The following is a 57,671-nucleotide window of genomic DNA, read 5'->3' on the forward strand; positions in this document are numbered from 1 at the left end:
CGGCGATCTGGTGCAGGCCGGCCCGGACGCGCTGCAGCGACATCTCACGAGCCGTCATCAGATAGTCGACGACGTCGGCGCGCAGCGCGGTGAACAGGACGTGGGCCAGGTAGTCCGCGTCCTCCTCGGGGCGGGCGGCGGCGATCCGCCTGGTCAGCTCGGCGATCCAGTACCGGCTGGAGGCGTTGGCGTAGTAGGCGTTGGGGCCACGGTGCTCGAGAGCCCGGATGAGGGCACGATTGGCCACCACGAAATCCAGCAGCGCGTCGAGGTAGGAGCGCATCGCGTCGGCGGGTGAAGCGCCAGGCCCGAGTGGGGGCGGGCCGTGTTCGACGCACTGGCTCAGGGCGTTGACGCGCGGCTGCAGAACTGCTTCGATCAACGCCGTACGGTCGCCGAAGCGCCGGAACACGGTGCCCTTGCCGACACCAGCCGCCTCGGCGATGTCGCTCATGGACACTGTCTCGGTGCCCTCGCGGTCGAACAGGTCCGCCGCCGCGGCCAGGATCGCGGCGCGGTTCCGCGCGGCATCGACGCGCTCCTGCGCGACCAAACCCACGCACCTCCCTCGGCCGGCCCGGCTTCCCGAGGCAGTCACCCGACTCGTACGGTAGCGGTTGCCACCCGCCCCGGGCTCGCTCCGGCGTGGTTGTGATGCGCAGCGCTGCCCCGCGTCAGGATTCCGGCTCGGAAATCCTCGGGGCCTCCTCGCTCGCCACGTCGACGAGGTTGCGGTCCTGCGGCAAATCGGTGCCCTCCGGGTGGGCGAAGAGTTCCGCCAGGTCGCCCCGGCGCCGCCACCCGCGCGGACTCACCGGGCCGAGGACAGCCGCTGGTCGGCCGGCCACGGTGATGGCCAGCGGTGGCACTTGCGCTACGTGTGGGCGGGTCGTCACCGAGGCGGCCCGGTCGTCCCTGATCACGGCGAAGTGGTGCGACCTCTTCTCGGCGGCGAGCTGTTCCGGGTCCGGCCCCGTTCCAGGGTGCTGTGAAGCTCCGTAGTTCCTTCCAGGGTGGAGAGTTCTCGGCTTCGTTCAGGGTGTGGAACCATGTTTGTGAAAGGTGGATTCAGGTCGGTTGGCGAAGAGGTTTCCCGTCGAACTGGCGGAGTTTTGGGGAGGGAATTTCGGATGTTCGTCCCTGCCGCTTCAAATCGCCTGTTCGGGCAGTTGGTGGGCCTGTGGGGCGGCGGTACTCCCACACGGTTGTAGATTTATCGGCGGACCGGGCATCGAACTGGAGTCTCACAGCTTCGACTGTTTCTGTTTACCGAGTCTTTGGCCGCCGGTAATCCCGCCGTCCGATTTTTCGCGGGAATGGCGTCCTACGTTCTAAGTCATGCCTGTGAGTCCTTCTGGTGAAGTGGTTGCATCGGGTGTCCCGGCGAATCTCGCCGAGGATATGACCATCGCCGAGCAGCATGAGTGGCTGCAGACCTACCTCCGTCGCCGCCCGGTCAGCCGCCGCGGCCTGCTGCTCGGCGGCCTGGCGGGCGCCGGGGCGGCCAGCCTGCTCGGCACCCCGTTCGGACGGGCCGCCTACGCGGCGACGAACACCGACAGCCCCCTGGTCATCGGCGGCCGGCACACCGCCTTCGGCGCGGACCCGTCCGCACAGCTACGCCTCGCGGCGCAGCTCTCCCGCAACCCGGGCCGCGGCCGGATCCTCGTCGACATCGGCACCGACCGCCGCCTCGGGCACACCACCGAGGCCGAGATCCGCCCGCTGCTCTCCCAGGTGCCGCAGCTGGACGGCTCGATCTTCTCCGTCGAGCAGTACTACGTCCACGCCGCGTTCGACCGGCTGAGCCCGGGCCGCGAGTACTACTACCGCTTCCGGGTTCCGGGCGGGGCGGCGACGGCGGTGCAGTCCGTCCGCACCGGCCACCGCAAGGGCCGTGGCGGCGGCTCGTTCCGCTTCACGATGATGGGCGACCATGGCTCGAACATCGCGCCCGCCGGTGACCCGGCCGGCCTGTTCACCGACAACTACTACGCGGCGGCCAACGACCCGACCACCCCGCACGCCACGAACATCACCACCGCCATCGCGCGCCAGGACCCGGTGTTCCACCTGCTCGCCGGCGACATCTGCTACGCCGACCCGTCCGGCGCCGGCCGGCCGCCGGTGCACACCACCGTCGCGGGCACCGTACCGGCGGGCTACGACAACTTCGACCCGACCGTCTGGGACGTCTACCTGGCCGGCATCGAGGTGAGCAGCGCCCGCACCCCGTGGATGTTCGCCACCGGCAACCACGACATGGAGGCGCTCTACTCGTCGCACGGCTACGGCGGCCACCTCGCCCGCCTCGACCTGCCGAACGGCGGCCCCAAGGGCTGCCCGAGCGTGTACTCGTTCGTCTACGGCAACGTCGCGGTACTCTCCCTCGACGCGAACGACGTCAGCTATGAGATCAGGACGAACACCGGCTACTCGGGCGGCGCGCAGACGTCCTGGGTCGAGCGGACGCTGAAGGCCTACCGCAACGACCCGGACATCGACTTCATCGTCTGCTTCTTCCACCACTGCGCCTACTCGACGACGCTTCAGCACGCCAGCGACGGCGGCGTCCGCGCGGCATGGTCCCCGCTGTTCGACAAGTACTCCGTCGACCTCGTGATGCAGGGGCACAACCACCTGTACGAGCGCACCGACCCGATCCGCGCCGCCGCCCCGACCCGGGAGGCGCCCGACGGCTCCACGATCGAGCCGGCCAAGGACGGCACCACCTACATCACCGCCGGCAGCGCCGGGCGCCCCCGCTACGCGTTCCAGGCCGGTGAGCCCGAGTCCTACCGCGGGCACATCGTCGCGGGCTCGAACGTCGTCCCGAACAGCTACGCCTGGCAGTCCGACGGCACGAAGCTGACCGAGTCCATCAGCTGGTCGCGGACCAGGTTCGACAACTACGCCTTCGTGGCCATCGAGTCGGACCCGGGCCGGCCGGGCGGCACCTCGACGCTGACCGTGCGCGGCATCGACGAGTACAGCAAGGAGTTCGACCGGGTCGTCCTGCGCCGCTCGGTCCCGCGTGCCGGGCACTCGGGCCAGCACTGACCTGGGCTGACACCGACCTGGGCTGACACCGACCTGGGTCAATTCTGACCTGGGCCGACACTGCCCTGATCCAGCACTGACCTGCCGCAGGCCCACCGACCCGGCACGGGTGGCCCGTCCGTCGACGATGACGGACGGGCCACCCGTGCACGGGGCGTCCGGCGCGTTTCCCGCGCCCGCGCCGACCGGTGTCAACGTCCCCGGAAAGGAGCGGCGAGCTGGCCGATCCAGTCGGCGGGGAGCTCCCGGCCGATGCCGTAGCGGGTGGGCATCGTGCGCGGGAGATGGGCGGTGCGGAAAAGCCAGTCCCAGATGGACAGCACCGCGCCGTAGTTGCGGTTCACGGCCGCGGGCTCGTCGGCGTGATGCCAGTGGTGGAAGGCAGGAGTCACGAACACGGCGCTGAGCGGCCGAAGCGTGATCCGGGTGTTCGCGTGCGCAAGGAACGGAAAGTAGAACTGGAATACCAGGAAGGCCGCCGAGAACTTCAGGTCGAAGCCGATCGCATACACGGGAACGACCGTCACGACCAGATTGATGATCTGGTCGAGTGGGTGGCCCCGGCTGGTGGAGAGCCAGTCCAGACTGGTGCTTGAGTGGTGCACCGAGTGCAGCCGCCACAACAGCGGGATCTCGTGGAGGGCACGGTGGCCCGCGTAGTTCGCCAGGTCGGCGAGAAGGACCAGGACGACGAACTGGACCCAGCCCGGCCGGCTGAGCACATAGTCGCGCAGGGCCGGCGGGACGGCCGCGTGCAGTGCCGGCGCGATCAGGTTGAGCGTCAGCACCGCGACGATCGTTATCGGCAGGCGGTTGGCGAAGCTGTGCACCACGTCGACGAGCCAGTCCCCGCGTGATGGCCGGCGCACCAGCGGGACGAACTGTTCGAGCGGGATGAAGAGCAGTGCGCAGATCACGAAGCCGACCAGCAGCTGGGGTCGTTCCAGCACCCCGGCGAGGACCGCGATGGCGGTGACTCCTACCGCTGCCACCTGTGTCAGCCGCCCCCGCCCGGCGCGGGGCTCCCGGGCCGGTGTGACCGGCCCGGGAGACGAGACGGAAGGGTCTGGGCCGGGGAATGCCGGAACGGATGATGCAGTCGACATCGTCGTCCTTTCAGCGAGCCTTTTCCGCCTCACGTTTGTCGAGCGCTGTAAACCGCAGGCCGGAACCGACGATGGAAAAGGCTCAGTTCTTCGGCATGCCCGCCCGTCACCGCGGGATGCGGTGCGCCTATTTGAGGACGATCACGATCGGGCCGCCCTTGATCGGGCCTCCGACGCCGCCGCCGATCGGAATCACACCGGCGTCGGAGGTCGCGCCGCTGAACCAGCTGGTGTGGGACACCGAGAGCGCACCGCCGGCCAGACCGGCGGCCAGGGCCGCGACCAGGATCGCGCGGCCGGCGGAACGCTGCAGGAACGTGTGGGCAGTCGCCATTTCAATTCCTCTCTCGAAGAGCGTGTGTCGTCGGGTGCGTGGGTCAGTCGGCGGGCCGGATGATGATCGGGCCGGTCTTGAGCGTGCCGCCGTTGCCAATCCCGATCCGCACGAGTCCGGCGTCGGAGGTCGCGCCGTCGAACCAGCCCGGGTGCGACGCGGACAGCGCTCCGCCGGCAATGCCGGCCGCGAGGGCGGCGATGAGGACAGCGCGGCCGGTGGAGCGCTGCAGGAATGTGTGGACCGCCGTCATGTGAATCCCCTTTCGCCTGCGGAGCGAGACGCCGGGAGTAGTTTCGCGGGCGCCCGCGCCGACTGAGAACATCCCGTGGCCGGGCGGCCATGGGGACTTTGCGGCCGGTCAGCACGGTAATCCGTTCCGGCTCGGATGAAGGCTAGGCTGCGATGCTTTCCGCGTACAGGCGGAAGTGCGGTTGCCGGATACCCGGAAATCAGGATGCGGGTAGGCCGGTCACGTGACGGGGGGCCCGCGCGATGCGAGTATGTCCCGACGCGGCGGTGGCACCGGCGGCACAGGGGCACGGGGCCCCGCCCTGGGCGCGAGGCGTGGCTAGGAGCGGAGCATGCAGGCAGGTGACCTTCCCGACGGCGGAGCGGCCCCGGTCGTGACCGAGCGATGGGGGATGACGATCCCGCTGCCGGACAGCCCGCTGCCGGACCTGCCGGCGCTGTGCACCCGGCTCGCCGACGCCGGCTACACCGATGTCTGGTCGTCGGAGGCGACAGCGGGGGACGGAATCATCCCGCTGGCGCTGGCCGCCGCCGAACCGCGACTGCGCCTGGGCAGCGCGATCCTGCCGGTCTACACCCGCGGCCCGGCGCTGCTGGCCCAGACCGCCGCGACGCTCGCCGCGGCCGCACCCGGCCGGTTCGTGCTGGGCCTCGGCACCTCCTCCAACGTGATCGTGTCGAACTGGAACTCCATCCCGTTCACGAAGCCGTACCAGCGGGTTCTGGACACCGTCCGGTTCCTGCGCGCCGCCTTCGCCGGCGAGAAGGTCGACGAGGAGTTCCCGTCGTTCACGATCCGCGGGTTCCGGCTCGGGATCACTCCGCCGGCACCGCCGAAGATCATGGTGGCGGCGCTGCGCCCGCGGATGCTGGAGCTCGCCGGCCGCGAGGCGGACGGGGTCATCCTCAACTGGCTCTCGCCGCAGGACTGCGACACCGTCCTGCCACACGTGCACAAGCATCGCCCGGACGCCGAGGTGGTCGCCCGGATCTTCGTCCACGTGCACGACGGTGACCCGGCGCAGGCCCGGGCCCGGCTGCGGCCGTTGATCGCGGCGTATCTCACGGTGCCGGTGTACCGGCAGTTCCACGTCTGGCTGGGCCGCGAGCAGGCGCTCGCCGGCATGTGGCAGGCGTGGGAGGCCGGTGACCGCCGCGCCGCGCTGACCGCGATCCCGGACGAGGTGGTGGACGATCTGATCGTGCACGGGACGGTCGAGCAGTGCCGGGCCCGCCTGCGGCGCTACGTCGAGCATGGTGTGACCACGCCCGTCCTCGCGCTGACGAACACCGGCCCGAACCTTCCGGACGTCATGTCCGCCCTCGCCGCACGCTGACATCCGCACGCCGACATCCGCGTGCTGCCGACATCCGCGTGCTGCCGACGGACCGCAGGTGACATCCACCCGCCGTTCTACTCGGGGACGAGCATCACCTCGCGTTTGACGGTGCGGACGACCGGGGCGGTCTCCACGTCGCGAACGGTGGGCAGTGCGCCGATGCGCTGGGTGAGGTAGCGGAACAGGTCGGCGCCGTCCTCGCATACGGCCACCGCCACGAGGTTGGTGGGCCCGGTCGTCGCGGCGGCGAAGACGATCTCCGGATGGCTGGCCATCGCCGTCCCGACGGAGATCAGGTCCGCAGGTGCGACGGACAGCCACATCCGGGCCGCCACGTGTGGCCCGATGATGTCGAAGGAGACGTCCACGTCGAAGTACAGGGCGCCGAGCGCGCGCAGCGTCTCCAGCCGGCGCCGAACCGACGACTCCGAGCGGCGCAGCGCGGTCGCGAGCTCCGCGTGGGAACGACGGCCGTCGAGGGCGAGGGCCGTGATGAGCTCACGGTCCTCCGGTTCGAGCACGGAGCCGCCGGTTTCGGCGGGCTCGTTCGTCGCGGCGACGAGCAGCGCGACCTGCTGGTCGCTCAGGACCCCCAGGCGCACCCACTCGCGGCCGCCGGCATAGCCGGCCATCGCGCCCGCGAAGTAGTGGATCACCTGCTGGGCGGTGATCGACTGGACCTGCGCGGTGCGCGGCAGTTTGTGCAACAGCAGCGCGTTGTGCTCCTCGGCCGTCCAGGACCGGATGTTGCAGGAGATCTCGGTGCCGGCGGAGAGCAGGTGCACCCAGGACGTGTCGGATCTGCGGGCCAGCGCGTCCGCGACCGCCCGGGCCGCGTCCGGGACGCAGCGTAGCCGGATCATCCAGTGGCCGTGCCCGAACTGGTGGGTGTTGGGTACGCCGAAGACCCGCAGCGCACCCGCGGCGACCATCCGCCGGTAGCGCCGGGCGACGGTCTGGTCGGCGACGCCCAGCGCCGCGCCCACCCGGCTGAAGGGTGCCCGCCCGTCGATCTGCAGTGCCTGCACGATCTGGCGATCGAGCTCGTCGAAGATTGCGGATGTCACCGCTGAAGGCTACTGCGATGTCGAGATCCAGCGAATCCAGAGGTCATCGGGTCGAGTGGTGTCCCCCCTGCCGGATCGTGGACCGACCGCCGGTCATCCCCGGCGCCGCAACGACGAGTCGCGACGGTGAGCCGCGACGATGACAGGAGAGCCATGCGTAAATGGCTGCCGCTGGTGGCGATCTGCCTCGGCACGTTCATGCTGCTCGTCGACATCACGATCGTCACGGTGGCGCTGCCCGACATCGCCACCAGCCTCGACGCCTCGTTCTCCGACCTGCAGTGGGTGATGGACGTCTACGCCCTCGCCCTGGCCGCGCTGCTCCTCGGCGCCGGCGCGATCGCCGACCTGCGCGGCCAGCGCAGGGTCTATCTCGGTGGCCTGATCCTGTTCGCGGTCGCGTCGCTCGCCTGCGGGCTCGCACCGGGAGCGGGGACGCTCGTCGTCGCCCGCGGTATGCAGGGCATCGGCGGCGCCGCGATGTTCGCCACGACCATGGCGCTGATCGCCAGCACCTACCGCGGCCGTGACCTCGGTGTGGCGTTCGGGATCTGGGGCGCGGTGAACGGGGCGGCCGCGGCCATCGGGCCGGTGCTCGGCGGCCTGCTGACCGAGCACGTGAGCTGGCGGGCGATCTTCCTGGTCAACCTGCCGGTGAGTGTCGCCGCCGCGGCCCTCACCCTGGCCGTCGTCGGCGAGTTCCGCCGGCCGGACGGCCCGCGGGTCGACCTGGCCGGAACCGTCACGTTCACGGTCAGCGCCGCGGCCCTCGTCTACGGCCTGATCCGCGCCGGTGAGCACGGCTGGGGCTCCGCCGGCACGCTGGGACTGTTCGCGCTGAGCGCCGTCGCGCTCGTGCTCTTCCTCATGGTCGAGTCCCGCATCCCGCACCCGCTGCTGGAGCTTGGACTGTTCCGCCGCGGCGGCTTCGTCGCCGCGCTCATCGCCGGCCTCACCCTGTCCGCCGCCGCGTTCTCCGTGCTGACCTTCACCTCCGTCTGGCTGCAGGCGGTGCTCGGCCACGGGCCGGTCCGGGCCGGCCTCGCGATGCTGCCGATGGCGCTGGCCGCGTTCGTCGTCGCCGGGCTCGGCGGTCGCTTCCTGCACGCGGCATCGCCCCGCCTGACCATCGGCGTCGGCATGCTGCTGGTCGGCGCCGGTTCGGTGGCGCTGAGCCGCCTGGACGCCGGTTCCGACAGCGGCAGCCTCCAGCTCGGCCTGCTCGTCACCGGTATCGGCGTGGGCCTGGCCATTCCGGCGCTCAGCGCGGCGGCGATGTCGGCGGTGCCCCCGCAGCGCGGCGGGATGGCCGCGGGCGCGCTGAACACCTTCCGCCAGCTGGGCTTCGCACTCGGTATCGCCGTGTTCGGGCTGCTGTTCCACAACGGCATCCGCGACCAGCTGAGCGGGCACGTCGCCAACCCGGACACGGTGGCCGCCGCGATCGGCCAGGGGCAGGCCGCCCGGGACGTCCCCCCGGCCGCGCTGAGCGCCATCCGGGCCGCCGTGCCGACCTCGCTCGGCGATGTCTACCTGATCGCGGCGATCGTGGCCTTCGCCGCCGGTATCGCCGTGTTCGTGCTCATGCCGCGGGCCGTGGCCCACCTGGCCGAGAACGCCCAGCCCGCTGATGGTCGTTCCGCTGACGTCCAGCCCGCTGATGGTCGTTCTGCCGATGGTCGTTCCGCTGCCGGTCGTCCCGATGACGGGCAGTCTGCCGGCGGGAAGTCGGATGGCGCACCGCGGGACACCGACCGGCCGGTCACCCACGCCGACATATGACTTTGATCCGGATCAATTTCGGGGCTGCTGTCGGACAGGCGTTGAGGACTCCAGGCGCGGGGGAGCCCGTCGACAATCGCGCTTGCCCGGAAGCGGCAGCAGCCGCGAGCCGCGAGCTGTGTACCTGATTGATTCTCTGGGTTTCTGACAGCACTGGTCAGCTTTCGACGCGTGCGTGACTGTTCCATTCGCGAAACTAAAGGGCTTCGCGTCTCTCCTCTTTCGGGTCTCTTGACATCCACACCTTCGTAGGTTTTGCAAGCCGTCGAAGGGCTGCTATAGGAAGAGCCACGAAGAGCTCTTTAGTCCAAGGCCGTTAAGTTAGGTTCTGGCGTCTCTGGCCAAGTGGCGGCGTAGTGGTCTGCGTGCTGGCTTTGTAACGTGAGCAGCGGAGCTCCCTGGTAGAACGACTCGTCCGCCAAGACATGCCGCTGCCAGGGGGCCCCGCTGTCCATTCATTCTGTCATCACGCGCCGGGTTGTGGTGGCCGGGGGTGTTTTCGCTCCGGGCCACCTGGGTGAATTGACCAGGATCGTCCCGTTCGAGATGGTCGACGGTGTTCTCGCGGGGTGCGGCGCGGTACAACGGCGGGTGCGTAAGCTCCCGGCCCGGGTCGTGGTCTACCTGCTGCTGGCCGCCGCGTTGTTCGAGGACAGTGGCTATCTGGCGGTGTGGGCCCGGCTGACCGGCGCGTTACACGGACTGGAACTGCCGACAGTGACCGGGGCCGCGTTACGGCAGGCCCGGGTCCGGCTCGGGGTCCGTCCGATGCGAGCCCTGTTCGATGTACTGCGCGGTCCGGGCAGCGCGGCGTGGGCGGCGGGTGCCCGCTGGCGGGGACTGCTGGTCACCGCGATCGACGGCACCCACCTGGACGTGGCCGACAGCGAGGAGCTGGTCGGCTGGCTGGGGAAGAGGTCCAACAACCGGGGCAGCGCCGGCTACCCGAAGGTCCTACTGCTCGCGCTGGTCGCCTGCGGAACCCGGACGGTCATCGACGTGGTGTTCGGTCCCCAGGACCGTAGCGAGGCCGACTACGCCGGACGGCTGGTCCGGTCCCTGGACCCGCAGATGATCGTTCTGCTGGACCGGGGCCTGTCCAGCAACGTGTTCCTCGCGAAGGTCGCGGCAGGCGGGGGGCACTTCCTCGCCCGGCTGACCGCGAACCGCACACCTCCGGTCCTGCGTCGCTACCCCGACGGGTCGTTCCGGTCCCAGCTCGGCGGGCTACGGGTCCGCGTCATCGCCTGTGAGATCACCATCGCGACCCCGCACGGGCGACGCGCCGAGACCTACCGGTTCGCGACCACCCTGCTCGATCACTACCGCTACCCCGCCCGTGACCTGGCCGAGCTCTACCACGAACGATGGGAGATCGAGTCGTCCTACTACGAACTGAAGAAGACCATGCTCGCTGGGCGGGTTCTGCGATCGCGGACCAGGACCGGTGTCGCTCAGGAGATCTTCGCACTGCTCGCCGTCTACCAGCTGCTACGCACCGCGATCACGGACGGCGTCACCACCGCCGCACCCGACCTCGATCCTGACCGGGCCAGCTTCAGCATCGCGTTGAACACCGCCCGCGACCAGGTCATCCAAGCCGCTGGAGTGATCGAGGACGGCCACGTCGACCTCGTCGGCGCCATCGGACGCGCCGTACTCGCGAGACCGATGCTCTCCCGCCGCCCCCGAACCAGTCCCCGCCGCGTCAAACGACCTCTGTCACCCTTCGCACACAAGAGCCTCAACGTCGACCGCCGGAGCTTCAAATTCACCGTGAGCGTCACCATCTTGACAGGAAACGGCGGACCCTAACTTCACGGCCTTGCTCTTTAGTCGCCGATTCCGCGAACCTCGCCGAGCCCCCGTGGGGGTGGAATTCTGCCCGCCCAGCGAGCCGAGAACGCCGCTGGTGGGCCCTTGAGTCGCTGGCCACGGGGGTCGTTGGGGTCTCGCCGGCGAGTCGGGCAACCTGCCCGGCCAGCGACGTCGCACCGCGGGTCGCCCATCGGCCGCCGTGGGCGGCCGATGGCCGATCGCGGCAGGTCCGTCATTTATCCAACAGATGGGAACGATTCTGGTTTCAGACGCCTCTGTCACTTTTCTGGCTGCGGGCCGGAAAAGCACCCGTCAGGGTTCCCCTACGGTCCGGCGACCGGCCGACCACGATTTTTCCTCCGCCGCGCGTGGCCAGCCGATGCGGCCTGTCTCGCTGTCGCGGATTAGCGCCGATCAGGATCTCCATTCGGTGGGCGGGGCAGTTCGCATTCCACGAACGCGGCCGGCCCACCGTGCGCCCGGTACCCCGGTAGCCCGGTTTGGTGAGTCGCAAGAGTGAACGATTTTGGTCGTCCCAACGACCAAAATCCTTCTTTCTTGCGGGTCGCCAGGCGCCGCAGCGCCCCTTTTGTCGCTCTTGAGGTGAATTACTGGAAGCGCATGCTGGTGGCCCGGATTCGCCGCGTCTCAGGATTCTGCTACGGCCTCCAGAACCACAAGAATTCTGCACTCTTCGCTGCCGCTGCTTTCGTGTGGGGGGAAACGTGATTCTGCTGCAGGCTCGAGGGCGACAAAATCCTCAACTGTTCGGGCCGACCTCGGCCCGACCATCCGATGATCATCGAGAATCCGCCCGGGCCCGGGCTTGAGGCAGAGGTCCCGGCCGGAAACATGTGCTAGAATTCCTTCCACACGGGTGTAGAAGCTCCTGCAATTCCCGCGACAGTACAGAGTGACCTCTGGTCGGCGCCGGCAGATGGCGGAAGTGGCGTCGAATATTCGCCCGCGTGTCACCTTGCCCTGGCCGCGGGTGAAATCGACGGAATGTATTTGCCGGCACGTCGCCATTTGCCTACTGACCGCACCGGACGATCTCCCTAACCTGGCTCTCCTTGGAAGCAGATCGCTGCTTCCTCCCGGATTACTCCCGGAGGTCCGCCAGTGTCCGTACCTGCTGGAATCAGGCACCCGCGCCTGGTGTGGGCTGTGCTCGCCGTCGTCGTGGCCCTGGCCGCGTCGTTCGGCGTGTGGCGTGCCGCGCCCGCCCGCGCGGCGTCGCTGCCCACGCCCGATCACGTGGTTGTCGTGGTGCTGGAGAACCACGCCTACTCCCAGGTCATCGGCAGCTCCAGCGCCCCGTACATCAACTCGCTGAAGACCGGCGGCGCGAACCTGACCGCGTCCTACGGAATCACCCACCCCAGCCAGCCCAACTACATGGCCCTGTTCTCCGGTGGCACGCAGGGCATCACCGGTGACAGCTGCTACACCGCCGGGTTCAGCAGCGCGGCGAACCTCGGCTCCGAGCTGATCGCCGCCGGCAAGACCTGGGCCAGCTACAACGAGGGCCTGCCGTCCACCGGTTCGACGGTCTGCACGAACAGCTCGACGAAGTACGCCCGCAAGCACAACCCGTGGTTCGGGTTCAGCAACGTCCCGACCAGCACCGCCTATCCCTTCACCTCGTTCCCGACGAACTACGCGAACCTGCCGAAGGTCTCGTTCGTCGTGCCGAACCTCTGCAACGACATGCACGACTGCTCGGTTTCCACCGGTGACACCTGGGTGCAGAACAACCTCGGCGCCTACGCCACCTGGGCCAGCACCAACAACAGCCTGCTCATCGTCACCTTCGACGAGGACAACCTGCTCAGCGGCAACCGCATCCCGACCGTGATATACGGCCAGCACGTCACCGCGGGCAGCTCCTCGTCCACCACCTACAACCACTACAACATGCTGCGCACCCTGGAGGACCTGGCCGGTCTGACGACGCACGCGGGCAGTGCCGCGAGCGCCTCGGACATCACCGGCATCTGGAGCTAGGCGACCGTGTATCTCGCGGACGCGCGCAGCGTCACGAAACCTGCCGGCCCGGGTTCCGACCCGGGCCGGCAGGCCTCCACCAGCCATGAGCATCACCGTGAGCATGGCCGTGGACGTCGCCGTGGACGTCGCCGTGGACGTCGCCTGGCCCGTGTCTCGCTCGCGCGGGTGGTGCCGGGCACGGTCCTCGTCCTGGGAACCGTCAGCCTGGTCACCGACATCTCGGCGGAGATGGTCACTGCCGTCCTGCCGCTGTACCTGGTGACGGAGCTCGGCCTCTCGCCGCTCGGGTTCGGCCTGCTCGACGGCCTCTACAACGGAGTCAGCGCCGTGGTCCGGCTGGTCGGCGGCCACCTCGCCGACCGCGGCCGGCGGTACAAGGCGACCGCGGCGGTCGGCTACGGCCTGTCCGCGCTGTGCAAGCCGGCCCTGCTCGCGGTGCACAGCATGACGTCCATCGGCCTGGTGCTCGCGGTGGACCGGACCGGCAAGGGGCTGCGGACAGCACCTCGCGACGCGATGATCTCCCTTGCCTCGCCGGCCGGTACCCAGGGCCGGTCGTTCGGCGTGCACCGTGCGATGGACACGGCCGGCGCACTGATCGGCCCGATCATCGCGTTCTTCATCATGCGCACGACCGTCGACGGATTCGACGCGGTGTTCACGGTCAGCTTCTGCGTCGCCACGACTGGCGTCGTGATCCTGCTGCTTTTCGCGCCGAGCCGTGACCGCGGCCCGGCCCCCACAGAGCAGGTTCCCCAAGCCGCCGAAGCCGCCGAAGCCGCCGAAGCGGCCGAAGCCGCCGAAGCGGCCGAAGCGGCCGAAGCGGCCGAAGCCGACAACGTCTCCACCCGCGCCGCGCTTGGGCTGCTGCGCGTCCGTGAGCTGCGCCGGTTGACGAGCTGCGCCGCGCTGCTCGGCCTGGCGACGGTCAGCGATTCGTTTCTGTATCTGCTGCTGCAGCACGCCCTCGGCGTCCCCGACGAGTGGTTCCCCCTGTTGCCGATCGGGACGGCGACCGCCTTCCTGCTGCTGGCAATTCCGATCGGGCAGGCAGCCGACCGCTTCGGCAGCTGGCGGGTGTTCCTCGCCGGCCACGGTGGCCTTCTGGTGGCCTACGGGCTGCTGCTGTCCCCGGTGCACGGCGACTGGCTGCCGATCGTGGTGCTCCTGCTGCACGGTGCCTTCTACGCGGCCACCGACGGGGTGCTCATGGCCGCCGCGGCGGTCTCGGTTCCGGCATCGCTGCGCTCCAGCGGCCTGGCGCTGGTCCAGACCGGGCAGGCCGTGACCCGTTTCGCCTGCTCCCTGCTGTTCGGCGCCGCCTGGACGGCCTGGGGCGACCGAACCGCGCTCGCCGCCGCCGCGATCGCCCTCACGGGCTGCGTCGCACTGAGCGCCCTCCTGCGCCCCGAAGCGACAACGAGCCCCGAAGCGACAACGAAGGGACTACCGGCAAGATGAGCACACGTGGCCGGCTGGCGCTGCTGTTCGTCGCGATCCTCGCGCTCGGCGGGGTCGCCGTGGGCTCGGTGGTACGTGCATCCGCCCGAGCTGACCAGCGGGACCACCAGCAGGACGGCGGTCCGCCGGTGACCGCAGGGCGGGTCACCCTGAGTGTGGCGGACGACGCGCCGCAACAGCAACAGGACCGGCAACAGCAGGGCCAGCAGGACGAGGACCGGCAGCAGGGCCAGCAACAGCGCCTGGTGTTCCGGAACATGCTGTGGGGGCCGCACCGCGACGAGCTGGTATCTGTGCCGGCCGCGCAGCCCGCCGGCGCGCGGACCGCGTCCGGCGTGCGCTGCCTGCGGTTCTACGCCGCCGGCGGTGGTGGCATCTGCCTGCAGCAGGCGTCGGGTGTGCTGCAGGACACCTACCGCGCCGTGGTCCTGGACGCGGATCTGCACGAACGGCGCCACTTCGCGCTCACCGGCATCCCGACCCGAGCCCGGGTCTCGGCCAGCGGCCGCATGATGGCCTGGACGGTCTTCGTCAGCGGTGACTCGTACGCCGGCGGAACCTTCTCCACCCGCACCTCGATCCTCGACACCCGCACCTGGACGCTGGTCCAGTCCCTGGAGGAATACCAGGTGATCAAGGACGGCGCGCCGTACCGCAATGTCGACGTCAACTTCTGGGGCGTCACGTTCGCTGACGACAGCCATTTCTACGCGACCCTCGGCACCGGCGGAAAGACCTATCTTGTGCGGGGAGACGTCCAGGCGAAGACGGTGACGACGCTGCGGGAGAACCTCGAATGCCCGTCGCTCTCCCCGGACGGCACCCGGCTCGCCTTCAAGAAGCGCATACCGGACGCCCCCACCGACGCGCCGTGGCACGAGTACGTCCTCGACCTGCGGACCATGCGCGAGACGCCGCTCGCCGAACAGCGCAGCGTCGACGACCAGGCGGTATGGCTCGACGACCACACCGTCGCCTACGCCCTCGCCGGAGACTACGGCTCCGACCTGTGGACCGTCCCCGCCGACGGCACCGGCAGCCCGACCCGGCTGGCCACCGCCGCGCTCGCCCCGGCGGTGATCGGCTGATCAAATCCTGCCGGCGGTCAGGGCGCCGGTTCGCCGTCGCCACCGCCGTCGCGGTTACTGCGGATCACGGTTACTTCGGATCGCGGTGACCGCGGATCGCGGTGACGAGACGCTGGGCCACCTCGACGAGATCGCGGCCTGGGGCGGACGCGAGCACCTCGGCCATCAGGGTGACGTCCTTGGCGAGGGTCGGGCCGGCGGGGGAGTCGGCGACGGCGGCCAGCGAGCCGGCGCGCAGGCGTACCCCGGAGCCCACACCGGACGAGCTGCTCGTCAGCAGGACCGTTGCGAGGCCCTCGAGGTCCAGGCCGAGTGACCGCCCGGCCGTCATCGCCTCGTCGGCGAGCACGATCTGCGCGGCGAGCAGGGTGTTGTTGATGAGTTTCGCCTGTGAGGCGGCGCCGACGTCACCCAGGTGCACGACCTGGTTCGAGAACGCGGCCAGCAGTCCGGTGACGTCGGCGAGCGCCGCGGCGTCACCGCCGATCATGACTGTGAGCTCCCTGGTGAGGGCGCGTGGCGCGCCACCACTGACCGGGGCGTCCAGGACGCGCAGGCCGTGCCCCGCGGCCCGTTCGGCGATGGCCCGGATCTGCGCCGGTGACACGGTGCTGTGCACGAGCACGACGGTTCCCGGCGCCGCGGTCGCGGCGATCCCGTCCGGGCCGAACAGGACCTCCTCGACGCCGGCCGCGTCGAACACGCAGATCCCGACCGCCTCGACCCGCGCACCCAGCAGTGCCGGCGTCGCGGCGACGGCGACGTCCGGCCCGGTGAACGGTTCGAGCGACGCCGGCCGGCGGGCGTAGAGGGTGAGCTCGTGCCCGGCGGACCGAAGCCGCTGTGCCATCGGCAGCCCCATGCTGCCGAGGCCGATGAAGCCGACCTTCACGCCGCTAGAGCTTACGGGCGATCGCGCCGTACATGAACACCTCGTTGTCGCTGTACCCGGCGGCGTCGGCGTCGGGGTGCCAGCGGTGGACGAGGACGACGCCCGGGTCGAGGATCTCCAGCCCGCGGAAGAAGCCTTCGACCGTGGCCTTGTCCCGCGCGGTCATCGGGATGCCGTTGCCGCGGTACGCGGCGACCCCGCGCTCCACCGCTTCGGGCGCGTAGTCGCCGGTGGCCGTCGAGAGCGCGAGGATGCTGCCGGGGGCCAGCGGTGCCACGAGCGTGTCGATGACGTGCTGGATGAGCGTCTCGTCCGGGATGAACTGCACGAGCGCGATCAGGCTGAGCGCGACGGGCTGGCTGAGATCGAGGGTGGAGGCGAGCTGCTCGGACTTCAGGATGGTTTCCGGGTCCGTGAAGTCGGCGTCGAGGTAGGCGGTGCGGCCGTCGGGGGTGCTGGTGAGCAGGGCCCGGGCGTGCACCAGGACGATGGGGTCGTTGTCGACGTAGAGGACCCGTGACTCGGGGGCGACCTTCTGGACGACCTCGTGCAGGTTCGGCGTCGTCGGGAGCCCGGTGCCGATGTCGAGGAACTGCCGGATGCCGTGCTCCGTGGCCACGAGTTGGGCCATCCGGGCCATGAAGTTCCGGTTCGCCCGCATGGATCGAGACAGGCCCGGCATCATTTTCTCGGTCTGGTCGCCCGCCGCGCGGTCGGCCGGGAAGTTGTCCTTACCGCCGAGAATGTAGTCGTAGACCCGCGCCGAGTGCGGTACGTCGGTCTTCAGGTCGACGTTGGACGGCGCCCAGCTCGGTGCTCCCCGGCTGGCGCCCCACCTGGCGTCGTCGCGGTCAGTCACGACTACCCCTATCTCCGATATTGCCCACTTGCTACCGGTAACAGCTTCTTCAGTAAACTCTCGCACCCCCTGTCCGGGGGTGTCACATGGGGGTGCCACGGCGGGAAGCGCAGGTCGGTGACCACGCGAAAGCCGCCCGGTCGGTGAGTCGTGAAATGGCCGCTGGCCAGACGTCTTCGCTTTTCGGTGCGCACACCGGTCAACAGCCCGTAACGGCTCAACAGCCCATAACGGGTCAACACCCCGTCAGGGCTCAGCGGCCGGTAACGGATCAGCGGCCGGTAACGGATCAGCGGCCGGTAACGGCTCAGCCCAGGTCCAGTGGCGTGGGCACATACCTGGTCGTCGGGCGTCCGGGAGTGAGGACGAGCTCGGTTCCCGGCTCACCGGTCCGCAGCAGCTCGACGACGGCGGCGGCCACGTCGTCGGCGGTGAGCATGGGGACGCCCGCGGCGCGGAACTGATCGCGCGCGGGGGCCGTCAGCGGAGTGTCGACAAGACCGGGGCAGACGGCGCCGAGCCGGATGTTCTCCCGGGACAGCGGTCCGGACAGCGCCCGGACCAGGCCGATCACCGCGTGCTTGGTCATCGTGTAGATGGGGTCCTGCTCGACGCCCCGCAGCGCCGCGTGGGAGGCGGTCACGACGATCGAACCGCAGCCGCGGGCGCGCATCGCCGGTAGCGCGCCGCGAAGCCCGTAGACCACCGAATGCTGGTTGACGCCGACCACGGCCTGGTAGCGGTCCAGGTCGAGGGTGGCCGGGTCCTTGTCGACACAGTTGTGCCCGGCGTTGAGCACCAGCAGGTCCAGCCGGTCACCGGCGGCGGCGACCATCCGCAGCGACAGGTCGGGGTCGGTCAGGTCTCCCACCACCGCCGCACCGCCTATGGACGCGGCGACGTCGGAAACCGCCGGGTTGCGGTCGACGAGCACACAGTGCACGCCCGAGGCGGCCAGCCGGCGGGCGACGGCCTCCCCGATACCGCCCGCGGCACCCGTGATGATCGCGACCTCGCCCATGCGCCCCACTCCATCCGGTCCGGCCATGCCCCTGATCCAGTCAACTGTTTACCTGCACTGGAGTCGGCGGCTCAACCGGTCGGCGAGGCGGTCGAGCGGTTTGGCTACGGCTTGCGAGCGATCGCGCCGTACATGTAGACCTGCGTGTCGGCGAGGGCGGCCGACTCGGTGTCGGGATGCCAGCGGTGGACGAGGACGACACCCGGGTCCAGGATTTCCAGTCCGCGGAAAAGTCCTTCGACGGCCTTCCGGTCCCGCGCGATGTTCGGGATGCCGTTGGACCGGTAGGCGGCGACGCCGGCCTCCACCTCCTCGGGGGAGTAGTCCCCCGTGACGGTGGAAAGGGCGAGGATGCTGCCCGCGGGCAGCGGGGCCATCAGCTGGTCGATGACGCCCCGCACGACGTCGTCGTCGGGGAAGAACTGCACGATCGCGAGCAGGCTGACCGCCACCGGCTGGCTGAGGTCGAAGGTCGAGGTGAACTGCGCGGACGTCAGCACGTTCTGCGGTTCGGCGAAGTCGGCGTCGAGGTAGGCGGTGCGGCCTTCGGGGGTGCTGGTGAGCAGGGCCCGGGCGTGCACCAGGACGATCGGGTCGTTGTCGACGTAGAGGACCCGTGACTCGGGGGCGACCTTCTGGACGACCTCGTGCAGGTTCGGAGTGGTCGGCAGCCCGGTGCCGATGTCGAGGAACTGCCGAATTCCGTAGTCGGCGGCGAGAACGTGGGCCATCCGGGCCAGGAACTGCCGGTTAGCCCGCATGGACGAGGGCAGGTTCGGCAGGCTTTTGACGATTCCTGTGGCCGCGGCCCGGTCGGCGGGGAAATTGTCCTTGCCGCCGAGGATGTAGTCGTAGACCCGCGCCGAGTGCGGGATGTCCGTTTTCAGCTCGACATTCGGCGGGGTCCAGCCCGGTGCCGCGGCGCTGCCACCCCAGCTGACGTCGTGCTGGTCGGTCACGGCTACCCCTGTCTCCGATATCACCCGTCGTGGACGGCGGTTGACCTATCGCCAGCCACTCTGCCATCACCCGGCCAGGTCCAGTCGGATGGGGTGGGACATCTTGGGGCACCGTAGTGGAACGGAGCCCTGCCGGGATATGAACAGGGATAACGTCCCCGTTCACGCATATCTGCTCGCGTGAACGGGGACGGCGGGAGTCAAACCGATATCACCGCGTCAAATGATTGTCGCGTCAAACAGATCGCCGAGCCGTCAGCCGTGAAGCGGTCAGCCGCCAAGCCGTCAGCGGCCGAGCCTTCAGCCGCAGAGCCCTCGGCCGTGGAGGGGCTGGGTCACGGCTTGCGGGCGATCGCGCCGTACATGTAGACCTGGCTGTCGGCGAGGGCGGCCGACTCGGCGTCGGGATGCCAGCGGTGAACGAGCACGACACCCGGGTCGAGGATTTCCAGGCCGCGGAAGAAGCCTTCGACGGTGCTCCTGTCCCGCGCGGCCATCGGAATACCACTGGCGCCGTATGCGGCGACGCCGGCGGCTATCTCCTCGGGGGCGGAGTCGGCCGTGACGGTGGAAAGCGCCAGGAGGCTCCCCGCGGGAAGGGGAGCCATCAGCTGGTCGATGACGTCCTGCACGATCGCGTCGTCGGGGACGAACTGCAGGATCGCGATCAGGCTGACCGCGACGGGCTGGTCGAGGTCAAAGGTCGAAGCTAGCTGCTCCGATTTCAGGATGCTCCGGGGATCGGTGAAGTCGGCGTCGAGGTAGGCGGTGCGGCCTTCGCGGGTGCTGGTGAGCAGGGCCCGGGCGTGCACCAGGACGATGGGGTCGTTGTCGACGTAGACGATCCGCGCGTCGGGGGCGACCTTCTGGACGACCTCGTGCAGGTTCGGCTCGGTCGGGAGCCCGGTGCCGATGTCGAGGAACTGCCGGATGCCGTGCTCGGCGGCCACAACATGGGCCATCCGGGCCATGAAGTTCCGGTTCGCCCGCATGGATGTCGGCAGGTTGGGCATGCTCCGAGTGAAATCTCCGGCCGCGGCCCGATCTGCCGGGAAGTTGTCCTTCCCGCCGAGGATGTAGTCGTAGACCCGCGCCGAGTGGGGGACGTCGGTCTTCAGGTTGACGTTCGGCGGAGTCCACCCCGGTGCCAGCGAGGTACCACCCCAGTCGGCATCGTCGCGGTCAGTCACGACTACCCCCACCTCTGATATCAGCCGCCCTCGACGGTGGCGTTTGCTTGCTAGCACTTTCCCACCACCCCGTCGCGGCAATCGGACAGGGTAGGACATTCGGACCACTTTGGCTGACGCGAACATACCTGTGAAGAGGCCGGCGCAGGCCCCGATCCGCCCGCGCGCCTTGGTCTTCTCCCAGGTAGCGGGCGTGCGGAGGGTGGGTGGGACGCGGCAAGGCGGCTCGGCGCCGGTTCCCCGGGGTATTTCGACGAGGAGCGACAGGGTCTTTGGTCCTGTAGGTGGCGTCGGGAAGTTCACTGCAGTGCGCAGCCCGGTGGGGCCGGCCTTACCGGCGACCAACAGGGCGACCAGCCGGCCCGGCGTTGTGCGGCCGGCATCACGCGACCCCGGCCCGCGTCATCCCGCCGGCCCCGCCTACCGGCTTACCTACCGGCTTACCTACCGGCCCGGCCGCCCCAGACAAGGCCGCAGAGAAGGCCCAGGACAAGGGTCGCCAGGGCCACCACCAACGCAAGCAGCGACTCCGCGCCGGCTGCCGGCCACGCCCAGCTCCTGGCCTGCCCGTTGACCTGTGCGCCCAGCGAACTGGTGACGACCGCCACGGTAACCGGGAACAGGGACGAGGCCTGGGCGCCGACGATCGCCACACCGACCAGCGAAAGACCTATGTACCCGGCCATGTTGCGGCCCGCGGCGAACCCCTGGTCATTGAGCCCCGTCACCTGGAGCAGGGTTCCCGCCAGCATCCCGATGGCCGCGGTCATCACCATCACCGCGCAGTCGAGCCACCGCGTGGGCTGTGTACCGGTCAGCTCGAGGCCGTCGCGTCTGGACAGGCAGTAGGAGACCACGCTCGACGGGGCCAGCGGGAGCAGGAGCATGACGGGGAGCCGCAGGCTGGAACCGCCTAGGAGGCTCGGGACCGGAAAGGCCGCGTCACCCACCAGGAGTACGGCGACGAGCGTGCCCACCACGACGGAGAAGTGCATCGTGTAACCACGGTTCCGCCACCACCAGATCACGCGTACCCGCCGGTTGTGACTGAACGGGCCCCGAGATCGGAGCGTCCGCGCCTCGTGGGGTCAGGTGCCATCGGTGCCCCCGAGCGGTCGGCAGTTCCGTACGAGTGCAAGTGTCCGTTCGTATTCTTCCCGTTGGCGGGAGATAGGTTTTTCTGTCCGTTCGTGGAGATATGTCAGAACGTCCACCGGGTAGGCATTCGCGACGTACTGCTCCGGAACGCCCACCTGGAGCGCCAGCCACGCCTGCAGGTAGGGCACCGCGAGCGATGACGATGCCGTCCGCATGCTTTCCCAGGGCGGCAGCTGACGGGGTGGGCGACCCGGCTCGCATTCCGGCGGACGGGGAACCACCGCGCGAGCGAGCGCCAGTCGGACCTCGGCCGCGTCCGCGTCGCTGGGCAGGTAGAAGAACCAGTCCGCGGTGGATGCCTCGGAGGCGGTCCCCGGGACGTCCAGGCCGATCGCCTGCAGGCGGGAGCGGACAACCTGAGCCTGCGTGGCGGCCTCCGAGAGCAGGTTCGCGTGCTCCGGCCAGACGCACACCAGCGGACTGGAACCGGCACATCGCAGGTCACCGGGATCGCGTTCGCTCTGGGGCGAATCCCCCATGGATCTGGCGGTGAGGCAGGCGGCCGTGACCGCGACCGCGGACACGGCCAGGCCGGGAAGCAGCATCCAGCGTGGATGCCTGGTCTCCCGCACCAGCAGGATCAGGACCAGGACAGCCCCCGCCGCGAGTGCGGCCGGGGCGAAGAAGACGCCGGCCGACGGCTGCGCGGCCAGCATGCAGCAGTCCTCCGGCATCCCGTTGAGGTGGCGCAACCAGGGTGGACTGACCGTCACGGGGTATGTGATCAGGATCCAGCCGAGCACAGCGACCGCCGGCGCGGCGATGACCCCTGGAAGGAACCACCCGAAGATCAGCCCGGCCGCGGTCATCCCCGTCACCACGGCGACCGCGGCGGCGGCGATGACAGGACTGGGATGACCGGTCACGGCGTCGAGCTCGAAGCCGACCGCGAGGTAGGAAAGCAGCAGACCGAGAAGCCCCGCCGCGGCGATGGGGCTGACCAGCCGAAGCAGAACATGGAAGACACTGCGTGCGGGAGCCAGCCGAAGCGCGCCAGACCTCCTGAGGCGACCGGCCTCCCAGGCCGCGGCTGCCGCGCACACGGGCGCCACGAACGGAAGCGCATAGGACGCCTTGGCGGAGCCGGTTACCCAGTACCCGTCTCCGAGCTGCATCGTCACGAAGGCGGAGGTCTCGTAGAGGAGAACCATCGGAACGATGAAGAAGGGAGCTTTCAGCGCCGCATGGGATCTCAGGTACCAGGTCCATCGTGAGCTCAGGCGCGAACGCACCGCATAGCCGAGCCGAAGTCGACGGGCCATCAGCTTTCCGAGACCAGATGGGTGTACGCGAGGGCGGCCTGGCGTCCTACCGGGGCATCCGGGCTGTCGGCCAGAGCGAGGTAGTCGGCCACGGAGCCGGAGAACCGCACCTCACCGTGGTCCAGGACGACGACGTTGTCGAAACTCTCGAGGAGATCCTCGGTCTGATGGGTCGACACCACGACCGTGGCCGATTCGGCCAGATCCGACACGAGCTGAGTGAAGACCTGCCGCTGAGCGGGGTCCAGACCCGCCGTCGGCTCGTCCATGAGCACGATCTTCGCTCGGTGGACCACTGCCTGGGCGATACCCACCCGTCTGAGCTGCCCGCCGGACAGGGCCCTGGCCAGTTCGTTCTCCCGGTGGTCGAGGCCGACCTGGGAGAGCGCGTTCTTCGCCTCTCGCCAGGACTCCGACTTCGACATGCCTTTGAGCCAGCCGACGTAGGCGACCTGCTCACGAATCGTCAGACCGGCCATGGGCCTGACGTGCTGCGGCATCCAGGCCATTTCGCGTCGGTACTGCCGGCGCCCGGACCCGTGTTGGATTGGACGCCCGTCGAAGGTGACACGGCCGGTGCGTGGCGCCAGCACCGTCGCGCCGACGGCGAGCAGGGTGGATTTTCCCGCGCCGTTCGGGCCCAGTAGTACCGTGCGCCCGGGCTGGAAGGCGCAGGTCAGGTTCCGAAAGACATCCCGCCCAGCACGATACGAGTAGGATATTTCGTCAAACACGAGAAACACAAACGTCATCCATTTTTTCGGAGCGGGCGGGAGGGCGGGTGCCGTGCCCCGCGGGGCACGGCACCCAGCAGCTCCGATGTCTACCAGCTCACGCCGACAGTCTCGACGTCGAGGATTCTACCCGAATCCGAGCCGTTGATGGTCTTCAGCCTGAATCGGTAGTTTGTGGCGGCGGGGTCGGCCCAGTGGTAGTTGTCGCTGTCGTAGCAGTTCAGCACGACGGTGCTGCCCTCGCCGTCCGGCAGATAGGGGCGCGCCCAGCGGAGCGCGATTCCGGCATCCGCGCCTCCGGTGCTGTTGTTGTTGACCCGGCAGCCCTTGAACGTCACGATCGTGTCGTCGTTGGTCGAGTTGTTGTCCTGCCACCAGCGTGACTCGAAGCCGGTCACGGCGTCATCGATGTACGAGCTGAAGGTGCCCTCGTACGCATATGCCGGTAGTCCCATCCCCATGATGGCGACGGGAACACCGGCGACCACGGCCGCGGACCTTCTCATTTCGACCAGCTCTCTTTCGTCGTTGGTTCGGTTTTTCTGGTTCCCGGGCCCGGCGTCGCCGCTCTGGTTCGAATGGGTGAACGTCTGTGGGGGCGCCAGGAGGATCCGTGAATCCGTCGGCCTCGAAGAGGCATGGTGGTCACCTGGGAGATGGCCGCTCGGTGGAGCTGACGGCCACCCCGGCACGGCGGGTGTCAGGGGCGATCCGAGCCGCGGTCGGCGTCGACCTGTCCCGAAATCCGCGGCCCGAAGGTCAACAGCCCCGACGCCGCTCTTCGCCGGCTCGGCCAGACCGCGATTATGTACTCGTCCCAGTAGCGCCCGTCGTAGTAGATCGCCTCCCGGAGGCAGCCCTCGACGTCGTACCACTTGCCGCGGCCGCTGGCGATCTGGGCGAAGTTGTATTCGGGAAGCTCCGCGTAGAGCTTTCTCGGGCCGTAAACCTGGAAGACGTGGTCGATGAACAGGTTGACCGCCTCCATCGGAAGCCCCCGCGCTATGGCTTCGGGCGTGAAGACAGCCGCAATGTATGCACTCCTGCGCCGTTGATCATAGTTGTAGCAGACAACATGGCCGATAGGTTCGGGTGTCGGCCACAGATATGCGACGAACTGCGTGAGAACGCCCTGCTGGATTCCGTGCTGGAACGCCTCGAAAGTTGGGACCGCACCACGGAACCGCCAGCGGTGACCCAGTTCCTCGCTGATGGCGAGTTGGTAGAGAAAGTGATGCGAATCAGGGTTCACCGGGCCCAGGGCGATATTGTGCGTCCTGAGTCGGATGGGGCGCGGATTCAACGCCCCGGGCGCGTCGGCGTCGGCACCGGCGTCGCCTTCGTTCTTTGTCTTCGGCGATTCCTCTGGAATGCTCCCGAGTAGCTCGACGAGATCGCCGAAAGTATGCGGATGGTTCTTGTCGAGCGCCTCCCGAGGGACACCGGCTGTGGTCAGCCAGTGCACCAGCTCCAGCCACTGCAGAGAATCAATCGCCAGGTCCTCGTGCAATTTTGCGCCGAAGGAGAAGGGCTCCCGAGGGACTCCGGTGAGGTCTGCCAGGAAATCCGCCAGACCCGCCTCAACCGCCTCCCGGGAGGGCGCTCCGGGGCCGCCTCGGGCCGATATGGTTTCGTTCGTCAAATGTCCGGACTCCAGCCCTGTCCTTGGTATGTCTCGAGCCAGGGCGACGTGAGGGAGCGGCCGGACCTCGCAGCACTGGTTGTCTGCGCACCACAAACGCCCGCCGAGCCGCGTCCCTCTTTCTCGCATCGCCCCGCGGCGCGACACCAGCAGCCTCGATGGATTTCGGTGAAATCTGCGTTCTCCGACTTTCGGCATGCTAGTCGGGCTATTTATGGCGAGCAAGGCTTCGGCGCGGGCGGAATCGCCGAACGTCAGGCGGGAGCCGGAGCGGCTGAAGCGATTTCCTTACCAAGAGTAACGGGCGGATTCTGTGTACCGAGCGTCTCTGGCCCCGCACCGAGGGGAGCGATGCACGTTGGGGGGTCGACCCGCTGTCGGGGGACGAATCGCGATGCCGCGAGCTCCGTACACAGAGCGTGTTGAAATGCGTGAGTGAGAGGCTGGGATGGCCGCGCGCCATGTGAGGCATATCACCTGATGATCCGAGGCTGCCCGCCTGCCAGCCGTCCGTCGCGGGCTGGGGCGGCTCCGCCGAACGTGCGCGGGCCTGAGGCGAAATCCGGGCTTGGGAGGCCGGAATCCGGACCGAGCGCCAAGCACGGAACGCCGGCCACGTGGAGGCGTGGCCGGCGCTCAGTCGGCTGCGGGGGCGCCGCCCGTCACCTGCCCGGGTGGCGCCCCGCCGTCGCTTCCTGGAACCAGGTCCGGCTCGGTGAAATCAGACCAGGTCGTAGCGGTCGAGGTTCGACACCTTGACCCAGGCGGCGACGAAGTCGTGCACGAACTTCTCCTTCGCGTCGTCGCTCGCGTAGACCTCCGCGAGTGCACGCAGCTCGGAGTTCGACCCGAAGACCAGGTCGACGCGGCTGGCCGTCCAGCGGACCGCGCCGGTGGCGTCGTCGCGGCCCTCGTACAGGCCGGCCTCGTCCGCCTTCGGCGCCCAGGTCGTCCCCAGGTCGAGGAGGTTGACGAAGAAGTCGTTCGTCAGCGACCCGGGGGCGGTGGTGAGGACGCCGAGCTGCGACTGCCCGTAGATCGCACCGAGCACCCGCAGGCCTCCGACCAGCACCGTCAGCTCGGGCGCGCTCAGGGTCAGCAGGTTCGCCCGGTCGACGAGCAGGAACTCCGCCGGCAGGCGGCTGGCCTTGCCCAGGTAGTTGCGGAACCCGTCCGCCTTCGGCTCGAGCGGGACGAACGACTCGACGTCGGTCTGCTCCTCGGTCGCGTCGGTGCGTCCCGGGGTGAACGGCACCTCCACCTCGACACCGGCGGCGCGCGCGGCGGCCTCGACCGCGGCGGCGCCGGCCAGCACGATCAGGTCGGCCAGCGAGACTTTCTTCCCGCCGGTCTGGGCGGCGTTGAAGCCCTCCTGGATCTCCGTCAGCGTGCGCAGCGCCGTGGCCAGTTCGTCGGGCTCGTTCACCTCCCAGCCGCGCTGCGGCTCCAGCCGGATGCGGGCACCGTTCGCGCCGCCGCGCTTGTCCCCGCCGCGGAACGTCGACGCGGATGCCCACGCCACCGCGACCAGCCGCGACACCGGCAGCCCCGAGGCGAGGACCTGCGCCTTGAGGCTGGCGACGTCCGCCGCGTCGACCAGCTCGTGGTCCACCGCGGGCACCGGGTCCTGCCAGATCAGCCGCTCGGCCGGGACCTCCGGGCCGAGGTAGCGCTGGATCGGGCCCATGTCACGGTGGGTCAGCTTGAACCAGGCTCGGGCGAAGGCGTCGGTGAGCTCCTCGGGGTGCTCCAGGAAGCGCCGCGAGATCGGCTCGTAGATCGGGTCGAAACGCAGCGCCAGGTCCGTCGTCAGCAGCGTGGGAGCATGCCGGCGGGACGGATCGTGCGCGTCGGCGACCGTACCGGCGCCGGCACCGTCCTTCGGCTTCCACTGGTTCGCCCCGGCCGGGCTCTTCGTCAGCTCCCACTCGTAGCCGAAGAGGATCTCGAAGAACCTGTTGTCCCAGGTGGTCGGGGTGTCGGTGAAGATACCCTCAAGACCACTGGTGATCGTGTCGCCACCCTTGCCGGTGCCGAAGCTGTTCTTCCAGCCGAGGCCCTGCTCCTCCAGCGGGGCGCCTTCGGGCTCCGGACCGACGTACTCGTCCGGGTTCGCTGCCCCGTGCGTCTTGCCGAAGGCGTGCCCGCCGGCGATCAGCGCGACCGTCTCGACATCGTTCATCGCCATCCGGCGGAACGTCTCGCGGATGTCGCGGGCCGCGGCGAGCGGGTCCGGGTTGCCGTTCGGGCCTTCCGGGTTGACGTAGATCAGCCCCATCTGCACCGCGCCGAGCGGCTCCTCGAGCTCCCGGTCACCGGTGTAGCGCTCGTCGCCGAGCCAGGTCTGCTCCGGGCCCCAGTAGACGTCCTCGTCGGGTTCCCAGACGTCCGGACGGCCGCCGGCGAAACCGAACGTGGGCAGGCCCATCGATTCCAGCGCGACATTACCGGTGAGAATCATCAGGTCGGCCCAGGACAGTGCCTGGCCGTACTTCTTCTTGACCGGCCAGAGCAGGCGGCGGGCCTTGTCCAGGTTCCCGTTGTCCGGCCAGCTGTTGAGCGGCGCGAAACGCTGCTGGCCGGCCCCGGCACCGCCACGGCCGTCACTGATGCGGTAGGTGCCGGCGCTGTGCCAGGCCATCCGGACCATGAACGGGCCGTAGTGCCCGAAGTCCGCCGGCCACCATTCCTGGGATGTCGTCAGCACCTCGGCGATGTCCCGCTTCACGGCGGCGAGGTCGAGGGTGTTGAAGGCGGCCGCGTAGTCGAAATCCGAGCTGAGCGGGTTCGCCACGGCCGGATTCTTGGCGAGGATCTTCAGGTTGAGCTGCTGCGGCCACCAGCCGCGGTTGCCGCCCCCCTGGGTGGGGTGCGGGGCGCGGCCATGCGCCACCGGGCAGCCTCCGGCCGCGTTGCTTTCCGTGTCGGTGGGAAAGACTTCCTTTTCCTGGTTCTCGGACATGCAACCCTCCGGGCAGGGATCTCATCAGGGCAAACTGGGTCACGAATCGCACACTGAGAGTGACGGTTTGATCGATGGCTGATGGAACGGTGGTGGATCGCGACGCGATCGGGTCTTCAGCTGCTCGGGTGCTCGGCGACGGATGGATCGGGCAGTGGGGGATCAGAAACTTCCGGCGTCGGAGCCGGAACAGGCGGGGCAGCGGCCCCAGTAGACGACCTCGGCCTCGTCGATCGAGAACCCGTTGTCGTCGGAGGCGGTGAGGCACGGTGCCTCGCCCACGGCGCAGTCGACATCCGAGATGGCACCGCAGGATCTGCAGACGACGTGGTGGTGGTTGTCTCCGACTCGCGACTCGTACCGGGCCACCGAGCCGGCCGGCTGGATGCGCCGCACCAGGCCCGCGTTCGTGAGTACCCGCAGCGAGTCGTAGACGGCCTGGTGGGAGGCGTCGGGGAGCTCCGCGCGCACCGCCCCGATGATCGAATCGGTGTCAGCGTGCGGATGTGCGTGGACCGCGCCGAGCACGGCCACCCGCGGACGGGTGACGCGCAGGGCGGCCCCCCTCAGCATCTGCTGGAAGTCCGCGGACGTCGTCATGCGCACTACGGTGCGCCCTTTTCCTGAACGAGTCAAGAAAACTGTTCAAGATCTTTTTGAGGGTGGGGTGCGGCGGCACTCCCGGGCCGGGTGCGGGCGGCCGGGTCGAGAGAGATCGGGCGGGGCTGGGTCGGGAACGACAAAGCCGCGGCCGGAGGGGATCCGGCCGCGGCTTCGGCGAAGCTGGGTGATCGACCACGGCTCGCCCGCGTTGACCGACTACAGCTTGCGCGCGACTACGGCTTGCGGGCGACTACGGCTTGCGGGCGACTACGGCTTGCGGGCGACGCCGCCGTACATGTAGACGTGGCTGTCCTCGATGGCGGCCGACTCGGCGTCGGGGTGCCAGCGGTGGACGAGGACGATGCCCGGGTCGAGCAGCTCCAGGCCGTCGAAGAAGGCCTCGACGGCCTTCAGGTCACGCGAGACCATCGGGATCCCGCTGGCCCGGTAGGCGGCGGTGCCGTCCGCCACCTCCTCGGGGGCGAAGTCCGCCGTCACGGTGGAGATCGCCAGGATGCTGCCCGGGGCGAGCGGCGCCAGGAGCTCGCTGATGACGTTCTTCACGATCGCGTCATCCGGGATGAACTGGACGACCGCCAGCAGGCTGACCGCCACCGGCTTGCTCAGGTCAAGGGTCTCCTGCAGCTGGGCGGACTGCAGGATCTCCTGCGGCCGGCTCAGGTCGGCGTCGAGGTAGGCGGTGCTGCCCTCGGCAGTGCTGGTGAGCAGCGGCCGGGCGTGCAGCAGAACGATGGGGTCGCGGTCGACGTAGACGACCCGCGACTCGGGCGCGACCCGCTGGGCAACCTCGTGCAGGTTCGGGGAGGTCGGCAGCCCGGAACCGATGTCGAGGAACTGCCGAATGCCGTGCTCTGCCGCCAGGTTGTGCGCCACCCGGGCCATGAAGTTACGGTTCGCCCGCATGGACGTCGGCAGGTTCGGCAAATGCCTGGAAAATTCTGCGGCTGCCGCGCGGTCGGCCGGGAAATTCTCCGTCCCGCCGAGGATGTAGTCGTAGACCCGGGCCGGGTGCGGCACATCGGTTTTCAGGTCGACGTCCAGTGGCGTTCCGTCGGCGGTGATGACGGAAGTGCCGCCGTCGTTGGGCTCGGCCTCAGTGGTCACGAATTCCCCCGTAGTGGGCGCGAATATTCCTCCGGCGCCTGCGTACGGGTGGGTCACATCTGCCGAACGCGGCACTGGCGCTGCCGGCGGACAATGCCGACGTTGCGGGTAGAACCCTACCGTTCCGCTGATGGGGTGGGCGCTGTTTTGTCAGAAGGGAGCAAATGGAGTTCCGGCCCACCCGGACCCGGTGGACGGCTGCCGGCCGTCGCGGCAAACGTGGCCACTGGTTGCTTCTGGAGGCAAACCGGTGCCGCGGAGCCGCCATACGACGGCGCGATCTGCGCGATCTGCGCGAAATGTCTAGTCAAGTGGGCCTATTGCCCTCTTGTCCGCATCGTGTATGCGTGCACCGGTGCGGTGAACCCACGTTCTCGGCCCGCGGCCACTACCTGCCAGACCGGCTTGCCTCTGCCCGACTATCTGGCTGGCCCGGCGGCTCTGAGCCCATCCAGGAGGAGGTCGAGCAGGCGCCCGACCTGGGCACGGTCGCCGCGATCCGCGGTCGCCAAGGTCACGCCGCTGATGCCGAGCAGGAGATCGTCGGCGGTGACGTCCGCGCGCAGCATGCCCGCCGACACCCCGGCGGCCAGCAGCATCGCCACCGCGTCGGTCAGCCGCCGGCGGCTGTTCGCGAACGGGTCGCCGCCGGCGGCGACCAGGGCGCGAAGCGCCCCGCCCATCCCGCGCTTCGTCGCCATGTAGTCGACGAACCGGTCCATCCACTCGCGCAGCGCCTGATCCGGTGGCAGGTCGCGGACCAGCCCGTCGACCGAATCGCACAGCCGGTCGAGCTCACCGCGGTAGGCGGCGTCGACGAGCGCCTCCCGGGTGGGGAAATGGCGGTACAGCGTCCCGATGCCGACGCCGGCCTCCTTGGCGATCGCGGCGAGCGTGACCTCGGAGCCGTCCTCCTCCTGCGGCAGCAGGCGGACCGCCGCGTCGAGCAGTCGCTGCCGGTTGCGCTGGGCATCCACACGCAGGGGGCGGGCGGATGGCATCAGCTCTCGACCTCCTGGCCGGCCGGGCTGGCCGGCCGGGAAATTTTCCGGAGCCCCCTCCGGTTCCTGTCGAATGGAACGGAGGAGACTCCGGATAAGCGTACCGAGGAGAACCTGATCATGACTGATCGGATCACGACCCCGTTCGACGCCGAGTCGACCGCCGCCGAGGTGATCGCCGGTATCGACCTCACCGGCCGCCGTGCCATCGTGACCGGCGGCGCCTCCGGCATCGGCGTCGAGACCGCACGGGCACTCGCCACCGCCGGGGCCGAAGTCACCCTGGCCGTCCGTGACCTGGCCGCGGGCGAGCGCACCGCCGCCGACATCGCTGGCACGAGCGCGAGCGCGAGCGCGGTCACCGGTGCCGGCGAGGGCGCGGATGCCGGCACGGCCGCGGGGCGGGTGCTGGTCGAGGCGCTCGACCTCGCCGACCAGGCCTCGGTGGCCGCGTTCGTGCGCCGCTGGGACGGCCCGCTGGACATCCTCGTCAACAACGCCGGCGTCATGGCCTCGCCGCTGACGCGCACCCCCGAAGGCTGGGAGCTGCAGTTCGCCACCAACCACCTCGGCCACTTCGCGCTGACCGTCGGCCTGCACGATGCCCTGGCCGCCGCGGCCGCGGCCGCGGGCGGCGACGGCGGTACGGCCGGCGGTGGTGCGCGCGTCGTCTCGGTGAGCTCCAGCGCCCATCACCGCTCCCCGGTGGTCTTCGACGACATCCACTTCGACCGCCGCCCCTATGACCCGTGGGGGGCCTACGGCCAGTCGAAGACGGCCAACGTGCTGTTCGCCGTCGAGGCCAGCCGCCGCTGGGCGGCCGACGGCATCACCGTGAACGCCCTGATGCCCGGCGGCATCCGCACCAACCTGCAGCGATACGTCTCCGACGAGGATCTCGCCCGGCTGCGTGCCGCCGCGGGAGGCGCCGACCTGAAATGGAAGACCACCGAGCAGGGTGCCGCGACCTCGGTGCTGGTCGCGACGTCGCCGCTGCTCGCCGGAATCGGCGGGCGCTACTTCGAGGACTGCAACGAGGCCCAGGTCGGCGTGCTCGGAGCACGCAACGGGGTAGCCGCCTACGCCCTGGACCCGGACGCCGCCGCCCAGCTCTGGGACGTCTCGGAGCGCACCCTCGGCCTCGGCGTGCCAGCCGCCAGCTGATCCCGCCTCGCCGCTGCCCACTCGGTTCCGGGTTGTCGGCCACGTGGCGTGACGGATGGCCGATGCCGCGGATCGGCCGTCCGCCGGCGTCCCTGCCGGGGCGTTCGTGGTCCTGGGCTTTCTGGCCGCCGGCCTTGTCGACGCATGTGCGCATAATCCGGGCCGACAGATACCTTACGCATGGTTACAGATGCTTACCGTGAGCAACAATTTACATGGGTTAACATTCCGGACACATCCAGCTGGCCCTTCTGTCCGTAGACAACGGGCATGGCTCGTAAGCACTCCTCCACCGGCAACATCAGCAGTCACCGTGTCGACCGGCGTGCCCGGCAACGCGTTGTTGCAGTTGGGGGCGCTGCTGCTGTGCTGCTGGCGTCCAGCGCGGTGGCGACCGCCGCGGCCACGGTCACCGGCACCGCCGGGCTGACGGCGGTCGCGTCGACCTCGGCGCTGGTCCATTCCGTGGACTCTTCTCCCACCACCGCGGCGGCCTCGGCGGACACCACGGCCGCGCCCACGTCCACTCCCACCGCGACGACCGCCGCTCCGACGGCCACCCCCGCGACCACGGTCACCCCCGCGACCACGGCCGAGCCCACGGCAACGGCCACAGCCACGGACGCCGGCCCGGCCGGGTCGAATGCCGTCGGCGCCGCGCAGGCTCCCACCCCGCTGGCGGCGAGCACTGCGTCCGCGCAGGGCGGTGTCACCGCGAGCGCCCTGGCGGAGCGGTTCCGCGCCTACCTGGCCGGACGTCCCGGCTCGACCAGTGTCGCGCTGTACGACGCCGCGACCGGTGAGACCGTCGTCAGCAGCAGCGCGACGACCCGGACGGGATGGGAGACGGCGAGCACCGTCAAGCTGGACATCCTGGCCGCGTTGCTGTCGAAGACCGGTGCGAGCGGTCAGCTGACCGCGTCCCAGACGGCGCTGGCCAAGAAGATGATTTCGATCAGTGACAACGCGTCGGCGACCTCGCTGTGGAACCAGGCGGGCGGCAGCACCGGCATGAACGCCTTCTACCAGCGACTCGGGATGAGGGCGACCACCGCCGGCGCCGGCGGCAAGTGGGGGCTGACGAAGACCACGGCGAGTGACCAGCTCGCGGTGCTGCGCGCGGTTGCCTACCCCAACACGACGCTGTCCGCCGCGGCCCGGGTCACGGCGAAGAGCCTGCTGGACAGTGTGATCACGTCCCAGCGGTGGGGCCTGACGGCGGGCGTGCCGTCCGGGGTGGCAGTGGAGATCAAGAACGGCTGGCTGCCCTACGACGGCGGATGGGTGATCAACAGCCTGGCCCATGTTCACGGCAACGGTCGCGACTACGTGATGGCTGCCTACACCCGGGACAGCGCCAGCGAGAGCACCGGCATCGCCACCGTCGAGGGCCTCTCGCGGATCGCCTGGGCCGCCGGGACCGTGCGGGGCTGACCTGGACGATGCGCGGCTGACGCGGCCTGGAACTGCTGCGTCAGCCGGGTGGCACCAGCTGCGAAAAGGTGCGAGGAGCGTGCTGGTCACCGCTTCCGGGTACGTACCTGTACCGGGGGACACGGAGGTCGCTGCGACGTGAATTCGGCCGGTGATGCGCGGCGGCCTCCGGTGCCTGTGCGACTGGTCCGCCGGACGAGCCCGGTTCTGGAACGAGGCGAGGCTGACGGTCCGGTCGACCTGTCTTCGCTGTTGTGGCTGTCGTGACTGGCGAACCACCGTCCAGGAAGGCGCTTGCGCTGTGCCGATTCTCTGTCGTCCGGCAGTGATGGTGCCGGAGCATGTGATTTCCATGGAACGGACCCTGGAGCTGGCCCGTCAGCTGCACAGCGATCATCCGCGGCTCGACCTGGTGCTGCGGCTCATCGAGAACACCGGGGTGCGTCAACGTCATCTGGTGCGTCCGATCGCGGAAACCCTGCGGCATCCGGGTTTCGAGGCCCGCAACGCTGCTTACGAGCAGGAGGCGCGGCAGCGGGTACCAGCGGTGGTGCACGCCGCGCTGGCCAGTGCCGGGCTCGACGTGGCGGACGTCAACGCGATCATCTTCGTCTCGTGCACCGGGTTTCTCATGCCGTCGATGACGGCGTGGATGATCAACCGGATGGGCTTCCGTAACGACACCCGGCAGATTCCGATCGCCCAGCTCGGCTGCGCCGCCGGGGGTGCCGCCATCAACCGGGCCGGCGAGTTCTGCCTGGCCTATCCGACGGCAAACGTTCTCATCGTCGCCTGTGAGTTCTGTTCCCTGTGCTATCAGCCGACCGATGACGGCGTGGGAAACCTGCTGTCCAACGGACTGTTCGGTGACGCGGTCGCGGCGGCGGTCGTCCGTGGGCAGGGCGGTCACGGCGTCCAGCTGGAGCGGAACGGATCCTTCCTGGTTCCGGACACCGAGGAATGGATCTCCTACGCCGTCAAGGAGACCGGATTCCATTTTCAGCTCGACAAGAGGGTTCCGGCGACCATGCCGATGCTGGCGCCGGCGCTGCGGACCCTGGCAAGCAGTCACGGCTGGGACGCCTCCGACCTCGATTTCTACATCATCCACGCCGGCGGCCCGCGCATCCTCGACGATCTGCGTGACATTCTCGGCGTCGATCCCGCCTTCTTCCGCTTCAGCCGGGCGACCCTCACCGACTACGGAAACATCGCGAGCGCGGTCGTTCTCGACTCGCTGCGCCGCCTGTTCGAGGACGACGCGCTCGAGCACGGCGCCCGCGGGCTGATCGCCGGATTCGGGCCCGGCATCACGGCCGAGACCTGTGTGGGTACCTGGTCCCGAGCCGTCCGCGGTGGCAGCGGCGGAGGTGGCGGCAGCGACCGCTGAGAGGTGGCGGCGACCGCTGAAGGGTGGCAGCGGTCACTGAGGCAGGAACGGCGCGAGCGGGTCACCTGGGCGGGCCCTTCCTGGGCTGCCCGGACGGGCTGTGTGGGAAAACCGTTTGATTTCCGGCCTCGTCGGTTCGATGAATGTCGCGGATGGTGCTTTTCCAGCCCAATCAAATGGCGACTCCAGCGTTCTTTCGGGCTGTCGGGTTAACGTGCACCCGGCGTCTGTAGTCGCGCCGAAAAATCATCTGGAGAGGGATCAAGAATGAATCAGCAGGAGCAGCGCCAGCAGATCGAGCAGCAGCTGCGCCGGAACTGGCGGCAGCTGCGCTACCGCCTGCTTGACCAGTTCGGCCAGGTCAGCACCTCGGACCTGGACGCGGCAACCGGGATCAACGACCTCGTCGCCCGGATCGCGGACCGGACCCACCACAGTGAGCGGTACGTGGAGAACCGCCTGCGGGAACTGGTGGGAATCGGCGCGGGCCAGGGCATCCAGTCCAGCGAGCGTTTCGGATCCGAGTCGGCGGGGCGGGACCAGCCGTTCGGCGGCTAGCAGCAGCGGGGGATTTCTCCACCGGCAGGCGCGGTACGGGGCCACGATCGACCGGGCGCGCCTGTCCTGCGTTCACAGCGCCGCGCCAGGCTGTTCTCGTCGCCCGGCGCGGCGTTTTCTGTGCCTGGTCCCATGTCTGGCGATGCCTGGCCCATGACTGGTGACGTGGCCGCGGCTCGGCCGGGCCTGTGCTCGCTGGCTGATCTCGCTGGTGACCGGTGCGGTGGCGCCCGTGGGCGCGCCGTGCTCGGCAGGAGCGTCACCGCCGAGCTCGATCCGTCAGGGTTTCCCGCGGCATTCCGGGGCGGAGCACGCCGTGGGACACCAAGCAATTCGCACCAAGAGGGGCAAAAGGGGCGAATAGGCGCTTGGCGGCCCGCAAGATAGAACGATTCTGGTCGTCCCGACGACCAGAATCGTTCACTCTTGCGACTCGCCAGACCGGGCTCCCGGGTGCTCGTGCTCCCGGGCGCTCGTGCTGCCGGGCGCTCGGCGGTCCGGCCGCGTTCGTGGAGTGCGAACCTCCCCGACCAGCGATCTTGATCGGCGCCAGCGTGCGGCAGGCTCCAGAACGACGACCATCCGCGGATCTTCGAGCCGTGGCTCCGGGCTGCCGCTGTTCGCTGCTGCCGCTGTTCGCTGGGCTGGATCGGATGATCGTGGTCGTCGGGGCGACAAACATCCTCGGGTCTTCGAGTTCCGGCTCCGGGCTGCCGCTGGGCGTGGGCGGTCGGCGGTGTGCGGTCGGCGGTGCGCGGAGGACTGTGGCGAGCCTGCGTATACCGTCCTGCTTTATGGTGATGGGGTGAGCCACGGAGGACTTCGCGCCACGCCTGCCTTATGGGGTTGCGCCGCCTGGCTTCACATGGTCGGGGAGCTTCCTGCTCCGGCGGGATCGCGGTCGCGGAGGTCGTCATGGCAGGTGGGCTGAAGCGGCGGCGTTGGGGTGTGGCCGATGTGCCGGACCTGACCGGGAAGACGGCCGTCGTCACCGGCTCCAACACCGGAATCGGCTTCGAGGCCGCCAGACTGCTCGCCGTCAACGCGGCGACCGTCGTCATGGCGTGCCGCAACGAGGCCAAGGCGCTGGCCGCCAAGGAGAAGATCGTGGCCGCCGCCCCCGAGGCGGAAGTCTCCGTGCTACAGATGGACCTCAACTCGCTCACGTCTGTCCGCAAGGCGGCCGAAGCGCTGGTCAGTGAGCACCCGGTCATCGACCTGCTCATCAACAACGCCGGTGTGATCCTGCTGCCGCACGGTCAGACAGAGGACGGCTTCGAGCAGCATTTCGGCATCAACCATCTGGGCCACTTCGCCTTCACCGGGCTTCTGCTGGACGCCGTGCTGGCCGCCGACGCCGGCCGCATCGTGACGGTCGGCAGCAACGGGCACCGGATGGGGAAGATCGACTTTGAGGACCTCGCCTACAAGCGGAACTACAAGCCGCTGCGGGCCTACGGCCGATCGAAGCTCGCGAACCTGATGTTCTCCTATGAGCTTCAGCGCCGGCTCGAGGCGGCGGGGAAGACGTCGACGATCTCCCTCGCCGCGCATCCCGGCGGCGCGAACACCGACGTCGGTGGCCGGGGTGACACGCCGATCAAGCGGCGGATCAAGCGGTTCATCGACAGCATCCCCAACCCCATCGTGCATTCGGCGCTCAAGGGCAGTCTCCCCATGCTGCGTGCGGCGTTGGATCCGGAGGCCAAGGGCGGCGAGTACTACGGGCCGTCGGGGCTGCTGAAGATGACCGGTCACCCGGTTGTGGTGAAGTCCAACGCGGCGTCGCACGACGAGGAGGCCTCGAAGCGGCTGTGGGAGGCCTCGGAGCAGATGACGGAAGTGACCATCTCGCTCTGAGGAGCAGCCGGGTGGCCCCGTGGGCCCGTGGCTTTTCGATCCCCGGGCTTGCGCCCTCGCCCGATCCCCGGGCGTGGGTCATCGCCGGTGCGGGCTGGCGGCCATCCGCAGGCCCGCCGTAGGGGCCGACTGCAGTGCCTTGTCCGGTGGCCAGCTGCCGTGGGCGTGAACGATCCGCGGCCCCGGCCTTCAGGCGTGTCGGCGTCCCGGTGTGTCTGCGTGTGGGCGCGGTTGGTAGCTAGATGATTACTGGTTTTGGTGGCGGTGTGCCTTCTCCTTTGAGGGGGCCGGTGGACGTCGCCGTCGCCGAAGGTGTCAATAGGGGTCATAAGGGACGTTGGAGCCCGACGATTGTCGATATTAGTGGCATCGTCCTGAGTCCAATATTAATGAACTTCCATGTCAGTCGATCGGCGTAGATGTTGCCGACATCACTGCTCGGCTGGGAACGGTCGGATATTCGGTGGAAGGCGTGCTACAGTCGCGATGGCTCGAGGGCCAGAAGGCGCCACTGCCGATCCGGGGGGTTCTGCGTTTGACGCCAGCCAAGTCACAGGCGGCGGAGTCTGTGCGGTATGAGGTCATGCATCGTGCTCCGCGATTTCATTTGCGCGGCCGGCTGGCCTCGTGCTCTGAACAGTGCTGCTTCCGGGTGGTGCCCGCCTCTGATGAGGCCGCCCCGGCCCGATGCCGTATGCCCGTCCTCTGAAGCAAGTAAACGCAGTATGTCCTCATATGAAACTTAGCCCGAACGGGGCTTCAGGGCAGCTGCGCCTACAAATTCATGGCTCTTTTTGACATGTCGCCGACTGGGGGATCGGTTCATGCTGCCCATGAAGCCATACGGGCGTTCCGGAAATGAAAGCGCGGCGTGCCCTGTCGTGATGCCGAGAACAACCCGTGCCAGCGTGTCCGCGAAGGTCTGGCCGGCCCCGGTGTCGGGCGCCGGGGGCGCGGGGCGTGGAGCGTCGTGGTGAGCAGATCCGGCGCATCTGACCGCGGCGACGTCGGCGACGTCGATGTGGCGAGTCTGCTGCCACCTCCGCGCCGCCCGGAATCACCGACCGCGGCGGCACCGGCTCCGCTACCGGCCCCGACCGCGGCGGCACCGGCACCGCCACCGGCCCTGACCTCCGTTGCCGCCGCGGCTGGCGGTGCGGTGGCGTCCTCGCCAGCCGGGCCGCCGGCTGTCTCGGTAATCGTGCCCACCCGGAACGAGGCCCTCAACGTCGACCCGCTGCTGCGCCGGCTCGATGCCGCGCTCGCCGGCCTGACCTGCGAAGTCATCTTCGTCGACGATTCGGACGATGAGACTCCGGCAGCCATCGAGGTCGCGCGCCGCAGCTGCGGAATCCCGGTGCGCGTGTTGCACCGGGCTCCGCAGGAACGCCACGGGGGTCTCGGCGGCGCCGTGTGCGAGGGCATTCGGATGTGCGCCGCGGCCTACGTGGTGGTCATGGACGGCGACCTCCAGCACCCGCCGGAGACTGTTCCCGAGCTGCTGGCCACCGCGCGGGAACAGTCCGCGGATGTGGTCGTCGGCAGCCGGTACGTCGACGGCGGCAGTGCGAACGGCCTGGCCGGAAAAGGCCGCCGGCTGATCTCCTCCGGGTCGAACCGCGTCTCACGGCTGGTGTTTCCGCGGCGGCTGCGGGGCGTTTCCGACGTCATGAGTGGATTCTTCCTGCTGCGGGTGCAGGCGTTCGATGTCGACGCACTACGCCCGGACGGCTACAAGATCCTCCTTGAGCTGCTGGTTTCGGCCCGGAAGCTGCGGGTGCGGGAAATCGCCTACGAGTTCGGCGAACGGCAGGCCGGTGCATCCAATGCCTCGCTCACCCAGGGTGTGCGCTTTCTCCGCAGGCTGTTCGCGCTGCGGGTGCCGCGTCCGGCCCGATTCGCGCTCATCGGTATCTCCGGGCTGCTTCCGAACCTGGCCACAACCTGGCTGCTCCACCACGCGGCCGGTCTGAACTATCTGGTCGCGGCGACGGTCGGCACCCAGGTGGCGATTGTCTGGAACTTCGTCGGCTGCGAGCTGCTGGTCTGGCACGGTCCTGAGCGGGTTCCACTGCGTCGGTTCCTGCCGTTTCTCCTCATCAACAACGCTGACCTGGTCCTGCGGCTCCCGCTGCTGACACTGCTCGTCGACGGCTGGGGCCTCGGGGTCGGCCTGTCCACGCTGATCACTCTCGCCGTGGCCGTGGTTGCCAGATATTTCGTGGTCGACCGGACGATCTACCGGACGCGCTCGTTCGACGCCGACCCTCGAGTCGAGTCGCCGCCAGCGCAGGCATCGGTGCCGGTGGCCAGGACCGCGGCGACCCGTTCGCTGCTTCCCGCGTCGGTGTCGGCACCGGTCTGCGCACCGACCGGCGGTGTGGTCGATCTGCGGCCGCAGATCGAGAACCCAGGGGTGGAGTGACCTGTGTCAGCAGCTGACCTGCGCCGGCCGAAGCGAGGCCGGGCCCGTCGCGGCCCGGCTCGCCGGCGTCGCCGAATCCTGGTGGCCGTGTTGGTGTTCGCGCTGGTCGACCTCGGCGCGCTGCTGCTGGTGGCACCGTCGGCGAACGCGATCACCTGCCCGGCCGGACAGTGGGCCGCGGACTACTACGAGGGCACCGGCCTGACCGGCACACCTGCCGGCTCCCGCTGCGACAGCGAGATCTACTTCACCTGGACGGACCAGGGCCCCGGCATCGGCGGCCTGGGCACGGAGAACTTCTCGGTGCGGTGGACGCAGACCGTCACCTTCCCCGCCGAGGGCACCTACACCTTCACCGGCGTGGCCGACGACGGGATCCGGGTGATCCTCGACGGCACGACCGTCATCAACGGCTGGGTGGACCAGGGGCCGACCGCCTACACGGCCGAGCCGCACATCACGGCCGGTCAGCACCAGGTGGTCGTCGAGTACTACCAGCACGGCGCCGGATCCGTCGTGGCCTTCGACTGGTCCGGTGGCCCGCCACCGACGGCGTCGTGCGAGCCTGGCCAGTGGTCGGCCGCCTACTACGCCGGGCGGACCCTGTCGGGCACCCCGACCCTGCAGTGCGAGACGGCCGTCAACCACGACTGGGGCGCCGGCGCGCCGGGGGTCGGCACGCTCGGGGCGGACAACTTCTCGGTGCGCTGGATCCGGACCGACACCTTCGAGGCGGGGCCGGTGACCTTCACCGCCACCGCCGACGACGGGATCCGGGTGTGGCTCGACAACACCCTGGTCATCGACGAATGGCGCGACCAGGGCACGCCGACGTTCACCGGGACCGTCCCCGCGGTCACCGCGGGTGAGCACACGATCAAGGTCGAGTACTACGAGGCCGGTGGGGGAGCCGTCGCCCGGGTCAGCTACGCGGGCGCGCCACCGCCGGCCCCGCTATGCCAGGCCACCCAGTGGTCGGCGTCCTACTTCGCCGGCACCGCGCTCGCCGGCAACGCGGTCGCGCAGCGCTGCGAGGACGCGGTCGACCACGACTGGGGGGAGGGCACGCCCGGCCTGGCCGGTATAGGGGCGGACAACTTCTCGGCGCGCTGGACCCGGACCGACACCTTCCAGGCCGGCCAGGTGACGCTCAACGCCACCTCCGACGACGGCATCCGGGTGTACCTCGACAACATCCTGGTCATCGACGAATGGCGGGACCAGGGTCCGGAGCCCTACTCGGAGACCGTCGACGTCACCGCCGGCACGCACACCATCAAGGTCGAGTACTACGAGAAGGGCGGCGGCGCGCTGGTCCGCGCCGGCTACACCACGACCGTCGAGACCGGTGTGTCGGCGTGTACGTCGATCGAGTGGTCCGCGTCCTACTTCAACAACAGAACGCTCGCCGGCGCTCCGGTCGCCGAGCGGTGCGAGGCTCCGCTGAGCTACGACTTCGGTGAGACCGGCCCGGGCGTGGGGGGCCTCGGCGGCTACAACTTCTCCGCCCGCTGGCTGCGCACCGACCGGTTCCGCGGCGGGACGACGACCATCTCCGCCACCGCCGACGACGGGGTACGGGTGTGGCTCGACAACACCAAGGTCATCGACGAGTGGCGGGCCCAGGGGCCGACGACCTTCACCGCGACCGTCCCGGTCACCGAGGGCGTGCACACCGTGCGGGTGGAGTACTACCAGGGTGACGGCGGCGGCCTCGTCCGGGCCAGCTACACCGGTGGCGGCGCACCCGGCCCGCTGCCCGCACCGCCGCCCGGCGGCTGCACCTCGAACTGCCAGGGCTCGTGGACGGTGCTGCCGTACGAGGCACCCGTCCGATCCATTCACGCGACCGTTCTGCGTACCGGGAACGTGCTGCTGGTGGCCGGCTCCGGCAACAACCAGCAGAACTTCGAGAACGGCGTGCTGACGTCCAAGGTCTGGAACCCGAGCACCGGTGCCTTCGCGGACGTCCCCACCGCGGACGACCTGTTCTGCGTCGGCCACACCCAGCTTTCCGACGGGCGGATCCTGCTCGCCGGTGGCACCAAGGCCTACCCGACGGCGACCGAGAACTACTACGGCCTGGACGTCACCTACATCTTCGACCCGATCGCCGGCACCTACGAGATCGTCGGGGACATGCCCGGCGGCGGGCACTGGTACCCGAGCCTGGTCAACCTCGGCAACGGGGACGTCTTCGCCACCGGCGGCCTCAACGAGACCGGTTCGGGCAACGTCTCGGTCGAGATGTGGGACGACAGCGCGCAGCGCTGGAAGCAGCTCAACGAGGTCCAGCAGACCTACTCCTACTGGGGCCTCTACCCGAACATGATCCTGATGTCGGACGGGCGCCTGTTCTACGCCGGCACGCACACCTTCGGCAACGCGCTGCCCGGGACGTCCGGCTCGGAGATCTACGACCTGGACGCCGGCACGATCACCGAGGTCGCCGGGCTGCGCGACATCGACTTCCGTGACCAGGGCGGCACCGTTCTGCTTCCCCCGGCGCAGGCCCAGAAGGTGATGACGCTGGGCGGCGGGAACTCGTACAGCCCGCTGGACCCGACCGCGAAGACCGACATCATCAATCTCAGCACCCCGGATCCGTCGTGGACGGCGGGCCCGGATCTCGCCGCCGGGAAGATGTACGTCAGCCCGGTGATCCTGCCCGACGGCAAGGTCTTCGAGACCGGCGGCGCGAAACACAACTACAACGAGTACGCCGTGCACGAGGCATCCATGTACGACCCGGTGACGAACACGTTCACCCCGATGCCGGCCGACCCGCTCAACCGGATGTACCACTCGTCGGCCTTCCTGCTGCCCGACGGCCGGGTCGCGGCAATCGGTAACAACCCGTCGGACGGCTCTTTCGACCTCGGTATCTCCGTGTACTCGCCGTGGTACATGAACCGTGCACGTCCGACTATTTCCGACGCCCCGGCGCAGTTCAACTACGGCGGCAACTACAACCTGACGGTCAGCGGCGGCATCGGCCGCGCCACGCTGATCCGTCCGTCCTCGGTCACCCATTCGTCCGACCCCAACCAGCGCAGCGTCGACCTGCCGATCACCGGCACGGGCACGTCGATCTCGGTCGAGATGCCGACGAACCCCAACCTGGTGCCACCCGGCTACTACATGCTGTTCGTCCAGGACTCCTCCGGTGTCCCGTCGGTGGCCCGATGGGTGCACGTCGGATGAGCCGGCTCGACCGGATCCGGATCCGGCGGCTGCGCGCGGGCCCGCGCCCGAGCCCGCGCCCGAGCCCGCGCGTCCTGCTGGCCCTCGGCACGGTGGTGCTGGTGGCCGGTGGGATCACGGTCGGCCTGCTGCTGGCCGGCGGCGGGTCGCCGGGCGCCGGCCAGGCGGCGGGCGGCAGGCCGGCGACGGATCCCGCCGCCACCGCGACCACCGCCGCCCGTGATCCCGTGGGGATCCCGGTGGTGCGGCTGCCCACGCCGCTGGGCAACCCGGACCTGAGCGGCCGGGTCCTGCCGCGCGGCAACGGCAGCCCGTCGCCGGTGCCTCCGGGCGTCGACGGCTGCGACCGCAACTACGTCGACGCCAGCGACACCCGCACCTTCTGTGTCCCGCGGGTGGCCCCGGCCGGCCGGACGCTCGACTGCGACTTCCTGCGGGACGTCGGCCTGGCCCCGCTGCGGGTCGTCGGCGCGGACACCCTCGAACTGGCCGGCGCGGGACGCCAGGCCGGCCCCGGCGATGTGGTCTGCGCGTGACATCGATGCATGATCCAGCGCGTGCGTCGGTGCGTGTCCCGAGACGTGATCCGAAGCGGCGGGACCTGCTCGCGGTGGCGTTCCTCGGCGCCCTCGCCCCGCTCGCCGCCGGCTGCGGCACCGACAGCACCTCGGCCAGGGCCACCTCGGCCAGGGCCACCTCGGCCACTCCGGCCACCGGGGCCACCACGACCAGGCTGGCGGGTGCCGGGGAAACCACCGGCACCGCGGGAACGGCCCGCCCGGCGTCGGGCCCGGGATGGCACGGGACGGTTCCGCCGAACGCCCGCCCGAAGCCGTCGTTCACCCTCACGGACACGTCCGGGGTGCCGTTCGCGTTCGCCACCGCGACCGCGGGCCGGCCGGCGCTGCTGTTCTTCGGCTTCACGAACTGCCCGGACGTCTGCCCGACGACGATGGCCGACATCGCCGCCGCCCGCACGCTGGTCCCCACCCGGATCGCCGACGCGGTGCGGACTGTCTTCGTCACCACCGACCCGGCCCGGGACACCCCGGCCGTGCTCCGGCGCTGGCTCGACCAGTTCGACAGCACGTTCATCGGGCTGACCGGCGACCTCGCCGAGATCGACGCCGCCCAGCGCGCCGTGGGAATCCCGCTGGCGATCCGTCCCAGCCTGGCGCCCAGCCAGGCGCCCACCGCGGACTACAGCGTCGCGCACGCCGCCCAGGTCGCCGGCTACGGCGCCGACGACCGGCTGCGGGTCCTCTACTTCGCGAACGCGACCGTCGCCGACTACGCCGCAGATCTCCCGGAGCTCGTTGATGCACGTTGACCACGAGGTACCGCCTTCATCGCCGCCGCAGCCGCGGTCATCGCCGCCGGAGCCGGCGACGTCGGGCGGTGCCGACTCTCACGGTGCCGACTCCCGCCGGGCCGACTCCCGCCGGGCCGCCCTCCCGCGTCCGGCGCGGCACCGGCTGCGGCCACGGCCGCGGTTCTGGCTGCTGTTCGCCGCCCTCGGCCTGGTCATCGTCTGGGCGGCGATCAGGCTGGGGCCCACCGGGTTCGTCGTGGCGGCCTGGTCGGCGGTGTCATTGATCATGTTCATCGTGGCGGCCCTCACCCTGAGCCGCACCCAGTTCGCCTGGCAGCGCCCGGAGCGGGTGGATCACGTCGATCTCACCGACCAGGAGTCACCCCAGGTACCGATCTCCCTCATCGTGCCGGCGCGGGACGAGCCCGTTCTCGGCCGGACGCTGCAGCAGATCCTCGCCGGTGACTACCCGCACGAGCTGATGCAGATCCTGGTGGTCGTCTCCGAGGACGAGATCGACCGGGAGACCCGCGAGATCGCCCAGTCGTACGCGGACCGGTATCCCTGCGTCGAGGTGATCGCACCGCGCGGAGACCGGCGCAGCAAGCCCATCTCGCTCGAGGACGCCCGGCCCTACTGCCGCGGCGACCTCATCGGCGTCGTCGACGCCGAGTCGCTGATCGCCGCCGGTCTGCTCGGCCACGTGAACACGATCGCCGTGCGCCATCCGGACGTCGGAATCATCCAGGGTGGCGTCCAGCTCATGAACATCCGGGCGGCCCGCGGGCGGGATGGCGCATCCGGTGACGGTTCCGCGGAACCGCCTGCGGGCGATCCCGGGGGCGGTTCCGCGGAACCGCAGCGGCGCGGCCGGCACGGGCGGAGCGGCCGCGGTGGCCGAGGTGGCCGGCGTGGGCCGAAGGCGCTGATCGCCCGGTTCCTCACCTGGTGCAACGAGGGGACCTCGTGGTGGCGGGTCCGCAACTGCCTCGAGTACTACGTCTGGTTCATGTCCCGGCTTCGCTTCCAGGCACAGGCGCGGCTCATCCCGCTCGGCGGCAACACGGTGTTCGTCCGCCGCGACGTCCTCACCGCCCTAGGCGGCTGGGACGCCACCGCCCTCACCGAGGACTGCGACCTGGGGATCCGCTCGTCGGCGCGTGGTGTGCGGACGCTGGTCTTCTACCACCCGGCGCTGACCACCCGGGAGGAGACACCGGAGAGCCTGCAGAAGCTGGTGGTGCAGCGCAGCCGCTGGATGCTCGGCTTCATCCAGGTGCTGCTGAAGGGCGACTGGCGTGACCTGCCGACGCTGCGGCAGCGGCTGCTCGCGATCGAGATGCTGGCCATGCCGTTCTTCCAGGCCCTCGCCGGCCTGCTGCTGCCCACCTCGCTGATCCTGATCTTCGTGCTGCGGGCGCCGGTCGTCCTGGTGCTGCTCTACTGGCTGCCGCTCGGGATCGCGGTGATGCTCGTCGTCGCCGAGCAGGCCGCGTTCGGGGAGTTCCGCCGTTCCTATCGCCTGCGCTCGACCTGGCTGGACAGCGTGCGTCTCGTCATCGGCGCGCCGTTCTACCAGCTGGTGCTCTCGGCCGCCGCGCTGCGAGCCACCATCCGGCTGCTGCGCGGTCAGCTCGAGTGGGAGAAGACCACCCATCTCGGCGCGCACCACATCGTGCCCACCCCGCGGGATCCCAACTCCCGCGAACGTGATCTCGCGCCCCGCGGACTCGAAGGTGTCTCGTGACCACCACAACCGCCAGCCTTCCTGACGGCACCGCCCCGGCCGCGCTGGTGGCCGAAAGCCCGGCGCTGCCCGCGCAGCCTGTGCCGCGGGAGGGCGCTCTGGCCGGCGTGCGGGACGCGGTGGGACTGCTGGTACGCCGGGCCGCGGCCGCTGCCCGCGCGCACCGGACGGGGGTCGTGCTCGTCCTCGCCCTCGCCGTCGGCGCGGGACTGCTGCACGGCATCAACTTCGACGGCTGGCCCGGCCGCGTCAACGAGGACGAGGGCACCTACGCCGCCCAGGCGTTCGCGATCGAGCGCTGGGGCCAGATCTCCCACTACTCCTACTGGTACGACCACCCGTTCGGCGGATGGCTGTTCATCGCCTCCTACACCACCCTGACCCAGGCCTTCGACCGGACCGCGACCGCCGTCACCGCGGCCCGCGAGGCCATGCTCTGGGTGCACGTCGCCAGCTGCGTGCTGCTGTACATGCTGAGCCGGCGCCTCGGCATGCGGCGGTTCTTCGCGGCACTGGCGGTCGTGCTCTTCTCCGTCTCCCCGCTCGCCATCTGGTACCAGCGGATGGCGTTCCTGGACAACATCTCCACGATGTGGGTGCTTGCCGCCCTGGTCTGTGTGGCCTCCCCGGACCGCAGTGTCGGCGCGGCCACCCGGGCCGGCATCTTCATGGCGTTCGCGTTCTGGTCGAAGGAGACCAGCCTCGTCCTGCTACCGGGGGTCTACCTGCTGCTCTGGCAGAACCGGGACCATCGGAACTGGCGGTTCGCGCGGCGCAACTTCCTCGGTTTCCTCTCCGGCATCGCCGGCATCTACATCCTGTACGCCGTCACCAAGAACGAGCTGTTCGAAGGCGAAGGCCACGTATCGCTGTGGTGGGCGGTCAAATGGCAGCTGTTCGACCGGACCCCCAGCGGCAGCGTGCTCGATCCCGACAGCGGCACTCGCGGCATCGCCGATCTCTGGCTCGGCATGGATCCCTATCTGCTCGGTGCCGGGGCGGTCGCGGCGGTCGTCCTGCTGGTCGCGGTACGCCGGTTCCGCGCTGTCGCGTTCCTCCTGCTGATGCAGATCGTCTTCATGGCGCGAAACGGCTACATGCCCTATGCGTACGTGACGTCGATGTTGCCCTTCGCCGCGATCTGCGCGGCCGGCCTGCTCGACGTGGTCGCGCCGTCGCGCGGTATTCGTCCCCTGGTCGTGCTGGGTGCCCGCAACCCCGGACGCCGGCGGGTGGTGCCGAAGGCTCCGTCCTGGCTGACCGGTGCCATCCCGGCCCAGCGCGGCCGTCCCGAACCGAGCAGGCCCGGGTCGAACCAGCCTGGGCTGAGCGGGTCTGGATCGAGCGGGCCTGGGCCGAGCGGGCCTGATTCGCGCACGGCGGCCGACGGCGGAGGGCCGGTCGGCGGTCGCCGGCGGGTCGGGTTCTGGGTGCGTGCCGCCGCGGTCGCCTGCGTCCTGGCCCTGGGCGTGCTGACCATTCCGCCCCGGTGGGCGCCGCTGTTGCGCGACGCCATCACGGATGACGCCGGTGCCCCCAGCCGGGAGGCGACGCAGTGGTTCATCGACCACTACGAGAGGGGGCAGATCGTCATCACCGACGACAACATCTGGACGGACCTCGTGGTGGCCGGGATGGATCCGGTGCCCGTCTGGTTCTACAAGCTCGACCTCGACCCGGCTGTCCGGCGCACCGTCCCGAACGGCTGGTCCGACATCGACTATGTGATTCTGGGCGATCTGACCCCGACCACGCTGGAGACGCTCCCCACGGTCGCCGAAGCGATCGAGCACTCCGAGGTCGTCGCCTCGTTCGGTGACGGCGAGGTCATGATCCGCAAGGTGATCCCGCCCACCTGCACCGACGGGACACCACGAGGGGCCCGGTGCACCGCGCCGGCCGCCGGGGGGTGACCTTGGCTGGCGCCGGGCGGTGGCACTGGCCCGCCCAGCATCCCCGCAGCTCCGCCGTTCGGTATCATGGCTGGAGAGCAGGGCCGTTAGCTCAATTGGCAGAGCATCCGGCTTTTAACCGGTGAGTTTCCCGGCCTGCAGCCACTGCGGATCTTGATCAGCGTGGGCTTGGCCTGCATGGTTGGAAAAAACAATCCTCTGACGCGGGCATGTCGGACCACATGTGTGCTCAATGTGTGCTCATCCCGTCGTCACCCGTCAAACGATCTTCGGTCGTCGCGATACCCGGCGGGCCGAGCATGGCAGCCGAGAGGGCGGGTCCACGGCTATGCGCCGCGGACGATCTTGATTGGTAGAGTCGGTCGGAAACCGCCGTTCGACGATCAACAGTCCGGGAAGTCCTGATTACTGACCATGCCTGCGGTCGCACGGCCGACCTCGATGCGCGACTCTAAATGAGGACGCATCCGCGCTAAAGGAGGACGCGTCCGGCTGTGAGCAGGTCGGGCGATCTGGGTGAGGGACGAGCAGGCGCCGCGTCGCCGAGTACCGGGCCGCACTGGGCCTGCCGGCCGACGGATCCATGCCGCAACCCTGGGCACGCACGGTCGGCGGCTCCCGCGGCGGCGGTCACGCCGGCCGGATCAACCAGGCGACCACCGGGCGACCGGCCGGTTGGCGTCATCCCACCCGGTCGGCACGGAACCACCGGCGCAAGCGCGGAGGTGAGCACCGTGAGCAGCAGTAAGAGGGCCGGTCGGAGCACGACGAGTGGCGCGAGGTCGTCACGGCCGACTCGAATGACAGGGCGGCATCGAGAGTGCAGTCCGCAGCCGCTCGGAACACAGGCCTGGCAGGATCCCGGTAGCCCCGGACCAGATCGTCTGGCGCGGTCGGTGCCCAGCCGGCCTGAAGCACCGAGCGTGGCACCGCATGTTTCTCGGTACCAGGTAGGGGTGTGCCGGCCGGGCCAGTAGGATGACCGCCGCGACAGTGCGGGATGATGGTGTCGTGATCGCCCGTTTTGTCGAGCCTGACTATCAGCTGGTCTGGCCCCGCGCACTGTTCGTGGCAGAATCTGCCGGGCTGTTGAACAAGCGTGAGATGAGCGACTGGAATGACCGATGCGAGCTCCTACTGGAAGATGCTTTTGTTCGCGGCTATGCAGGTGGCCCTGCCGTTGAGTTTCGGGAGGTAACCGAACCAGGGTTCGGATTCGGCTCATCCGACCCACGTAATGGGCAGATATTCACGAGAAAGCAGCTCTTCCTGCGTGAGCTTATGGTCAATGCTGACGGGCTGCACGAAGACCCACCTCTCCGGGAGCCTTATTGGCGAGAGCGTGCGCGAGGGTTACATGGACCGGCGCGCCTGAGTTTTACCGCAGTTGCTCGCCAGTATGTAGATCTCGTCCGTGAACTTGAAGTTGCAGGCTACTTTGAGCGGCGATTCGGGAAAGACTGCGTCGATGATCAGTATGATCCGGATCCCGCGTACTTGATCGAAAACGCGTTTGGTGGGGAGGTTACGTGGCCTATCGATCCGGAGATGCTAGCCGCCGATCGAGAGAACCTCTTCCAGATGATCGAGGTCCTGCATGATTTCGTCGCACGGCCGAAGCGACGAAGCCTCCACCAGTACGGCGAGTGCGGGTGGCACCATAGCGAGTTCGATCTTACTTCCGGCCGCACGGTGTACCGCTGGAGAGTCAACAGCCTTCTCCGCCGAGGCGACATCCGCTATCACCTCGCGAACGAAGGCGCCGACGTAGGTCGACTCGTCGATGTGACCGACGACGGACGTTCGGACCTTGTTCGCTCGCTGCTTGCCCGAGAGGCAAACGAGCAGGACGACCAAGTTCGCCACGCAATCTCACTGTTTCGTGGCCGTGGGGCCGGGCGGCACGAGAAGCGCTCCGCGGTTGCGACTCTGGCGCTGGTGATCGAGGAGCGTCGTCACGGGATACTGCGAGAGGTGCTAGCGAGGACCGATCGCGGCGCCTTGTTCGACATCGCCAACAACTTCCATATTCGCCACCAAGACGCGAAGCAGAAGCGTGACTACGACGACTTCTATCTGGACTGGATCTTCTGGTTGTACCTGTCGACGGTGGAGCTCATGAACCGGGTCATTGATGATCAGCGTGCGGGCCCGACACAAGAGGGCTGCGTCGCGGGCTCGTAGCCAAAGCCGAGATCAGGTGTCGGCTAATGTGGCAGCGGATGAGGATGTGCGCTTTCCTCAGGCGGCAGGGACTCCGGGTAGTCGATGAAGGTTGTCCGAGACCGTCGTCCGCGTCTCGGCTGCCGATGTATCCCACAGGGATGCAAGGTTCTCCAGTGTGCTGACGAGGTCGACGGGGCGGGCGGGCCGCCCGCCGTGGCGGGCGTAAGGGCCGTCGGTCTCAAGGAGCACCCGGTCCCGCGGAATGTACTGGAGGAGCGCTGCAGCTTTTTTTGTTCGTATCATTGCGGGGTTGATAGAGAAGAACAGTCCTGCCGTGAGTGCGTCATCGATGACCGTAAGCGGTCCGGTGTACCAGTGGAGAATAGCCCGCACTCCGGCCTGGGCGAGGCGGGTGATGGTTTCGCGTTCGGCACCCCGGCTGTGGACGGTGACCGGCCGTGTCCGAAGTTCTGGGATCGCGAGGATCGCCTCGAAGACGCGGAGCTGCTGGTGGCGGGTTTGCACACCGGCGCGGGAGAAGTCCAGTCCGATCTCCCCGATCCACATCGACTGGGGCAGAAGTCTCAGGAAACGGGTCAACTCATGAGGACTCGCCGCACCGGCACGGAGGGGATGCAGACCGAGTGCCACGTCGACGCCAGCGCGGCGACCGAGACGCGCACGGAGCAGGCGGTGTTTGCCCGGGTCCTCGGTCACGGCGACGACATGTATTCCTGCGGCGCGGGCCTCGTCGAGAACAGCGAGGGGATCGTCGTATGCGTCGATATGACAGTGCGTGTCAGTCAGTGTGGCAGCTGTCATGGCACGGCCTGCACGAGGTCGGTGAGGTCGGTGCCCGCTCGGCCAGCGAGCCAGGCGCGGAGTTCGGCGAGTCCGCGGCGCCAGACGCCAGTGAAGGCGGCACGGTCACCGAGTGGGAGTGGGCCGTTGCGCAGGACGTCGCGGTCCGGGTTGTCGGTGACCGCTGCGCTGACGACAGCCCGCAGGTCCGCGCCGCGCCGGCTGCGGCGACGGAGCAACCTCGCCAGGTCGTCATTGTCGAACACGTCGTAGGCGTACTCCTCGTCGTCCCAACCGACATGCGCGAGGGAAGCGCGGCGTATAAGGCAAGGGAAGCAGTATCCGCAGTTACCTTGCCTGCGCCCGACGTAGCGCGCGGTTTCAGGGTGGGAGCAGGAGACGCTGAGCGGGGCAAGGCGTTGCAGCAGCGTGCTGTTGGCTGACCGTGCGAGGATCTCGCCCTTGGTCGACAGACGGTAGGGATTGACGACGGGGTTCGGGACCCCGATCGCGGTGGTGGCCTCCGCGAGCCGCCGCAGGAAGTGCGGGTGGGTCGTGCGGGTACTCGCGCTTCCGACACGGGCTCGGGTCAACGGGACATTGAGGCTGATGAACCCGTTCTCGGGGAGGTAGACCGGCACGTCGGTGCCTTCCGCCGCGGCGAGGGTCAACGCGGCGGCCAGGAAGAGCAGGGATCGCGACCGGGTGGTGTTCTCACGGGGCCCGGGAAGGGGACGGGCCTGCTGGCCGTTCGCTGGTGCGGGTCGCAGGTAGAGGCGGCGGGAGATGATGCGCTCAGCACCGTAGTGGCTTCGGAGGGCGTCGAGTAGGTACTGCTGGGCGGTGGATGCCTGCCCGCCTTCGTGGTGGGATACCAGGCACAGACGTCGGTTGGGGTCGGCTTCCAGAAGGTCGATGAGGCCGCTCAACGAGTCGAGCCCTCCGGAGAACAGGCAGACGCCGTCGACACCGAGTCCGGCAGGTCCCTCGGCTTGGGGAACACCGCTGACGTGGGCCAAGGGATGTCGCGCGGCGTGATAGGGCCGGAGCTGCCAGCGGTCACCGGTGAGGAAGCGCAGGGGTGTCTCGAAGTCGGCGCGCTGCCAGCCGGCCGCATCGCCGACGGGGAGCCGGAGGGTGATGTCCCTGGTCCAAGAGTCGGCCGTGCCACGCCGCAGGGTGGTCTTGTCCGCGCAATAGACCGCCGCTCCGAGAAGCATCAGGTCGGCGGCCGGGCGGGGCGGCTGCCAGCCGGCGAAGAACTCGGGTCCAGCGTCTCCGGTCTGGATCGTGGCCGCGGTCCGACCCGGCGCCCAGTCCAGAAGCCGGACCTCGTCAGGTTCGGCGGCGGGCGTGGTGAGGTCCGTTCGTACCAGATAGTCCGTCACTGCTGTTCTCCGTCCAGCCCTTGGATGGCCTCGTACGTCGCGCGGAGGGCGTCGTCGGCGATCTGCCGCCCCTGCGTACCCGACCAGTCCACCGTGAAGGGGTCATCGGGAAGGCGGAGCGAGACCATGGTCTGGATGATCTGACGCATCTCATCGTCCGCCCGGCGCACAGCGTGGGGGTCGGAGATGCGGGTGAGGCGTTCGGCGATGACGGGGACCCGGTTGTAGATGTAGTGAGCTAGGAACGACTCCAGCAAGGCGGCGAGGGTCTCCCTGGTGACCGCCGCGTCGGCCGTGCTGGTCAGGTCGGCCCAGGTGTCGGCGTCACCGAACACTTCCTCCAAGACGTCGCACACAGCGTCCCGGGCGGCCTGCGAGTCGAGGTCGTCCCCGTCTCCGGCAACGAAAGTAATCATTTCGTCGAGGATGTCGAAGCGTGTCCGGCCGACAAGCGCGGACAGCCCTAACGAGTCGAGGGTGCTTTCGAGGCCCTCGCCGCCGACGCCAGCGAGTAGCGCGCCGAGCCGCTGGACCCCCGTGGTGCCGGCCCTGGCACTGGCGGCAGCACCTGGGCCGCCCAGCACCGGGACGTGGCGGGCGAGTACCCGCCGAGCGAAGGCCGGGGTGTTCGGCGAGCCGGTGGCGAGTCCTCGCGTGTAGGACGCGGTCGCGTGCTTGAGCGGAGTCCACGCGCCGCCGCTGCCCGCTTGACGGTCGGTCGAGGTCCCCATCAGCGGCTGCCTGAGAGCTGGCGCATCTCCCGCGCGTGCCGGACGATGGGAGCCAACCCGGGAGCGGTGCTGTTCCCCCAGCGGTCGAGGAGCGCGGCCACGAGGGGGTTGTCAGCGGGTAGCCGGGCAATGTTTCCCGCGTGGTGCACCGGGATCGCCGCCGGCGGGATGCGCGTCAACGCCTCACAGACGGGCTGCAGGATGTCGGGGGCTCGCGCGGCGAGTTCGAGTGCCGCGACGAACGCGGGACTGTCTGCACGCCGTGCAAGCACCTCGACGAGGGCCTCCACCACCTGAAGCCGGTCCGCTGCGGGTAGCGCCACGATCTCGCCGCAGGCTCCTCGCCGAACTCCCGCGACCTCCGACTGAACTTTGGTCAGGAGCTCCTGCAATCGCGGAGGTAGCCGGGTCACGGCGACGCCCAGCGTCAACCTGTCGCGCGAGTAGGTGAAGTAAGGGCGTAGATCGACCTCCCGGAGCGACGGGGGCAGCTGCAGCCAGGCGGCGATGTGCGGCTTGCCCGCCCAGGTCCGCACTTCCTCTGCAACCTCGGGCTGGTCGTCTGCCCGCCGTCGAGTTCGACCCGCTGACGACCTCCGAGCGTTGGGGCCCCGGTCAGGGCGCCCGCCCTCTCCCGGTCCGGCTGTGTCCTCCTCGTCGGAGTCCGACCCTTCTCTGTCCGCCGGCGGCGCGGCGACCGATTCCGCCGCCGCGAGTTCCGGAATCGGTCCTGGTGCGGTGAGCTGCCAGTCGTAGAGACGCTGGAAGTCGCTGACATGCTGCTCCTCCAAGGCCATCAGCTTGGCCAGCACAGGCAGCTGAAGCGTGACGCCCCGACGCTCTGCGCTCCGCTGCTTGAGGAGGAGGTTGTTGAGGAACCGCTTGAGCTGTCGGGGGTTTCCCCGCAGCCCTGTACCCAGCACCTGGGAGATGCTGGCGGCCCAATCCAGGTCATGGGCGAGCGTCGCCGGCACATCGTCCAGGACCTCGTCGGCCACTCCCAGGTTAAACGCCACCTGCAGGACTCCGGCGACTCGACGTTCACGAGTCTCGTCCAGCACCGCGGCGAACTGGTCGTCGTCGAGGTGCAGTTCGGCCAGCAGCAGGTTCGCGTACGTGTCGGCCTCGGGGGCGGACAAGGGAGGGATGACGACCTTGATCTGGAGCATCTTCTCCAGGTAGTTCGCACCGATCCCGCCACCACCAGGCTGCTGCAGCTGCGGGTACCGCGAGTCGATCGCGGACTCGACGACCGCCTGATTCGCCGCGATGACGTAGGCGGTCTTCGGCGTGTTCAGGAAGAGCCGGATCGCCTCGAACGTATCCACCACCGTTCCCGGCAGGCACCGGTCGAGGTCGTCGATGAACACCACGACAGCGTCCGTCCCGTCCAACGACGCTACGAGTTCGGCGAACTCGGCACGAAAACGGCCAGCGTCAAGACGCGACCCCCCTCGATCGTCGTCCTCGCCCGCCGTGCCCTGCGGCTCCTCCGGCGGCTGGCCGGCCACGCCCGCGACCCCGGCCAGCATCCCTTCCGCCAGTGTCGGGTCGATGTCGGGAAATACAGTCGGGAGCAGGAGTGGCGCGGCGGACACCGCCAACCGTCCGCCTGTGCGCCTCCACCGGCTCAGGTTCTGGGCGAACCCACGCAGCCGGGACACCTGCTCCTGCTGTGCGCCCTCAGTCGTCCTCTGACTGACCTCGTCAAGGATCTTCGTCATCAGGGCGACCTTGACATCGTCGTAGTCCTCGTACTGCCACGGACTGAACTCGACGCAGGCATAGCGCGACGGCGTCTCGTCATCGTCGCGGATCTTCAACAGCTCCTGCCGCGTGATCTTCATCAGGCTGCTCTTGCCCGAACCCCAATCCCCGAGCAGGCCGACCGTCAGAGGTAGCAGCCGAGGCTCGGTGAGGGCGACGACAAGGGCGTCCACCAGAAAATCGAAGCCGAGGAGATCAACATCTGTCTCGTTGTCCGCCCACATCCCCCGCTCCGTCTGCCACTCGACCGGGGCTGCGCATCGGCTGCGGCCCACGGCGAACAACGAGGATAGATCGGGTTCGGCAATCCCGTGCACCTGGCCCCCGCCCGCGGGTCGGTTCGGTGGCGCGAACCGAGTGCCGGTGCAGCAAGCGCTACTGCTGCGCCTCGCCGAGCCCCGCTCCTCTGTCATCCTGACAAGCGGGCGTCGCTGACCACAGCCAGGCGAGGCCGAAATCTGGGGGCAAGGTGCGGCAGCAGGCACTTCGACCGGCAAGTTGTTAGTTCGATGTCTTTGGTGCGATAAGAAGCGAAGCGGGCCCGCAGGTCGTGATCACCCAGATGGGGTGGTGTGTCACGAGGGAGAACTGCGGTGTCCGTGTCGTCCGACCCGTTCCTGGTCCGGGTCCTCGTGGTGCCGCTGTGCGCCGCAGTCTCGTTCAACGCCGCACTGGTGACCGGCGCCCTGGTCTGGATGGACGGGGAGAGCCTGCCCGGCGCGGTCCTCGCTGCCGGCGGCGCGTTCGCTGGCGCACTGCTCCTCGCCCTCGCGGTGGCTGATGTGCTTGCGCGCGGATGGTGAGGCGGTCACCCCACCAGAGGCAAGGGTTCCCGCCGCGCGTGCTCCTCCTCGACGCTGACGAACCGGGCCGATCGCCAGTTCACGAGAACCCGGTACCCGTCGGCCAGGCGGATCTGCGCGACATCGCAGCAGAACACCGCCGGGGCGATCCGCGTCCGTTCGGCCGCGGCGTGGACGTAGGCGTCGGAAACTCGAACCGCTTGCCGTCGATCATCAGCCGCATGTCCACCGGTCGATCTCGATCCAGCTATCGCGGGAAAGGACGGTCCGTTCACCGTTCCTCCGTCTCCCTGGCCCGTCGGCGTTCAGTGCGCCGAAGACCCCTTTCTCGCGTTCGCGGGACCCTCCGGCGGCGTGCGCTGAGTCAACGGAGTTTGGGCTGGCGGACCGACTCCTACGAGTCCCACGTTGACCCCCAAATTCCCGCTGCGCCGACGCCGCGCGACCCATCTCCCAGCCGCGACCCGTATTACCAGCGGGCTGTATCTTCAGCGACGTCTATACCAGAGGACGACCCGACGGCCCCGCCGCGCAGGGTTGAGTCGCCGCCCGAGTCACCTCCGGTCGGATCCGACGATCTAGCGCCTCCAGCAGGGCGCTAGATCGATGGAACTGAGTCTGCATTTGAAGCGTACCAGGGCGGATGTACACCCTCTGGATGCGTGGGCGCAGGGAAACGAGGCGAATCCGCCGAATTCCCCGGCGCCTCCCAATATCGAACTTTGAGGCCCCTGAAAGCTATTCAAAAATGTCCAGAAAAAGCCATCCAATGTGGGCCGTCAGGGACTCGAACCCTGAACTCGCCGGTTAAAAGCCGGCTGCTCTGCCAATTGAGCTAACGGCCCTGCGAGAGTCATGATACCGAACGGTGTGTCCTCGGGGTGGCGGCCGGGGTGTCGGTACGGCTTGTGGGGTTGTGGATGGGGTGGCGGGTGGTGTGGTGGGCGGGTTGTGGTGGCGCGTGGCCGCCCGTCCGCCCTGGATGGGGTGGACGGGCGGCGCCGGGTTAGTCGATCGCGGTGCCGTGTCGGGGGTAGTCGTGGGGGCTGCGGGTGCGGGGGATGAGGCGGGCGGTGTTGCGGGCGATCTCGGCGGCGAGGTCGGGGAGGATGTGGGTGTAGGTGTCGGCGGTGAGCATGATCGTGGAGTGGCCGAGGAGTTCTTGGACTGCCTTGAGGTCGGCGCCGGCAGCAAGGGCGAGGGTGGCGGCGCCGTGGCGGAGGCCGTGGATGGTGATGGGGGGTAGGTCGGCTTCCTGGACGAGGGTGTGGAAGCGGTTGGCGAGATGCTCGGGGTGGATCGGAGTGCCGTCGGGGTGGGTGAACGCGAGACCGTTGTTCGGCCAGGCGGTTCCGGCGGCGAGCCGGTTGGCGTGCTGGCGGGTGCGGCAGGCTTTCAGGACGGTGAGTGTGTCGGGGTCGAGGGAGATGACGCGGTCCCCGGCGTCGGATTTCGGCTTGGCAAGATGGGCTGTGTAGCCGATCTGGACGAACTGCCAGCGGATGGTGAGGGTTGCGTTGGTGAAGTCGATATCGTCGAGATGGACGGCGACGGATTCGCCGCGTCGGAGGCCCCGGTAGGCGATGAGGTGGAAGACGGGGTAGAGCGGGTCGCTGTGGGCGTGGTCGAGGAACTGTCCGGTTTGGGCTGGGGTCCAGACCATGACGGGGGAGGGTTTGGTACCTGTCTCTCGCCAGCGGGTGACGCGTTCGTCTGTCCATAGGAGCGCTTTGGGGCGTTTGCCGGAGTTGAGCTCGACGTACTGGGCAGGGTTGTGGGTCATGATTCCGCGGCGGATGGCGTCGTTGATGGCGGCTCGGAGTACTTCTCGGATGCGCTGCTGGGTGGCGGGTCCCGTGGGTCGCTTGCCGCGGGCGGCGCGTCGGATCTTCGGGTCGCCGGACTGGAGGTCCTGGATGATCCGGATGTTGTTTTCTTCGATGGCGGTGAACATGTCGTCGAGGTGTGAGATAGCGAGTCGTGTGAGTTGTACGGATCCGATGGCCGGTGTGATGTGGACTCTGATGTAGCCTTCGTATCCCAGGCGGGTTTTCGGGCGGATGGTCCTTCTGCTGTCGAGCCAGCGTTGCATCCAGGCGCCGACGGTGATGTCGGGGTTGAGATCGGCGTTGCGCCGGTATCGGTTCTTCACTTCGTCGACATCGGGGAGGGGTTTGTTGGCGTGGAGGGCGTGGCTAATCATGTCGGCGATGTTCTGGCGTCCGATGGTGTCATCCGCGTCGGCGATGGCGACGAGTGCTTCGATGCGGTCGATTCCTGCG

General features: G+C 69.0%; 44 protein-coding genes and 1 tRNA gene (2 of these 45 only partly in view). 20 read left to right on the top strand and 25 right to left on the bottom strand.

The features are described from left to right. Positions 1–559, bottom strand: partial view of a TetR/AcrR family transcriptional regulator gene (locus tag ACG83_RS37245; protein ID WP_083473882.1) — the 5' portion only. The gene continues 8 nt to the left of window position 1, outside the view; 559 of the gene's 567 nt are visible here — the first part of the coding sequence; it begins with the start codon at positions 557–559; its stop codon lies beyond the left edge, outside the window. A gap of 779 nt (positions 560–1,338) precedes the next feature. On the opposite strand from ACG83_RS37245, the gene ACG83_RS37255 reads away from it, so the two are divergent. Then, complete coding sequence (locus ACG83_RS37255) at positions 1,339–3,060, top strand: metallophosphoesterase (protein WP_054570934.1); 1,722 nt, start codon at positions 1,339–1,341, stop codon at positions 3,058–3,060. 191 nt (positions 3,061–3,251) lie between these two features. Here the strand turns inward: ACG83_RS37255 and ACG83_RS37260 are convergent, their stop codons facing one another. The 3 genes from ACG83_RS37260 to ACG83_RS37270 form a co-directional block, all read right to left on the bottom strand. Continuing rightward, entirely contained in the window at positions 3,252–4,052 is an 801-nt protein-coding gene (locus ACG83_RS37260) for a sterol desaturase family protein (protein WP_054570935.1), read from the bottom strand. A gap of 241 nt (positions 4,053–4,293) precedes the next feature. Further along, positions 4,294–4,500: a hypothetical protein gene (locus ACG83_RS37265; protein ID WP_054570936.1), complete on the bottom strand. Its 207-nt coding sequence runs from the start codon at positions 4,498–4,500 to the stop codon at positions 4,294–4,296. A 43-nt stretch (positions 4,501–4,543) separates the two neighbouring features. Then, positions 4,544–4,753 (bottom strand): hypothetical protein, encoded by a 210-nt coding sequence (locus tag ACG83_RS37270; RefSeq protein WP_054570937.1) that lies wholly within the window; start codon positions 4,751–4,753, stop codon positions 4,544–4,546. Between the two features lie 331 nt (positions 4,754–5,084). Here ACG83_RS37270 and ACG83_RS37275 point away from each other — a divergent pair, with 331 nt between their 5' ends. Further along, the gene (locus tag ACG83_RS37275; RefSeq protein WP_198955494.1) at positions 5,085–6,089 is read left to right on the top strand and encodes an LLM class F420-dependent oxidoreductase; all 1,005 of its coding nucleotides are present in this window, start codon (positions 5,085–5,087) and stop codon (positions 6,087–6,089) included. Between the two features lie 77 nt (positions 6,090–6,166). Here the strand turns inward: ACG83_RS37275 and ACG83_RS37280 are convergent, their stop codons facing one another. Next, positions 6,167–7,159 (bottom strand): Lrp/AsnC family transcriptional regulator, encoded by a 993-nt coding sequence (locus ACG83_RS37280; RefSeq protein ID WP_054570938.1) that lies wholly within the window; start codon positions 7,157–7,159, stop codon positions 6,167–6,169. Positions 7,160–7,312: 153 nt separating this feature from the next. On the opposite strand from ACG83_RS37280, the gene ACG83_RS37285 reads away from it, so the two are divergent. The 5 genes from ACG83_RS37285 (at position 7,313) to ACG83_RS37305 (ending at position 15,318) form a co-directional block, all read left to right on the top strand. Further along, positions 7,313–8,941, top strand: a complete 1,629-nt coding sequence (locus tag ACG83_RS37285) for an MFS transporter (RefSeq protein ID WP_054570939.1) — start codon at positions 7,313–7,315, stop codon at positions 8,939–8,941. Between the two features lie 483 nt (positions 8,942–9,424). Continuing rightward, positions 9,425–10,756 carry an IS4 family transposase gene (locus ACG83_RS37290; protein ID WP_255354827.1) on the top strand — a complete coding sequence of 444 codons (1,332 nt, stop codon included), beginning with the start codon at positions 9,425–9,427 and terminating at the stop codon, positions 10,754–10,756. Positions 10,757–11,899: 1,143 nt separating this feature from the next. Further along, complete coding sequence (locus ACG83_RS37295) at positions 11,900–12,766, top strand: alkaline phosphatase family protein (protein WP_054571010.1); 867 nt, start codon at positions 11,900–11,902, stop codon at positions 12,764–12,766. Positions 12,767–12,772: 6 nt separating this feature from the next. Then, complete coding sequence (locus ACG83_RS37300) at positions 12,773–14,230, top strand: MFS transporter (RefSeq protein ID WP_054570941.1); 1,458 nt, start codon at positions 12,773–12,775, stop codon at positions 14,228–14,230. Beyond that, positions 14,227–15,318: a PD40 domain-containing protein gene (locus tag ACG83_RS37305; protein WP_054570942.1), complete on the top strand. Its 1,092-nt coding sequence runs from the start codon at positions 14,227–14,229 to the stop codon at positions 15,316–15,318. The genes ACG83_RS37300 and ACG83_RS37305 overlap by 4 nt, the downstream gene beginning before the upstream one ends. Positions 15,319–15,388: 70 nt before the next feature. On the opposite strand, the gene ACG83_RS37310 is transcribed toward ACG83_RS37305, so the two are convergent. The 14 genes from ACG83_RS37310 to ACG83_RS37375 form a co-directional block, all read right to left on the bottom strand. Next, positions 15,389–16,210, bottom strand: a complete 822-nt coding sequence (locus ACG83_RS37310; protein ID WP_054570943.1) for an NAD(P)-dependent oxidoreductase — start codon at positions 16,208–16,210, stop codon at positions 15,389–15,391. Positions 16,211–16,214: 4 nt separating this feature from the next. Continuing rightward, positions 16,215–17,069 (bottom strand): SAM-dependent methyltransferase, encoded by an 855-nt coding sequence (locus tag ACG83_RS37315; RefSeq protein ID WP_054570944.1) that lies wholly within the window; start codon positions 17,067–17,069, stop codon positions 16,215–16,217. Positions 17,070–17,376: 307 nt separating this feature from the next. Beyond that, on the bottom strand, positions 17,377–18,090 hold the full coding sequence (locus tag ACG83_RS37320) for an SDR family oxidoreductase (protein ID WP_054570945.1): 714 nt from the start codon (positions 18,088–18,090) through the stop codon (positions 17,377–17,379). Between the two features lie 104 nt (positions 18,091–18,194). Further along, positions 18,195–19,049 (bottom strand): SAM-dependent methyltransferase, encoded by an 855-nt coding sequence (locus ACG83_RS37325; protein ID WP_054570946.1) that lies wholly within the window; start codon positions 19,047–19,049, stop codon positions 18,195–18,197. A gap of 335 nt (positions 19,050–19,384) precedes the next feature. After that, positions 19,385–20,239 (bottom strand): SAM-dependent methyltransferase, encoded by an 855-nt coding sequence (locus tag ACG83_RS37330; RefSeq protein WP_054570947.1) that lies wholly within the window; start codon positions 20,237–20,239, stop codon positions 19,385–19,387. A gap of 440 nt (positions 20,240–20,679) precedes the next feature. Beyond that, on the bottom strand, positions 20,680–21,234 hold the full coding sequence (locus ACG83_RS37335; protein ID WP_054570948.1) for a hypothetical protein: 555 nt from the start codon (positions 21,232–21,234) through the stop codon (positions 20,680–20,682). Positions 21,235–21,327: 93 nt separating this feature from the next. Next, entirely contained in the window at positions 21,328–22,659 is a 1,332-nt protein-coding gene (locus ACG83_RS37340; RefSeq protein WP_054570949.1) for a hypothetical protein, read from the bottom strand. After that, on the bottom strand, positions 22,659–23,393 hold the full coding sequence (locus tag ACG83_RS37345) for an ATP-binding cassette domain-containing protein (RefSeq protein WP_198955496.1): 735 nt from the start codon (positions 23,391–23,393) through the stop codon (positions 22,659–22,661). The genes ACG83_RS37340 and ACG83_RS37345 overlap by 1 nt, the downstream gene beginning before the upstream one ends. An 89-nt stretch (positions 23,394–23,482) precedes the next feature. Next, a complete protein-coding gene (locus ACG83_RS37350; RefSeq protein WP_131831056.1) occupies positions 23,483–23,899 on the bottom strand; it encodes a hypothetical protein in 417 nt (138 codons plus the stop codon). 194 nt (positions 23,900–24,093) lie between these two features. Next, entirely contained in the window at positions 24,094–25,035 is a 942-nt protein-coding gene (locus ACG83_RS37355; RefSeq protein WP_152991622.1) for a GNAT family protein, read from the bottom strand. 721 nt (positions 25,036–25,756) lie between these two features. Next, positions 25,757–27,997: a catalase/peroxidase HPI gene (gene katG / locus ACG83_RS37360; RefSeq protein WP_054570953.1), complete on the bottom strand. Its 2,241-nt coding sequence runs from the start codon at positions 27,995–27,997 to the stop codon at positions 25,757–25,759. 162 nt (positions 27,998–28,159) lie between these two features. Then, on the bottom strand, positions 28,160–28,597 hold the full coding sequence (locus ACG83_RS37365; RefSeq protein ID WP_054570954.1) for a Fur family transcriptional regulator: 438 nt from the start codon (positions 28,595–28,597) through the stop codon (positions 28,160–28,162). 270 nt (positions 28,598–28,867) lie between these two features. After that, positions 28,868–29,725, bottom strand: a complete 858-nt coding sequence (locus ACG83_RS37370) for an SAM-dependent methyltransferase (RefSeq protein WP_083473884.1) — start codon at positions 29,723–29,725, stop codon at positions 28,868–28,870. A gap of 419 nt (positions 29,726–30,144) precedes the next feature. Next, the gene (locus ACG83_RS37375) at positions 30,145–30,726 is read right to left on the bottom strand and encodes a TetR/AcrR family transcriptional regulator (protein ID WP_054570955.1); all 582 of its coding nucleotides are present in this window, start codon (positions 30,724–30,726) and stop codon (positions 30,145–30,147) included. Between the two features lie 120 nt (positions 30,727–30,846). On the opposite strand from ACG83_RS37375, the gene ACG83_RS37380 reads away from it, so the two are divergent. From ACG83_RS37380 to ACG83_RS37435, 12 genes are all read left to right on the top strand, one after another. Then, on the top strand, positions 30,847–31,890 hold the full coding sequence (locus ACG83_RS37380) for an SDR family NAD(P)-dependent oxidoreductase (RefSeq protein WP_054570956.1): 1,044 nt from the start codon (positions 30,847–30,849) through the stop codon (positions 31,888–31,890). A gap of 366 nt (positions 31,891–32,256) precedes the next feature. Continuing rightward, positions 32,257–33,324: a serine hydrolase gene (locus tag ACG83_RS37385; RefSeq protein ID WP_054570957.1), complete on the top strand. Its 1,068-nt coding sequence runs from the start codon at positions 32,257–32,259 to the stop codon at positions 33,322–33,324. A gap of 301 nt (positions 33,325–33,625) precedes the next feature. Continuing rightward, positions 33,626–34,714, top strand: a complete 1,089-nt coding sequence (locus tag ACG83_RS37390; RefSeq protein WP_152991623.1) for a type III polyketide synthase — start codon at positions 33,626–33,628, stop codon at positions 34,712–34,714. Between the two features lie 267 nt (positions 34,715–34,981). After that, entirely contained in the window at positions 34,982–35,272 is a 291-nt protein-coding gene (locus tag ACG83_RS37395) for a hypothetical protein (protein WP_054570959.1), read from the top strand. A 915-nt stretch (positions 35,273–36,187) separates the two neighbouring features. Continuing rightward, entirely contained in the window at positions 36,188–37,132 is a 945-nt protein-coding gene (locus tag ACG83_RS37400; RefSeq protein ID WP_054570960.1) for an oxidoreductase, read from the top strand. A gap of 973 nt (positions 37,133–38,105) precedes the next feature. Beyond that, positions 38,106–39,557, top strand: a complete 1,452-nt coding sequence (locus ACG83_RS37405) for a glycosyltransferase family 2 protein (protein WP_054571012.1) — start codon at positions 38,106–38,108, stop codon at positions 39,555–39,557. A 3-nt stretch (positions 39,558–39,560) separates the two neighbouring features. After that, a complete protein-coding gene (locus ACG83_RS37410) occupies positions 39,561–42,761 on the top strand; it encodes a PA14 domain-containing protein (RefSeq protein ID WP_054570961.1) in 3,201 nt (1,066 codons plus the stop codon). Further along, on the top strand, positions 42,758–43,297 hold the full coding sequence (locus ACG83_RS37415) for a hypothetical protein (RefSeq protein WP_152991624.1): 540 nt from the start codon (positions 42,758–42,760) through the stop codon (positions 43,295–43,297). The genes ACG83_RS37410 and ACG83_RS37415 overlap by 4 nt, the downstream gene beginning before the upstream one ends. 29 nt (positions 43,298–43,326) lie before the next feature. After that, a complete protein-coding gene (locus ACG83_RS47270) occupies positions 43,327–44,091 on the top strand; it encodes an SCO family protein (protein ID WP_304438453.1) in 765 nt (254 codons plus the stop codon). Beyond that, entirely contained in the window at positions 44,081–45,820 is a 1,740-nt protein-coding gene (locus ACG83_RS37425) for a glycosyltransferase family 2 protein (RefSeq protein ID WP_054570963.1), read from the top strand. The genes ACG83_RS47270 and ACG83_RS37425 overlap by 11 nt, the downstream gene beginning before the upstream one ends. Beyond that, positions 45,817–47,733 (top strand): glycosyltransferase family 39 protein, encoded by a 1,917-nt coding sequence (locus ACG83_RS37430; RefSeq protein WP_054570964.1) that lies wholly within the window; start codon positions 45,817–45,819, stop codon positions 47,731–47,733. The genes ACG83_RS37425 and ACG83_RS37430 overlap by 4 nt, the downstream gene beginning before the upstream one ends. Before the next feature lie 1,011 nt (positions 47,734–48,744). After that, positions 48,745–49,917, top strand: a complete 1,173-nt coding sequence (locus tag ACG83_RS37435) for a hypothetical protein (protein ID WP_054570965.1) — start codon at positions 48,745–48,747, stop codon at positions 49,915–49,917. Positions 49,918–49,974: 57 nt separating this feature from the next. Here the strand turns inward: ACG83_RS37435 and ACG83_RS37440 are convergent, their stop codons facing one another. The 4 genes from ACG83_RS37440 to ACG83_RS37455 are packed head-to-tail and all read right to left on the bottom strand — an operon-like array spanning position 49,975 to position 54,810. Next, positions 49,975–50,721, bottom strand: coding sequence for a TatD family hydrolase (locus ACG83_RS37440; protein ID WP_083473886.1), 747 nt, complete (start codon positions 50,719–50,721; stop codon positions 49,975–49,977). Next, the gene (gene qatC, locus ACG83_RS37445) at positions 50,718–52,088 is read right to left on the bottom strand and encodes a Qat anti-phage system QueC-like protein QatC (protein ID WP_054570967.1); all 1,371 of its coding nucleotides are present in this window, start codon (positions 52,086–52,088) and stop codon (positions 50,718–50,720) included. The genes ACG83_RS37440 and qatC overlap by 4 nt, the downstream gene beginning before the upstream one ends. Beyond that, positions 52,085–52,819 (bottom strand): hypothetical protein, encoded by a 735-nt coding sequence (locus ACG83_RS37450; protein WP_054570968.1) that lies wholly within the window; start codon positions 52,817–52,819, stop codon positions 52,085–52,087. The genes qatC and ACG83_RS37450 overlap by 4 nt, the downstream gene beginning before the upstream one ends. After that, positions 52,819–54,810, bottom strand: a complete 1,992-nt coding sequence (locus tag ACG83_RS37455; protein ID WP_054570969.1) for a P-loop NTPase fold protein — start codon at positions 54,808–54,810, stop codon at positions 52,819–52,821. The genes ACG83_RS37450 and ACG83_RS37455 overlap by 1 nt, the downstream gene beginning before the upstream one ends. 369 nt (positions 54,811–55,179) lie before the next feature. Here ACG83_RS37455 and ACG83_RS37460 point away from each other — a divergent pair, with 369 nt between their 5' ends. Continuing rightward, the gene (locus ACG83_RS37460) at positions 55,180–55,389 is read left to right on the top strand and encodes a hypothetical protein (protein ID WP_054570970.1); all 210 of its coding nucleotides are present in this window, start codon (positions 55,180–55,182) and stop codon (positions 55,387–55,389) included. Between the two features lie 772 nt (positions 55,390–56,161). On the opposite strand, the gene ACG83_RS37465 is transcribed toward ACG83_RS37460, so the two are convergent. Together ACG83_RS37465 and xerC are read right to left on the bottom strand one after the other, a co-directional pair. Next, positions 56,162–56,234 (bottom strand) — tRNA-Lys (locus ACG83_RS37465). Positions 56,235–56,395: 161 nt separating this feature from the next. After that, positions 56,396–57,671: the 3' portion of a tyrosine recombinase XerC gene (xerC, locus tag ACG83_RS37470; RefSeq protein WP_054570971.1), read on the bottom strand. The gene runs 209 nt beyond the window's last position; the window shows 1,276 of its 1,485 coding nt (coding positions 210–1,485); its start codon lies beyond the right edge, outside the window — the gene reads right to left on this strand; it ends in the stop codon at positions 56,396–56,398.

Source organism: Frankia sp. R43 (genome assembly GCF_001306465.1).
Lineage (GTDB): Bacteria > Actinomycetota > Actinomycetes > Frankiales > Frankiaceae > Parafrankia > Parafrankia irregularis.

Coding starts and splice junctions, on each gene's coding strand:
- ACG83_RS37335 (WP_054570948.1), bottom strand. CDS start 21,234: ATGCACTTCTCCGTCGTGGTGGGCACGCTCGTCGCCGTACTCCTGGTG.
- ACG83_RS37305 (WP_054570942.1), top strand. CDS start 14,227: ATGAGCACACGTGGCCGGCTGGCGCTGCTGTTCGTCGCGATCCTCGCG.
- ACG83_RS37350 (WP_131831056.1), bottom strand. CDS start 23,899: ATGAGAAGGTCCGCGGCCGTGGTCGCCGGTGTTCCCGTCGCCATCATG.
- ACG83_RS37440 (WP_083473886.1), bottom strand. CDS start 50,721: ATGACAGCTGCCACACTGACTGACACGCACTGTCATATCGACGCATAC.
- ACG83_RS37400 (WP_054570960.1), top strand. CDS start 36,188: ATGGCAGGTGGGCTGAAGCGGCGGCGTTGGGGTGTGGCCGATGTGCCG.
- ACG83_RS37365 (WP_054570954.1), bottom strand. CDS start 28,597: ATGACGACGTCCGCGGACTTCCAGCAGATGCTGAGGGGGGCCGCCCTG.
- ACG83_RS37285 (WP_054570939.1), top strand. CDS start 7,313: ATGCGTAAATGGCTGCCGCTGGTGGCGATCTGCCTCGGCACGTTCATG.
- ACG83_RS37450 (WP_054570968.1), bottom strand. CDS start 52,819: ATGGGGACCTCGACCGACCGTCAAGCGGGCAGCGGCGGCGCGTGGACT.
- ACG83_RS37415 (WP_152991624.1), top strand. CDS start 42,758: ATGAGCCGGCTCGACCGGATCCGGATCCGGCGGCTGCGCGCGGGCCCG.
- ACG83_RS37425 (WP_054570963.1), top strand. CDS start 44,081: ATGCACGTTGACCACGAGGTACCGCCTTCATCGCCGCCGCAGCCGCGG.
- ACG83_RS37320 (WP_054570945.1), bottom strand. CDS start 18,090: ATGGGCGAGGTCGCGATCATCACGGGTGCCGCGGGCGGTATCGGGGAG.
- ACG83_RS37340 (WP_054570949.1), bottom strand. CDS start 22,659: ATGGCCCGTCGACTTCGGCTCGGCTATGCGGTGCGTTCGCGCCTGAGC.
- ACG83_RS37270 (WP_054570937.1), bottom strand. CDS start 4,753: ATGACGGCGGTCCACACATTCCTGCAGCGCTCCACCGGCCGCGCTGTC.
- ACG83_RS37255 (WP_054570934.1), top strand. CDS start 1,339: ATGCCTGTGAGTCCTTCTGGTGAAGTGGTTGCATCGGGTGTCCCGGCG.
- ACG83_RS37455 (WP_054570969.1), bottom strand. CDS start 54,810: ATGTGGGCGGACAACGAGACAGATGTTGATCTCCTCGGCTTCGATTTT.
- ACG83_RS37380 (WP_054570956.1), top strand. CDS start 30,847: ATGACTGATCGGATCACGACCCCGTTCGACGCCGAGTCGACCGCCGCC.
- ACG83_RS37265 (WP_054570936.1), bottom strand. CDS start 4,500: ATGGCGACTGCCCACACGTTCCTGCAGCGTTCCGCCGGCCGCGCGATC.
- ACG83_RS37375 (WP_054570955.1), bottom strand. CDS start 30,726: ATGCCATCCGCCCGCCCCCTGCGTGTGGATGCCCAGCGCAACCGGCAG.
- ACG83_RS37275 (WP_198955494.1), top strand. CDS start 5,085: ATGCAGGCAGGTGACCTTCCCGACGGCGGAGCGGCCCCGGTCGTGACC.
- katG (WP_054570953.1), bottom strand. CDS start 27,997: ATGTCCGAGAACCAGGAAAAGGAAGTCTTTCCCACCGACACGGAAAGC.
- ACG83_RS37395 (WP_054570959.1), top strand. CDS start 34,982: ATGAATCAGCAGGAGCAGCGCCAGCAGATCGAGCAGCAGCTGCGCCGG.